This is a genomic window from Stenotrophomonas maltophilia R551-3, assembly GCF_000020665.1.
Lineage (GTDB): Bacteria > Pseudomonadota > Gammaproteobacteria > Xanthomonadales > Xanthomonadaceae > Stenotrophomonas > Stenotrophomonas maltophilia_L.
Genome location: NC_011071.1, coordinates 2,626,763 through 2,683,757 on the forward strand (window position 1 = coordinate 2,626,763; position 56,995 = coordinate 2,683,757).

Annotated in this window: 49 protein-coding genes (1 of these 49 only partly in view); 21 read left to right on the forward strand and 28 right to left on the reverse strand. The window is 67.0% G+C overall.

Annotated features, from left to right (window positions below):
* Positions 1–69: 69 nt before the first annotated feature.
* The 4 genes from SMAL_RS11870 to SMAL_RS11885 form a co-directional block, all read right to left on the reverse strand.
* On the reverse strand, positions 70–495 hold the full coding sequence (locus SMAL_RS11870; RefSeq protein ID WP_012511356.1) for a DoxX family protein: 426 nt from the start codon (positions 493–495) through the stop codon (positions 70–72).
* Positions 496–497: 2 nt separating this feature from the next.
* A complete protein-coding gene (locus SMAL_RS11875) occupies positions 498–1,154 on the reverse strand; it encodes a hydrolase (RefSeq protein ID WP_012511357.1) in 657 nt (218 codons plus the stop codon).
* Entirely contained in the window at positions 1,151–1,567 is a 417-nt protein-coding gene (locus SMAL_RS11880; protein ID WP_012511358.1) for a helix-turn-helix transcriptional regulator, read from the reverse strand. Before SMAL_RS11880 ends, SMAL_RS11875 begins: the two co-directional genes overlap by 4 nt.
* Positions 1,568–1,644: 77 nt before the next feature.
* Positions 1,645–1,977 (reverse strand): hypothetical protein, encoded by a 333-nt coding sequence (locus SMAL_RS11885; RefSeq protein ID WP_012511359.1) that lies wholly within the window; start codon positions 1,975–1,977, stop codon positions 1,645–1,647.
* Between the two features lie 96 nt (positions 1,978–2,073).
* Here SMAL_RS11885 and SMAL_RS11890 point away from each other — a divergent pair, with 96 nt between their 5' ends.
* Positions 2,074–5,103, forward strand: a complete 3,030-nt coding sequence (locus SMAL_RS11890) for a sensor histidine kinase (protein WP_012511360.1) — start codon at positions 2,074–2,076, stop codon at positions 5,101–5,103.
* Complete coding sequence (locus tag SMAL_RS11895; protein ID WP_006372912.1) at positions 5,096–5,749, forward strand: response regulator; 654 nt, start codon at positions 5,096–5,098, stop codon at positions 5,747–5,749. Before SMAL_RS11890 ends, SMAL_RS11895 begins: the two co-directional genes overlap by 8 nt.
* A gap of 222 nt (positions 5,750–5,971) precedes the next feature.
* On the opposite strand, the gene SMAL_RS11900 is transcribed toward SMAL_RS11895, so the two are convergent.
* From SMAL_RS11900 to SMAL_RS11920, 5 genes are all read right to left on the reverse strand, one after another.
* Positions 5,972–7,288, reverse strand: coding sequence for an acyl-CoA thioesterase/bile acid-CoA:amino acid N-acyltransferase family protein (locus tag SMAL_RS11900; protein ID WP_012511361.1), 1,317 nt, complete (start codon positions 7,286–7,288; stop codon positions 5,972–5,974).
* 113 nt (positions 7,289–7,401) lie between these two features.
* Entirely contained in the window at positions 7,402–8,124 is a 723-nt protein-coding gene (locus SMAL_RS11905) for a LytR/AlgR family response regulator transcription factor (RefSeq protein WP_012511362.1), read from the reverse strand.
* On the reverse strand, positions 8,121–9,176 hold the full coding sequence (locus SMAL_RS11910; protein WP_232273982.1) for a sensor histidine kinase: 1,056 nt from the start codon (positions 9,174–9,176) through the stop codon (positions 8,121–8,123). The genes SMAL_RS11905 and SMAL_RS11910 overlap by 4 nt, the downstream gene beginning before the upstream one ends.
* Positions 9,177–9,342: 166 nt before the next feature.
* Positions 9,343–10,800, reverse strand: coding sequence for an amidohydrolase family protein (locus SMAL_RS11915; RefSeq protein WP_012511364.1), 1,458 nt, complete (start codon positions 10,798–10,800; stop codon positions 9,343–9,345).
* 51 nt (positions 10,801–10,851) lie between these two features.
* Complete coding sequence (locus SMAL_RS11920; RefSeq protein ID WP_012511365.1) at positions 10,852–11,553, reverse strand: ankyrin repeat domain-containing protein; 702 nt, start codon at positions 11,551–11,553, stop codon at positions 10,852–10,854.
* Positions 11,554–11,675: 122 nt separating this feature from the next.
* On the opposite strand from SMAL_RS11920, the gene SMAL_RS11925 reads away from it, so the two are divergent.
* Together SMAL_RS11925 and SMAL_RS11930 are read left to right on the forward strand one after the other, a co-directional pair.
* Positions 11,676–12,557 carry a LysR substrate-binding domain-containing protein gene (locus SMAL_RS11925; protein ID WP_012511366.1) on the forward strand — a complete coding sequence of 294 codons (882 nt, stop codon included), beginning with the start codon at positions 11,676–11,678 and terminating at the stop codon, positions 12,555–12,557.
* A 167-nt stretch (positions 12,558–12,724) separates the two neighbouring features.
* Positions 12,725–13,162: a DUF3806 domain-containing protein gene (locus SMAL_RS11930; protein ID WP_012511367.1), complete on the forward strand. Its 438-nt coding sequence runs from the start codon at positions 12,725–12,727 to the stop codon at positions 13,160–13,162.
* Positions 13,163–13,211: 49 nt separating this feature from the next.
* Here SMAL_RS11930 and SMAL_RS11935 read toward each other — a convergent pair whose 3' ends face one another.
* Entirely contained in the window at positions 13,212–14,372 is a 1,161-nt protein-coding gene (locus SMAL_RS11935; RefSeq protein ID WP_041864541.1) for an amidohydrolase family protein, read from the reverse strand.
* Positions 14,373–14,555: 183 nt separating this feature from the next.
* Between SMAL_RS11935 and SMAL_RS11940 the strand changes: the two genes are divergently transcribed.
* Positions 14,556–15,197 carry a hypothetical protein gene (locus SMAL_RS11940; protein WP_012511369.1) on the forward strand — a complete coding sequence of 214 codons (642 nt, stop codon included), beginning with the start codon at positions 14,556–14,558 and terminating at the stop codon, positions 15,195–15,197.
* Between the two features lie 46 nt (positions 15,198–15,243).
* Here the strand turns inward: SMAL_RS11940 and SMAL_RS21025 are convergent, their stop codons facing one another.
* Positions 15,244–15,885, reverse strand: coding sequence for a hypothetical protein (locus tag SMAL_RS21025; RefSeq protein ID WP_006373030.1), 642 nt, complete (start codon positions 15,883–15,885; stop codon positions 15,244–15,246).
* A gap of 580 nt (positions 15,886–16,465) precedes the next feature.
* Between SMAL_RS21025 and SMAL_RS11950 the strand changes: the two genes are divergently transcribed.
* The gene (locus SMAL_RS11950; protein ID WP_012511372.1) at positions 16,466–17,845 is read left to right on the forward strand and encodes a GlcNAc-transferase family protein; all 1,380 of its coding nucleotides are present in this window, start codon (positions 16,466–16,468) and stop codon (positions 17,843–17,845) included.
* 57 nt (positions 17,846–17,902) lie between these two features.
* Here SMAL_RS11950 and SMAL_RS11955 read toward each other — a convergent pair whose 3' ends face one another.
* Entirely contained in the window at positions 17,903–20,629 is a 2,727-nt protein-coding gene (locus tag SMAL_RS11955) for a TonB-dependent receptor plug domain-containing protein (RefSeq protein WP_012511373.1), read from the reverse strand.
* A gap of 219 nt (positions 20,630–20,848) precedes the next feature.
* Here SMAL_RS11955 and SMAL_RS11960 point away from each other — a divergent pair, with 219 nt between their 5' ends.
* Entirely contained in the window at positions 20,849–21,448 is a 600-nt protein-coding gene (locus tag SMAL_RS11960; protein WP_012511374.1) for a GNAT family N-acetyltransferase, read from the forward strand.
* Here the strand turns inward: SMAL_RS11960 and SMAL_RS11965 are convergent.
* Together SMAL_RS11965 and SMAL_RS11970 are read right to left on the reverse strand one after the other, a co-directional pair.
* On the reverse strand, positions 21,445–22,224 hold the full coding sequence (locus SMAL_RS11965; RefSeq protein WP_006373097.1) for a CDP-diacylglycerol diphosphatase: 780 nt from the start codon (positions 22,222–22,224) through the stop codon (positions 21,445–21,447). The genes SMAL_RS11960 and SMAL_RS11965 overlap by 4 nt on opposite strands.
* A 68-nt stretch (positions 22,225–22,292) precedes the next feature.
* Positions 22,293–22,949 (reverse strand): hypothetical protein, encoded by a 657-nt coding sequence (locus SMAL_RS11970; protein WP_006373098.1) that lies wholly within the window; start codon positions 22,947–22,949, stop codon positions 22,293–22,295.
* A 171-nt stretch (positions 22,950–23,120) separates the two neighbouring features.
* Between SMAL_RS11970 and SMAL_RS11975 the strand changes: the two genes are divergently transcribed.
* Positions 23,121–23,417 carry an I78 family peptidase inhibitor gene (locus SMAL_RS11975; protein WP_006373100.1) on the forward strand — a complete coding sequence of 99 codons (297 nt, stop codon included), beginning with the start codon at positions 23,121–23,123 and terminating at the stop codon, positions 23,415–23,417.
* A 95-nt stretch (positions 23,418–23,512) separates the two neighbouring features.
* On the opposite strand, the gene SMAL_RS11980 is transcribed toward SMAL_RS11975, so the two are convergent.
* The 7 genes from SMAL_RS11980 to SMAL_RS12010 all read right to left on the reverse strand — a co-directional run bounded on the left by SMAL_RS11980 (position 23,513) and on the right by SMAL_RS12010 (position 31,446).
* A complete protein-coding gene (locus SMAL_RS11980; RefSeq protein WP_006373102.1) occupies positions 23,513–24,397 on the reverse strand; it encodes a hypothetical protein in 885 nt (294 codons plus the stop codon).
* A 162-nt stretch (positions 24,398–24,559) separates the two neighbouring features.
* A complete protein-coding gene (dld, locus tag SMAL_RS11985; RefSeq protein WP_012511375.1) occupies positions 24,560–26,266 on the reverse strand; it encodes a D-lactate dehydrogenase in 1,707 nt (568 codons plus the stop codon).
* A complete protein-coding gene (lldD, locus tag SMAL_RS11990; protein ID WP_012511376.1) occupies positions 26,263–27,402 on the reverse strand; it encodes an FMN-dependent L-lactate dehydrogenase LldD in 1,140 nt (379 codons plus the stop codon). Before lldD ends, dld begins: the two co-directional genes overlap by 4 nt.
* 4 nt (positions 27,403–27,406) lie before the next feature.
* Positions 27,407–28,171: a transcriptional regulator LldR gene (gene lldR / locus SMAL_RS11995; RefSeq protein WP_012511377.1), complete on the reverse strand. Its 765-nt coding sequence runs from the start codon at positions 28,169–28,171 to the stop codon at positions 27,407–27,409.
* Between the two features lie 53 nt (positions 28,172–28,224).
* On the reverse strand, positions 28,225–29,883 hold the full coding sequence (gene lldP, locus SMAL_RS12000; protein ID WP_006373138.1) for an L-lactate permease: 1,659 nt from the start codon (positions 29,881–29,883) through the stop codon (positions 28,225–28,227).
* A 222-nt stretch (positions 29,884–30,105) separates the two neighbouring features.
* Positions 30,106–30,558, reverse strand: coding sequence for an MgtC/SapB family protein (locus tag SMAL_RS12005; protein WP_005410036.1), 453 nt, complete (start codon positions 30,556–30,558; stop codon positions 30,106–30,108).
* A gap of 129 nt (positions 30,559–30,687) precedes the next feature.
* Positions 30,688–31,446 carry an SDR family NAD(P)-dependent oxidoreductase gene (locus SMAL_RS12010; RefSeq protein ID WP_012511378.1) on the reverse strand — a complete coding sequence of 253 codons (759 nt, stop codon included), beginning with the start codon at positions 31,444–31,446 and terminating at the stop codon, positions 30,688–30,690.
* Between the two features lie 445 nt (positions 31,447–31,891).
* On the opposite strand from SMAL_RS12010, the gene SMAL_RS12015 reads away from it, so the two are divergent.
* Positions 31,892–32,845 (forward strand): helix-turn-helix transcriptional regulator, encoded by a 954-nt coding sequence (locus SMAL_RS12015; RefSeq protein ID WP_012511379.1) that lies wholly within the window; start codon positions 31,892–31,894, stop codon positions 32,843–32,845.
* Positions 32,846–32,890: 45 nt separating this feature from the next.
* Here the strand turns inward: SMAL_RS12015 and SMAL_RS12020 are convergent, their stop codons facing one another.
* The 4 genes from SMAL_RS12020 to SMAL_RS12040 form a co-directional block, all read right to left on the reverse strand.
* The gene (locus tag SMAL_RS12020; protein ID WP_141651017.1) at positions 32,891–34,771 is read right to left on the reverse strand and encodes a hypothetical protein; all 1,881 of its coding nucleotides are present in this window, start codon (positions 34,769–34,771) and stop codon (positions 32,891–32,893) included.
* 105 nt (positions 34,772–34,876) lie between these two features.
* Entirely contained in the window at positions 34,877–36,787 is a 1,911-nt protein-coding gene (locus SMAL_RS12030; protein ID WP_006373273.1) for a CocE/NonD family hydrolase, read from the reverse strand.
* A 202-nt stretch (positions 36,788–36,989) separates the two neighbouring features.
* Positions 36,990–37,376 (reverse strand): DUF4440 domain-containing protein, encoded by a 387-nt coding sequence (locus SMAL_RS12035; RefSeq protein WP_012511382.1) that lies wholly within the window; start codon positions 37,374–37,376, stop codon positions 36,990–36,992.
* Complete coding sequence (locus SMAL_RS12040) at positions 37,376–38,734, reverse strand: MFS transporter (RefSeq protein WP_012511383.1); 1,359 nt, start codon at positions 38,732–38,734, stop codon at positions 37,376–37,378. The genes SMAL_RS12035 and SMAL_RS12040 overlap by 1 nt, the downstream gene beginning before the upstream one ends.
* A gap of 105 nt (positions 38,735–38,839) precedes the next feature.
* Between SMAL_RS12040 and SMAL_RS12045 the strand changes: the two genes are divergently transcribed.
* Entirely contained in the window at positions 38,840–39,736 is an 897-nt protein-coding gene (locus tag SMAL_RS12045) for a LysR family transcriptional regulator (protein ID WP_012511384.1), read from the forward strand.
* 98 nt (positions 39,737–39,834) lie between these two features.
* On the opposite strand, the gene SMAL_RS12050 is transcribed toward SMAL_RS12045, so the two are convergent.
* Entirely contained in the window at positions 39,835–42,630 is a 2,796-nt protein-coding gene (locus tag SMAL_RS12050) for a beta-glucosidase family protein (protein WP_012511385.1), read from the reverse strand.
* Positions 42,631–42,968: 338 nt separating this feature from the next.
* On the opposite strand from SMAL_RS12050, the gene SMAL_RS12055 reads away from it, so the two are divergent.
* On the forward strand, positions 42,969–43,403 hold the full coding sequence (locus SMAL_RS12055) for a VOC family protein (protein ID WP_012511386.1): 435 nt from the start codon (positions 42,969–42,971) through the stop codon (positions 43,401–43,403).
* A gap of 288 nt (positions 43,404–43,691) precedes the next feature.
* Positions 43,692–44,396, forward strand: a complete 705-nt coding sequence (locus SMAL_RS12060; protein WP_012511387.1) for an AraC family transcriptional regulator — start codon at positions 43,692–43,694, stop codon at positions 44,394–44,396.
* A 9-nt stretch (positions 44,397–44,405) separates the two neighbouring features.
* Here the strand turns inward: SMAL_RS12060 and SMAL_RS12065 are convergent, their stop codons facing one another.
* Positions 44,406–45,296, reverse strand: a complete 891-nt coding sequence (locus tag SMAL_RS12065) for a sterol desaturase family protein (RefSeq protein WP_012511388.1) — start codon at positions 45,294–45,296, stop codon at positions 44,406–44,408.
* A 179-nt stretch (positions 45,297–45,475) separates the two neighbouring features.
* On the opposite strand from SMAL_RS12065, the gene SMAL_RS12070 reads away from it, so the two are divergent.
* From SMAL_RS12070 to SMAL_RS12100, 7 genes are all read left to right on the forward strand, one after another.
* Positions 45,476–46,381: a LysR family transcriptional regulator gene (locus tag SMAL_RS12070; RefSeq protein WP_006373549.1), complete on the forward strand. Its 906-nt coding sequence runs from the start codon at positions 45,476–45,478 to the stop codon at positions 46,379–46,381.
* A 92-nt stretch (positions 46,382–46,473) separates the two neighbouring features.
* The gene (locus SMAL_RS12075) at positions 46,474–47,124 is read left to right on the forward strand and encodes a DsbA family oxidoreductase (RefSeq protein ID WP_012511389.1); all 651 of its coding nucleotides are present in this window, start codon (positions 46,474–46,476) and stop codon (positions 47,122–47,124) included.
* Between the two features lie 35 nt (positions 47,125–47,159).
* Positions 47,160–48,167, forward strand: coding sequence for a cyclase family protein (locus SMAL_RS12080; RefSeq protein WP_012511390.1), 1,008 nt, complete (start codon positions 47,160–47,162; stop codon positions 48,165–48,167).
* 296 nt (positions 48,168–48,463) lie between these two features.
* Positions 48,464–49,078, forward strand: a complete 615-nt coding sequence (gene imuA, locus SMAL_RS12085; protein ID WP_012511391.1) for a translesion DNA synthesis-associated protein ImuA — start codon at positions 48,464–48,466, stop codon at positions 49,076–49,078.
* 9 nt (positions 49,079–49,087) lie between these two features.
* Positions 49,088–50,497: a Y-family DNA polymerase gene (locus SMAL_RS12090; protein WP_012511392.1), complete on the forward strand. Its 1,410-nt coding sequence runs from the start codon at positions 49,088–49,090 to the stop codon at positions 50,495–50,497.
* Between the two features lie 6 nt (positions 50,498–50,503).
* On the forward strand, positions 50,504–53,614 hold the full coding sequence (locus tag SMAL_RS12095; RefSeq protein WP_012511393.1) for an error-prone DNA polymerase: 3,111 nt from the start codon (positions 50,504–50,506) through the stop codon (positions 53,612–53,614).
* An 81-nt stretch (positions 53,615–53,695) separates the two neighbouring features.
* A complete protein-coding gene (locus tag SMAL_RS12100; protein WP_012511394.1) occupies positions 53,696–54,202 on the forward strand; it encodes a hypothetical protein in 507 nt (168 codons plus the stop codon).
* Between the two features lie 102 nt (positions 54,203–54,304).
* Here the strand turns inward: SMAL_RS12100 and ptsJ are convergent, their stop codons facing one another.
* Positions 54,305–55,591: a MocR-like B6 salvage transcription factor PtsJ gene (gene ptsJ, locus SMAL_RS12105; RefSeq protein WP_012511395.1), complete on the reverse strand. Its 1,287-nt coding sequence runs from the start codon at positions 55,589–55,591 to the stop codon at positions 54,305–54,307.
* A gap of 76 nt (positions 55,592–55,667) precedes the next feature.
* Between ptsJ and SMAL_RS12110 the strand changes: the two genes are divergently transcribed.
* Positions 55,668–56,441, forward strand: a complete 774-nt coding sequence (locus tag SMAL_RS12110) for a YggS family pyridoxal phosphate-dependent enzyme (protein WP_012511396.1) — start codon at positions 55,668–55,670, stop codon at positions 56,439–56,441.
* Positions 56,438–56,995 carry the 5' portion of a glutamine amidotransferase gene (locus tag SMAL_RS12115; RefSeq protein WP_012511397.1) on the forward strand. The gene runs 144 nt beyond the window's last position, so only the first 558 of its 702 coding nucleotides appear in the window; it begins with the start codon at positions 56,438–56,440; its stop codon lies beyond the right edge, outside the window. Before SMAL_RS12110 ends, SMAL_RS12115 begins: the two co-directional genes overlap by 4 nt.

The window sequence follows — 56,995 nt, forward strand, 5'->3', positions numbered from 1 at the left end:
AACCAAGTGCAACGGCGGCGCCGCTGGCCAGCACCACGTTGCGGCGACCGTGGTCGAGTGGATCGTGACTCATGCGATGTCTCCCTGAAGACGATGGCCATCCAGCGCCCAGGCACCGGGGCCGGCCAGCGCGAGGGCCAGCAGTACCGTGGTCCACATCAACGGGTACTCACTGCCACCGCGCATCCAGAACCAGCCCCTGGGCAGGGCCAGAAGTACGGTGAAACCGATGAAGGCAGCCGCGGCAAGCGCCGCGACGCGAGTCTGCCAGCCCAGCAGCACAGCCAGCCCGGACAGCACCTGCAGAAGGGCCAGCAGCAGCGGCAACGGTGCTGTTGCCGGCAATCCGAAACCGCGCAGCTCGCCGGCGAAACCGGCCAGCCCAGAACCGCCAAACCAGCCGAACAGCTTGCCCAACGCGTGTGGCAGCAGGAATCCTCCCGCTGCCACACGCAGGATCAACAGGGCCAGGTCGAGGCCATGGCCAGCCAGCATGCTCAGTGCCCGCCTTCCTGCGCGCCGAACATGCGCTTGGCGTACTGGATGCCGATGCCGTAGCCGCCGGCGTGGTCGCGGGCGATGCCGGTAGTCAGGTCGTAGGTTTCGCCACGCGCCCAGTCACGCTGCAGCTCAAGCAGGTACTGCACGCTGGTCATCGGCACCGCACCGGCCTGCACCATGCGGGTGATCGCGCGCTCGTGCGCTTCTTCGCTGACATCGCCGCAGGCATCGGTAATCACGTAGACCTCGAAGCCATGCGCCAGCGCCGACAGCGCCGGGCCGACGATGCAGACGCTGGTCCACAGGCCGGCAACAACCAGGCGACGCTTGCCGATGCGGTTGATCTCATCGATCACCGGCTGGTCTTCCCAGGTGTTCATCGAGGTGCGGTCGAACACCGGCTGGCCCGGGAAGATCTCCGGCAGTTCCGGGAACATCGGGCCGGAGAACGACGCTTCGGCAACGGTGGTCAGCAGTACCGGCACGTTGAAGCCCTTGGCACCCTTGCTGATCAGCGACACGTTGTTGCGCAGCGCAGAGATGTCGATGGTGTGGGTGGCGAATGCCATCTGCGACTGGAAGTCGATCAGCACCAGGGCATGGTCGGTGGGCGACAGCAGGGCCGGGGCGGGCGTGGCGGTGGCAAGGCTCATGGTTGGACTCCGTTGGAAACACGATCAGGGGGAAGCAACAGGGCCGCATCGCCGGCCAGATACTGGCCGGGGCTGCAGCCGGTCTCCGCGCGGAAGCTGCGGACGAAATGACTCTGGTCGAAGAAACCCAGCTGCTGCGCCAGGCAGGACATCGGCAACTGCGCGACCGGCAGCAGCTGGCGTGCACGTTCGATGCGGCGACGGCGGACGTAGCGCAACGGGCTTGCGCCGGTGCCACTGCGGAACAGGCGCACCAGATGGAAGCGGCTGACACAGGCCGCGTCGGCCAGGTCGGTCACGCGCAGCGGTTGGGACAGGTGCTCATCGACGTAGCGCAGGGCACGCTGCAATGCCGCCGCCTGGTGCGGGGCCAGCGATGCAGCGGACGAATCCGGCAGGGAAGCAGTGGCCATGGGGGGCGCCGCGAGGGGGTGGCCCATGGTGCGGGTGCGCCGGGCGATGCCCTACCCCCGTCGGTCGAGGCCAGCACCTACCCGAATGGGGGAGGCCGATGTCCAAATACACGCCGGCCAAACAGCCGTGCATCCAGTGAATAGGCACCCGGACCCAGTACCAGCAGGGCCAGCGGCAACACCACCAGCGGCCACGGCAGTGCCTGTGCATGGAGTTCCAGCATTGCCACCACCACTGCCACGGGCATCAGCACACCCAGCGCGAGCATCGCCACCGCCAACAGGCAAAGTGCCGACAGCCAGCCACCATGCCCTCCCGGCATGCACAGGGCAGCGGCAACGCACAGCCGCAGCCACAGCAGGCCGACGCCCGGACCGCGGTCGGGGAACATCAGGAACAGACGCTGCATGGCCGGGCTCCACAGGGCATGCCTGCGTGATAACCGACTGCCTCGCAGTTCGCCTACCCCGTTCGGGTCACCCTGGGCTGCCCCGCACCTGCCAGAATGCGTGCCATGCATGGCCGCCCCTTCCCGTTCCTGCGTCGCCTGCCGACGCTGCTGACGTGCCTGCTGTTGTGGACCGCCCTGCCCGCCTTCGCCGTGCAGCGGCCAGCCGTGAACAGTGGATTGACCGGCTACGAGCACACCGCGTGGCGGGTCGGCCAGGGCGCACCCGGTGACATCTGGGACATCAGCCAGGACCGCGACGGTCTGTTGTGGCTGGCTACCGGTTCGGGCCTGTACCGTTTCGATGGACGCCGCTTCGAACGGCAGGCGCCCCCCGTTGGCGGCCAGTTCCCGTCCACCAACATGGTCACGCTGGCGCATGCCGCCGACGGTGCCCTGTGGATCGGTTACTTCCAGGCAGGCATCAGCCAGTTCGCGCGCGGCCAGCTGCACAACTACGGCCGCGACCAGGGCGTGCCGGTCGGCGTGGTCCCACACTTCAGCCAGGACCGCGACGGCCGACTGTGGGCGGCCATCAATGGTGGGCTACGCTGGTTTGACGGCCAGCGCTGGCAGCGGCTGCCCACTGGCACGGGGGTGCCGGAACACCGCGTGCAATGGGCGCTGCATGACAGCCACGGCACTTTCTGGGTGCTGGCCGACCTGAAAATCTGGAAGCGTGCCGCCGGCGCCACACGCTTCGAGGACACTGGCATTGCGGTCTCGCAGATGGCGACGCTGGCCGAGAGCCCGCAGGGCGACGTCTGGCTGGCCGATCGCGTACGCGGTGCTTCGCCGCTGGCCAACGCGCAGGGCCTGCTGCCGGACAGCGAACGCGAAGCGCGACGCCTCCCAGACCTGGTCGCCGCACGCCTGCAGTTCACTGCCGACGGCGCGCTGTGGGCCACGATGAGCCCGCATGGCGGTGTGGCCCGGATCACGTTCGACGGCGATCGCGCCGTGCGCATGGAGCGTTTCGATTCGCCGCACGGGCTGACCGCCACCTCGGCGGTGCCGATCATCGTCGACCGCGAAGGCAATCTCTGGGTCGGCACCAACCTGGGCCTCAACCGCTTCCGTGCGCGCAGCGTGCACACGCTGGCGGTGGGGCCCAGTGATCCCTACCGCTCGCTGGTGCGGGCCAGCGATGGACGTGTGTACGGCTATGGCGAGGACCTCAAGCCGTACGATCTGCGCCGGCCGTTGCTGGAAGGCAGTGCCGCACAACTGCAGGTGGCCGCGCGCCGGGCACCCACGCCAATCTGGCAGTTCGATTGGATCAACCTCGCGCGCACGGTCGAAGGTCGCACCACGCTGATTCCACTGCCCGCGCCGTTCACCGGGCAACCGCTGCATGCCCTGCTGTTCCCCGACGACAACCAAGCCTGGGTCTGCAGTGGCGAACGCGGCGTGCTGCATTACCTGCACGGCCAGTGGCAGCGCGAAACGCGCCTGCCCGAACTGGCCTGCTCATCGCTGGCGCTGGATGCCAATGGCCAGCTGCTGCTCGGCTATGCCGACGGCCGGCTGCGCAGCATGAGCGCGACCCGCGTCAAGGCTGTCGATGCCAGCCACGGGCTGTCGGTCGGGCCGGTCACCGCGCTGCTGCACCACCAGGACCTGTTGCTGGTGGCCGGTGAGGCTGGACTGGCCGCTCGCCTCGGCAACGGCCGCTTCATGCCGGTCAACACTGACATGGCCGGCGTGCTGGAGGGCATCACTGGCATGGTCGCCGATGCACACGGGCACCTGTGGCTCAACGGCAGTCGTGGCCTGGTCCGCCTTGGGAGCGATCAGCTGCGACGGGCGCTGCGTACCGGGCAGCCGGTGACGCCACGCCTGTTCGATGCGGTGGATGGCATGCCGGGCATCGCCCTGCAGAGCGGACCGATCGCCACCGCTGCACTGGCCGATGACGGACTGCTGTGGCTGGCGACCAACCAGGGCTTGGCCTGGCTGGATACCACGCACTCGCATATCAACACCACGGCGCCCAGCGTACGCATCGGCGAAGTGCTGTACGGCAGTGAGCACCAACCACTGCGTGACGGCCTGCGCCTGCCCGCTGGCACCAGCCAGCTGCAGATCGACTACGTGGCGTTGTCGCTGGCGCGTCCGGAGCGCAACCGCTACCGCTATCGACTGTCCGGCGTCGACGACGGTTGGCAGGATGCCGGCAGCAGCACGCGGGCGTACTACACCAACCTGGCACCCGGCAGTTACCGCTTCGAGGTGGAAGCCGCCAACGAAGACGGCATCTGGAGCACTGCACCGGCCAGCCGCAGCTTCCGCATCGCGCCCACCTTCATGCAGACCGTCTGGTTCAAGCTGTTGTGCGCGGCGGCAATCCTGGCGCTGCTGGTTCTGGCAGTGCGCATCCGCAGCGGGCAGCTGGCCGCCCTGTTCCGCGCACGCCTGCAGGAACGACATGGCGAACGCGAGCGCATTGCCCGCGACCTGCACGATACCCTGCTGCAGGGCAGCCAGGGCCTGATCCTTCGCCTGCATGCGATCAGCCAGTCGCCACAGACATCCGAAACGGTGCGCGGCCAGCTGGAATCGGCAATGCAGCTTGCCGAGCGCAACCTGGCCGAGGGCCGCGAGCGGGTCAATGCACTGCGCGATGGCCCATTCGCCGGGCGCGACCTGGCCTCGGTACTGGCCGACGTGCATGCCGAGTACGCCGGCCAGGGCACCAATCCGCTACGCCTGACCGTGGAAGGTGCGCCGCCACCGCTGCAGGCCGACGCCGCCGAGGAAGTGTTCCTGATCGGCCGCGAAGCAATCCGCAACGCATTGCGTCACGCCGATGCCCGTGCCATCGAGGTGGAGCTGTCCTACGGAGCGCGCTGCTTCCTGCTGCATGTGCGCGACGATGGCGTCGGCATTGCCGACGAGAACGCCGCCCGTGGCCACTGGGGCCTGCAGGGCATGCGTGAGCGCGCGCAGCGCCTCGGCGCGGACCTGCAGTTGTGGACCCGCCCCGGCCTGGGCACCGAGGTGGCGTTGTCGGTTCCCGCGCGGCGCCTGTATCACCGCGGCCCATCGCGTTGGCGCTGGCCCTGGAGTAAAGCAAACCATGACTGAGTCCCCTGCCCCGATCGGCGTGCTGGTGGTCGATGACCATCCACTGCTGCGCGACGGCCTGGCCGCCCTGCTGGGCGCACAACCCGATCTGCGCCTGCTCGGCGAGGCCGCCGATGGCGAAGAGGCCATCGCCTGCTATCAGCGGCTGCAGCCCGACGTGGTGCTGATGGACCTGCAGATGCCGCGCCTGGATGGCGTGGAAGCCATCGTGCGGATCCGCGCGCTGGACCCGCGCGCGCGCATCATCGTGCTGACCACCTACCGTGGTGACGTACGCGCGGTCCGCGCGCTGCAGGCCGGCGCCAGCGCCTATCTGCTGAAGGACATGCTGCGCCATGAGCTGGTCGATACGATCCGCATGGTCGCTGGCGGCCGCCGCGCACCGATTCCCCCGGCGGTGGCGGCCAGCATCGCCGCGCATGTGGTGGAAGACCGGTTGTCGCCGCGCGAAACCGAGGTACTGAGGCATGTGGCCGGCGGCCTGTCGAACAAGCGCATCGGCGAGCGCATGCAGATTTCCGAGCAGACAGTGAAGGCGCACATGAAGAGCCTGATGGACAAGCTGGGCGTGGGTGATCGCACGCATGCGGTGACCCAGGCGCTGCGGCGCGGGATCATCAGCCTGGACGACAGCGGTCACGATTAGGGAGTTGTTCGGCAGGGCTTGCAGCCCTGCACCTGCGGTAGTGCCGGCCGCTGGCCGGCAACCTCAACAGCAACGGCGAAAGCGGGGTTTCCGTGGGATGGCGGGGCGGTGTTGGTAGGTGTCGACCTTGGTCGACACGGTAGATCCAGGCCATGCGTGGATGAAGCTCAATCGGATCGGAATCGAACATCTGGAAGGAAGAACAGGGGTCAGCACTTTCGGCTACAGCGCCTCGGCAAGGAACTCCAGCACCGCTGGCCCTACCTCTCGGTCCGCGCGGGCATGACCTTCGGCCGTGCCCCCCACTTCAATGTACGGGCCTACATCATGGCGATGGGTGGTCGGCTGCAGAAACGGGGTGATCAGATGCCCCGCATCTGAGTAGTACAGGAAACGGTCACGGTCACCACGCCCTGCGGCTGCAAGCCGACGCTGCGCAACAGCCAGCATCGTGCCTGAGTCACCCAGCCGATCGTCACCACCTCCGATCCACAACGTGCGTGCAGCAATGTCCTCGATGGGCAGCATCGCGGTACGCAATGCCGGTTCCCACTGCGGCCCCGGTCTGCCCCAGTCAACCTCCTCGCGATACGGCAGCCACGGCAGGGGTTCGCCCTGCCAGCTCAAGGGGGAACGGTCCACCGCTCGGAAATCGGCCGGGGCCACGTCACGGGCGATGCCACGAAACGGGGCTGGACTGCCTACCCAGGACACAGCGACGCGGAGCTCAGGCAGATGCACCGCCGTGGCCATGGTCACGATGCCGCCCCAGGAGCCTCCCATCAGCCCTACCCGCTGTGGATCCACCCGGGGATGGCGCTGCAGCCAGTGCACTGCGTCGCGTACGGTTTCCAACGGAACCTCGATCAGATCCTTGGGCACGCCCGGCCCGCGATACCACGCCACCGACACCGCGACATAGCCGTTGCTGGCCAGCCAGGCGGCATAGAGGTCGCCACCGTCGAATCCGCCTTCGGCACCGCCCAGCGTCACCAATGCTGGCGCCCGTGCATCAGCCTGCTGGCCCGATGGCAGGTACAGATGTGCTTCGCGGCCACCGATTTCGACCTGTTGCACCTGCACGCCCGGCAACATCAGATGGCGCTTCAGGGTCCGCCGTGCGACCACCGATCCTGCACGCTCCACCTCCAGTTCGAAGGCCTGTGACTGGAACCCCAAGCCGTCATCGGCGCGCTGCCACTGCACGGGAAGTGCGCTGGCTCTCCCTTCCTGTGGTTGCATCGACCAGATCAGCCCGCTCGCATCGACGCCTCGATAGCTGCCCTGCTCCGAGCCGCTGCGTGCGGTGTCGACCGTCCCCTGCGGGTCCGCGCGCAGTGCAGCCTGTGACTGCCAGCGCCGGCCCCGGCTGTCCCGCATCGACAACCGTAGTTGCACCACCTCGGCCGCCGCCAGTCCCTCAACCCTAATGGCTGGAATACGATCAGCGCGCCCCTGATGGTCATCGAAAATGACCCGCACATCAGCCAACGCAGGCAGCGCCAGCACGCCCAGCAACACACCCAAGCACCACCGCATCCGCGTGCTCCACCCTGATCTGGAAAGGCGCAGGGTGCACTGGCCGCAACGACCGGATTGCGTACTTCGGCGACGATGGCACCAACCGTGCCGCTGCAGGCACCAGCCGTGTGTCAGGCGCGTGCCGCCAAGGCCGCCTCCAGCACCGGCCGGTAGCTGCGGCTCACCGGCAGCTGCACGCCATCGGCCAGTTCAAGCAGCGCATCACCGTTGTGGCGCTCGATCAGTGATCGCACCCGCAGCGGGTTGACCAGCGCCGAGCGGTGCACGCGCAACAGTCCTCCATCCGCCAGCCGTTCGGCCAGCTGCGCCAGCGGCTCACGCAGCAGGTGCAGTCGCTGCCCCACGTGCACGCATGCGTAATGACCGGCCATGTCGATGTAGTCGATCTCCGCCAGCGGTACATACTGGACACCACCACTACCAGGCACCGCCAGGGTCTGCGCACCATCCTCCGTACGCGGTGCCAGGCCTGCCAGGCGGCGCACGCGCTCGATCGCTTCACGCAACCGCTGCGCTGCCACCGGCTTGAGCAGATAGTCTGCGACGCCCAGTTCGAACGCGCGCAGCGCATGCTGCGGCAGCGCGGTCACGAAGATGGTGTGCGCGGCCAGCGCCGGCTGCTGCTGGGGCAACTCCCAGCCACGACCGTCGGGCAGGACCAGATCCAGCAGCAGCAGATCGAAACGGCGCCCCTGAAGCTGCTCGCGTGCCTGCGCGAGGGTGGCGGCTTCAGCATCGACCCTGACCTGCGGAATGCCCGCCAGCAACTGGCGCAGGCGGTCACGTGCCAGCGCCACGTCATCCACCAGCAGCACGCTCAGCGGACGCGTCACGCGATGCACTCCGGCAAGGTCACGCGTGCACGATAGCCGCCGCCCTCGCTGGCGGTCTGCAACCGGCCTCCCATCATCGCCAGGCGCCGCTGCAGTGCAGCCTGGCCAGTGCCCAGTCCATCGTTCGTGCCGGGACGCAGGCAGGGGTTGAACAGCACCACATCAAGCAGGCCGTCTTCCACTCCGGCCCATAGCTCGATCCGCAATGGCCCGTCCCCCGGCTGCCAGCCACTGTGCAACACCGCATTCTCGATCAACGGCTGCAGCAACAGACCGGGGACCGTACAGGCCAATGCAGCCGCGGTGGCCTGCAGATGCAGATGCACCTCCTGATCGTGCAGCAGCGACTGCAGCGCGACATAGTCCTGTGCTGCGCCCAGTTCATCGGCAAAGCAGCGCTGCGACGGGCATTGCAGGGTATCGCGCAGCAGCGAGGACAGCTGCGCCAGTGCGGCATCCGCCGCGCGTGGACGTTGCAGTGCCAAACCGCCGATGGCGTTGAGCGCATTGAACAGGAAGTGGTGCTGCAGATGCTGGCGCAGCGCTGTTTCACGAGCCTGCTGCAGCACCTCTGACTGCGCCCTCAACCGCTGCAGTCCGGCCAGGCCATGGCCCACGCCCGCCACCGCAATGAAGGTCGGCAACGCAAACAGCGCGGTAATACCAATCGCGCGCAACACCTGCTGCAGTGCTGGCCAGGGTTGCCCCTGCCACAGCTGCAGCAGCACATGGCCCAGGGTCCATCCCAATGCCGTCAACAGCGGAGTCAGCAGCAGGCACAGCGCCAACCATCCGGCCAGATGCCGGCGTCCAGACAGTGGCCAGCGCCGGCACGCATCCCACAACAATGGCGTCGCCAGCATCCAGGGCAGCTCGGCGCCAAGGATGAACAACGCTGCCGGAATCAGACCGCCAGGCTGTTGGCTCAGGTGCACCGCCGGCACGGCGGTGGCGATCAACACCCCCCACAGGGCCAGCATCACCCAGTGTGGGCGTGGCAGCGGAAGCGGCGCCTCATGGGCTGGCAGCAGCAAGGCAGGCGAAACAGGCATGCACGGATTCGAACGGGAAACGGGCACCATGCTAGATGCCCGCACCGAATCATTCCCGTGCCGGAAGCAAGGGGCTGTCCACTGCCACGGATCCGCATCGTGCCTGGATTCCGTTCGACGCTGGGGTCAGAGCCCTTCCCGGTCGGAAGGGATCCGACCCCGCCGATCATTGCGCCTTCGCCGCCTCGGCATTCCACGCTGCGACCCTGGCCTTGGTATCGGCCAGCATCTTGTCCAGCGCTGCACGGTCATACACGGTGCCACGCAGAATCACGCTGTCGATCTTCTCGGTCGCCGCAATGTCCCGCAGCGGATTGGCGGTCAGCAGCACCAGATCGGCAGCCTTGCCCTGCGCCACACCACCGTAGCGGTCCATCTGGCCGAACCAGGCCGGGCCGGAACGGGTCGCGGCAGACAGCGCCTGCGGAGCACTCAGGCCTTCCTTCACGAACAGCTGCAGCTCCTGGTGCAGGGCGATGCCCGGGAAGTTGAACGAGTTGAGGAAGCCTGCGTCCGTGCCGGCGATGATCGTCACGCCAGCTTCCTGCAGCATCGGCAGCACCGCAGCCACCTGGTGGTATTGCGCGTGACGCGCTTCGATCTGCGCCGGCGTGGCCTTCGCCGCGCGGTCCACGCGCCACTGGTAGGTCGCACGCAGGCCCGGACCGATGTAGGCCAGGTACGGATCGTTGGCGTGGTCATCCTGGTCAAGGAAATCGAGGATGCGGCCCCCGTTGAGGGTCGGGGTCACGAATACGCCACGCTTGGCGAAATCACGGTAGGCGTGCATCGCCGTGTCACGGTCGAAGCTGGCGTCAAGGCGGCGGTTGGCTTCGGCGCGGTCGATGCGGCCGGCACCGAAGTCGGCGGCGATCTGCGCTTCATCCTTGCTGCCTGCCTTGAATGCGTAGTCCAGATGCTCGATCGAGGCCAGGCCTGCATCGACCGCCTGTTCCACAGTCAGCGCCATCGGAATGTGACCCGAGGCCTTGAAGCCGGCCTTGCGCGCAGCACTGGCCGAGTACAGGAACAGCTCCGGCTTCAGCGTGCTGTCGGTGATCTTCACGAAATCAACCTTGTCGTGCTGCAGGCGGGCGATTGCCTTGTCGGCGTCCGCCTCGCTGCCCACTTCGATCGTGCCCTTCCAGACCGGCTTGATGCCTTCGATCTTCGCGCCGGAACTGAGCAGGCGCGGACCAAACAGCGTGCCCTTGGCGATCTCGCCGCGCCACTGCAGCACCTGCTCGGGCAGGTCGCCGGAGCAGTCACGCACGGTGGTGATGCCGTGCGCGATGTACAGCGGCAGCAGCGCCTTGTTCTCTTCAATCAGCGCCGGGCCACCACCGAAGTGCACGTGCATGTCCCACAGGCCCGGGATCAGGTACTTGCCCTTGGCATCGATCTGGCGGGCCGCGCTCCATTGGCTGCGCAGCTGCGCGTCCGGGCCGACGGCCACGATATCCTCGCCACGGATCACCACGCTCTGTCCGGCCAGGGTGCTGGCGTGCTCGACATCGACCACGGTGGCATTGCGGATCAGCAGGTCGGCGCGCTCGGCAGCAGACACCGACAGCGGCGCCACCGCAAGGAGGATGGCAAGGGACAACGGACGGGAACGGAACATGGACAGCATCCTGATGGGCACGCCCAGCGTGCGGGTGGAAGGGGTTTGCATTCAGCGCACCGCGCCGTGCTGGCGCAGCAGGGTTTCAATTCCCGTATAGCCGCGCTGGCGCGCGTGGGCCAGCGGCGTTACGCCGTCGCCGTCGGCCAGCTCAGGGTCGGCACCTGCCTCCAGCAGCAGCTGCACGATCTGTACATGGCGCGCACCACCGTCACCCAGCAGGATTGCTTCCAGCAGCGCGGTCCAGTGCAGGCGGTTGACATGGTCCACAGCGACGCCGGCACGCAGCAGCGTGCGCACGGTGGCGACGTGGCCGCGCTCGGCGGCGGGAATCAAGGCGGTGCCGCCGTAGCGGTTGGTGCTGCGCAGGTCGGCGCCATGCGCCAGCGTCATCGCCAGGATCTCGTCCAGTCCACGCGCGCCGGCGTACAGGTAGGCGCTGTCCTGCATGGCGTCCTTGGCATTGACGTCGGCGCCGGCTTCGATCAGTTCACGCGCGGCGTCTACATTGTTGCCATGCGTGGCCAGCAGCAGCGCGGTACGGCCCTGGCCATCACGCGCCTCCAGCGTGGCGCCATCCTCGATCGCCTGTCGCAGCGCATCGGCATCGCCACGGCTGGCAGCATCGCGCAGGCGGCCATCGACGTCGGCTTTGGACGTTGCGGTGCAGGCCGGGGAGACCATGACCAGCAGGAACAACAGCAGCACGCGCGCTAACGGCGCAGGCCAGCCAGGGGAACGATGGACGCGCATGACGGTGTCTCCTCATGACCGTCGCCACGGAACGCCGTGCGACGGTAGCAACAGCCGGGCATTGCCGGCCCCTGCCCTGCATGGTAGAAGTCGGCCTGGGTATCCAGAAGTGAAATGTTCAAATGCAAGACAGTGCCAAATTGAATAGAACCCTGTTCGAACTGGACCTGCTGCGTGCGCTGGTGATGGTGGCCGACTGCGGCAGCTTCACCACTGCGGCCACGCGCCTGCATTCGACCCAGTCCACCGTCAGCCAGAAGGTGCGCCGGCTGGAGGAACTGGCCGCGCATCGCCTGCTCGAACGCGGCCACCGCGACGTACACCCCACCGACGCCGGTCACACCCTGCTTGGCTACGCGCGGCGCATGCTCGACCTGAACGAGGAAATGGCACAGGCGTTGGCCGGCGCCACCGTGGAAACCGCGGTGCGCATCGGTGTCCCCGAGGACTTCGTCAACGCACAGACCACACGCATGCTGGCCGCTTTCAGCCGCCGCCATCCACAGGTGAAACTGGAGATCAGCAGCGGCCTCAGCCGCGACCTGGCCCACGGCTTCGACCACGGCGAGCTGGACCTGGTGCTGGTCAAGCAACGCCGCAACACCCGCCAGGCGGTGCACTGCCGACGCGAGCCGATGCATTGGATCGATAGCCTGCGCAGCAGTTGCCTGCTGCAGGACCCGCTGCCGCTGGTCACCTTCCCGCCGCGCGGACTGTACCGCGACGAGATGATCCACGCCGTGGAGGCGCTGGGCCTGCGCTGGCGCATCGCCTTCACCAGTTCGTCGCTGAGTGGCATCCAGGGTGCGGTGGCCGACGGCATCGGCATCAGCCTGCTGCCGCGCCGCGCAGTCACCCGCGAACACCGCATCATCGATGGCGAGCGCGACCTGCCGGTGATCGACAATTACGAGATCGGCCTGCTGCATCGCTCCGATGCCGATGATGCCGTGCGAGCGCTGGCCAGCGAACTGTGGCGGCAGGTGCAGCGCGAACCGGATTGATCACCGCACCTGAGGTAGTGCCGGCCGCTGGCCGGCAACCTCGACAGCCACATTGTCCGGCGTGGATCTCGCGCATTGATCATCGAGATCTGATCAATTCCAGCGCGCAAAGGCAATTGGCCTCCCGCTAGAGTGCCCGTTGTTTCCGTGCCCCACGGCGCCGTGCCATGTCCGACGAAATCCCCACCCGCTTCGATCCCCTGCCCGCTGCCCTGCAGACGCATCTGCAGCACCAGCGCTCGCTGATCGCCGCGCGCGTGGCCGCCGGCTTTCCGACGTTGCCGGTGCAGTGGCCGCTGGCGGCCACCACGCTGCAGCGCGTGGTCGATGCCGAGCTGATCGACCGCGACGACTGCGATGGCTGGGAAGCACTGGGCGTGGCGTTCGGTGACACCCTGGCCCAGCGCGTGCCGGGCCTGGCCTGGATGCAGGTCACCGATGCCTGGGGCATCGACGCGGTGCTGCGCTATGCCGACAGCAGCCTGCAGATCGGCGCCAGCACGCTGCTGCTCAAGCGCGTCGAGCAGGGCGAGATCATCGACATCGCCCACCTGCTGGCGTGGCTTGAGGAATTCGTCGCCACCCGTGCCGACGATTACGTCTGAAAGGCCGCCGAGCATGGCTCGGCGCTACAAGGGTTGGCGCGGCGTGAATCTACAGCCAGCGGCCGTCGACCACCACGCGGCGCTCTACCGGCACCCCGGCCACGGCGGCCGGGCCGTGGTCGGCACGCACCGCCACGAAGGTGGCCGGATGTCCTTCTGCAAGGCCGTACTGTGGCAGCCCGATCACCTGTGCAGCATGGGTGGTCACCATGTCCAGCGCCAGCATCAGGTCGGCATCGGTATTGAAGCCGGAGCGGTAGCCCAGCAGCATCGCCCGCTGCAACAGATCGCCATTGCCATACGGCCACCAGCAGTCACGGATGTTGTCGTTGCCCGCGAACACGTGCACACCGGCATCATGCAGCGCGCGCAGCGGCGGGAATGGATGATCGCCCGGCGCGTTGCTCATGATCGCCACGCCCGCCGTCGCCAGCGCCTCGCCCACCTGCAGCGCGCGTGCCAGCGGCACCTCGCCCAGCGAATAAGCATGACTGACCGCCACCCTTCCCTGCAGGCCGGCGGCCCGGGTCCGCGCGGCGATGCGCAGCAGCTGGGCCAGTCCGGTTTCGCCGGGCTCATGCAGGTGGATGTCCAGCTGCACGCCATAGCGCTCGGCCAGGCCGAACAACAGTGCCAGCTGGCCCTCGGCATCGCCATCGAGCGTGGTCGGATCGATGCCGCCCAGCACGTCCACACCCGCTGCAAGGGCCTGCTCAAGCACCGCTGCGGTACCAGCGCAGGACATCACGCCGGCCTGCGGGAACGCCACCAGCTGGATGCGCATGATGCCGGCGCAGCGCAGCGCGGCCTCGCGCACCGCTTCCAGGTGACGCAGGCCGGTGCTGCCATCGATATCGACATGGCAGCGCATTGCCACTGTGCCGAAGCCGCTGCATTGGCGGATCAGCGCCTCGGCGCGATCAACCATCGGCGCCGCAGCCGCCATCGCCGCCTTTTCCACCGCCAACCGCTCACGCAGGCTGTTCACCGGCTGATGCGGGTGCCAACGGTCGCCGACGAAGCTCTTGTCCAGGTGGATGTGGCCATCCACCAACCCCGGCAGCACCGCAAAGCCCTGCAGATCGACGCTTTCCGCCCCTTCAGCCGGGCCGGTATGGCCGTTGAGCCCGCTGATGCGGCCATCACGGATGTGGAAGTGCAGCGGTGCACCGTCGCGGTCGACACCGCCGTGGATGAACTGCAGGGTCATCGGGAATTCCCGGAAAGCCAAGACTGGCGCCATCCTGCGCCTCGATAGCGCCATCGGCCAACGAAATATCTGGATGGCACGCATTCACCAGAACGATGATTCCCCCTGCGACAACCGGTCGCAGCCACGCCGTGCACACCCCTGAACGGGTAACATGGGCGCCTGTTTCCGCTGTGATGCCGCATGGGCCCGTCCGACCGCCACGATCGTCTCCGCCGCTGGCAGGCCGCGTCCCTGCTTGCCGCCGCTCCGATCGCCAGCCTGTCCGCCACTGATGCTGCGGCCGCTGCGCCGCTGCAGTCGCCGCCGGGCCAGCAGCGGATCGCCCCGGCTGCGCTGGTCGAGCGCCTGCACCAGCGCGTGCTGTCCGGGCAGAGCGCGACCGCGACCCTGGAACACTGGTGCGCCGAACACGGCTTGGCCGAGCAGGCACGGGTGCGCGCGGTGCGCGTACGCGGCCAGGGCAAGCCGGCGCCGACCGACGTGCTGCAGGCGCTGGGCGTAAAGCCAGGCACCGACCTGCGCTATCGCCGCGTGCAGCTGGTGTGTGGCAGCCGCGTGCTGTCCGAGGCCGACAACTGGTATCTGCCGGAGCATCTCAGCCCGGCCATGAACCAGGTGCTGGACAGCACCGACGAACCGTTCGGTCGCGTGGTCGGCCCGCTCGGTTTCCAGCGCCAGACCCTGGCTGACCAGACTTTCTGGCCGCCGCGGGGCGAAGGCGATCACGGCGTGATCCTGGAAGTGCGTGCCCTGCTGCGCGACCGCCAGCAGCAGCCTTTCAGCTACGTCATCGAGTCGTACCTGCTGCAGGCGCTGCCTTGATCGAGGCAGCGCCGGCCGACGTGCGGGCGCTGCCTGACCTGCAGGCCTATTGGCTGGTGATCATCGATCGGGCGGCAGGATCGGTAGAAAAAACGAACCTTCCCTCGTAGTTCCGCTGGTCGAGCTTCTTGCTCAGGCCCGAGAAACTGTAGGTGGGCGCAGCGGCGTCCAATCCGAATTTTTCAGTCCAGGCCTCGTACTCTTCAGCAGAGCCGGTACGTACTGAACCAATACACAGGCTGTATCCACACGCGAACTCACCCAGGGATTCATTCTTGCCGAGGCTGCGCGCAATCGCCTGCTTGTAGTGCGCGGTCAGGTCCTGCGCTTCAGGGCGTTTTCCGGCATCGTCAGCAAACGCTTGGACTGTCTTTTCGAAAGCCTTATCCGAAACGAGGATGGCATCGCTTTGCTCCACAGACAGCGCACCGTCCTGCATCATTGCACTTTCTGCAGCCAGGTAAGGCGAATCCCCGGCGGACATGCCTCCGCCAGGAGATGACGGAATCGTTCGGCGCGCGCTCGTATCCGTTGCAGGCGTCAGCTCCTGGCCACTGCCCGCGCTCTGTACGGCGGCAGGTGACGACCCGGCGTTCGCCTGTGCGGCTCCACCCGCTGCCACGTCATCCTGCGTGCAGCCCGCTACCAATACCGCTGCCATCGTGATCAAAAACGCACGTGCATCCATGTTCCGTTTCTCCATCATGCTCGTTGTCCGGCCCCCGTAGAGGCCGGATTCAAACGGGTACTGCCTGGCGAGCAGGCTGCAATCACTCCTCAGGCGGCGGCGTACGGATCACGCGAGTTACGCGCCCACCACAACAATCCGTCACGGTGTAGCCACCGTTGGCACTGGTCTGCACAACGCAGCTTGACGTGCAGGTATAGCGCGCGCCATTGACGGTTACCGTATCTCCCGCCGATGCCGTTCCACTGGCCATGGCGAGTCCACCCAACAGGATCGGACTTACGATGAGGCTTGCCTTCATTGATCTCTCCTTGACTCTGGCAGTTTGTATCGCTGGTTCACTCCAGCAGCCGAAAACTAGCAGCGGTTAATGCACCGGTCAATTACTTAAACGCCAATCAGCAACCACCATGAAAATGCAAAGAGAACTCAACTTGAATCTTTCGATTTCACCAGGCCCGATATCGAAACATACTGCCGGATAATCCTTTCGATAGCTGCATTTCCAATGCGCTTCAAACGTCGTGCATGATGTCGAGCATTCGTATTTCCTCGCCCGACCAACCCAAGTGAACTGAAGATGGATCTTCCCGCCAGCCTGTTTGTTCAGATACCCAGTTATCGCGATCCGCAACTGATTCCAACGCTCGTCGATCTCGTGCGGCGCGCAGCTGCGCCAGCGGCACTTCACGTGGTGGTGTGCTGGCAGCATGGTGATGAAGCAAATCTCCAGGATTTTCTGGCTGCGGGCTTCCAGCTGGAATCGAGCTGCATCGGCGATCAGCATCCGATTCATCGCCTGCGCTTGAACGGGGCCGAAGTTGAACTGATCGAGGTGGGCTTCATGCACGCCCGCGGCTGTGGGTGGGCACGAAGGCTGGCGCAGGAGCGCTATCGCGACGAGCGCTACAACCTGCAGATCGACTCTCACCACCGCTTCTCGGACGCGTGGGACGGGTTGCTGGTGGAGATGCTCGAATCCCTGCGCACACGCTCATGCAAACCGCTGCTGACCGGGTACCCGCCCGCGTTCCAGCCCGAGAGCTATCCTGAAACCCGGCAGAACCATGTCGGCCAGATGCTCGTCCGCGGCTTCAACAGCGTAGGCGTGGTCAGCTACAAAGCGGTACGCATGCCCCAGGTTCCAGTACGCAGCAAACCGATGCGCGCTCGATTCATCAGTGGCGGGTTCCTGTTCTCCGACGGCGAGTTCGTGAGGGAAGTCATGAACGATGCAGACCATTTCTTCTCGACCGAAGAAATCGTCATGGCGGTCAGGGCCTATACGCATGGTTATGACTTCTTCCACCCCCATCGACCGCTGCTGTGGCACCAGTACAACTCGGACGCAAACCGAGTGTGGGATGATCACTCCGATGAGTGCCGCTCGCGTGGTGAAATCGAAGCCAGTGCCTTCGATCGATCGCTGAAGGCGTCAGGCAAGGCAGTGAACATGCTCGCAGCAGCCGCATCAGGAGATGCGTTCGCACTTGCCAGGCACGGGCTCGGCGGCAAGCGCACGCTGCAACAGTACGAGCGCTACGCCGGGTTGAGCTTTGCTCACCGGGGCGTGCACGAGGACGCGACGCGTGCAACCGAACCTGACAATGCTCATTTCGCGACGGATGAGCAGCACTGGCTGGACAAACTGATCTGTCGACGTGTCTTTCAGGTGCAGGTCAAGCGGTTGGACGCAGAAATCGCCGCTGCCGCTGATCTCGAGTCGTTGGTCCTGACCGCCCAAGCCGGGGACGGTACCATCGTCGGCCGACGCCAGTTGTCACCGGAAGATCTCCAACAGCTGATCACCCGGGGTGAATATGTCTGCATCGACCATTTCAGCAGCTGTCCGTCGCGTCTTCCAACGTGCTACCAGATGCAGGTTGGCGGCAATTCCCAGGATGATGCCAACCGGTTTCTGGTGGTTGTTAGAGAGATCGAGGAAGACCTGATGGCCTGAGCGCTGAGCTCCAGACGAAAAGCCCGGCAATGCCGGGCCTTTCGTTAGCCTGCGGAATCAGCGGAACCGGTAGTCCAGCTGCACCCAGTACTGGCGGCCATATGGGTCGTAGTTGCCAACCGGATAGAACGGCCAGCCGCCTCCGTTCTTGTCCGCCGGCGGGCGGCTGTCACGCAGGTTGTTGACGATCACGCCCACCGACAGATTCTCGCCGAACTGGCGGAACACGCTGGCGTTGTAGGTCATGTACGGCGCGATGCGGCCACTGCCATCGGTCTTCGGCAGCGAGCCGAAGCGGTTGCCGTACAGCGTGGTGGTCCAGTCACCCTGGTTCCAGGTGATGCTGCCGTTGGCCTTGCTGCGCCACTGGTAGTCATCCAGCGAATTGCGGATGTCACGCTCCGGATCATCGGAGAACTGTCGGTATTTGTGCTCCAGCACCACGGTGTAGGCCAGGCGCGTGGTGAAGCGGCCGTAGCGGCCGGCATCGAAGCGCCAGTTGCCCTTCAGGTCCAGGCCGCGAACCGATTCGGAGGCCGCGTTGATCGGATTGATCAGCACGCGGGTCACCTGGTCTGGCTGCACGGTTGCATTGGACGGATTGCGGATCACCCGCGACAGCGCGTCCTGGCACAGAGGCGAACCGATATCGCGCGCTTCGCCACCCAGCGTGCGGCCCAGGCGGCAATCGGCCTCATCACGCAGGATGCGGCTGGTATCGAGGCTGGTCACTTCGTTGTCGATGCGGATGTCGTAGTAGTCAGCGCTGAAATCCAGGCCGGACAGTGGCGACCAGACCACGCCGAAGCCATATGACTTGGCCGATTCCGGCTGCAACTGCGCATTGGCGCGGTTGCTGTAATCAATCGACAGGCCGTTGTAGTCGCAGTTGTCGTACGACTGGCCCGCCGTGCGGCAGCGCCAGTAGTCGGTCATGCCCGGGTTGTAGCCGCGGGTTTCGGTGGCGAACACGTAGTTCATGTCCGGCGCCCGGAAACTGGTCGCCGCCGAACCACGGATCAACAGGCTCTCGATCGGGCGGAACTCGACGCCGAAACTCCAGGTAGCCTTGCCGATGTGCTCGCCACCTGCGCGGTACTGGTCATAGCGACCGGCCAGGGTGGTGGTCAGCGACTGCAGCAACGGCAGCTGCAGTTCCACGCCGGCCGCATAGCGGTCACGCTCGCCACCGGCACCGATGCCGGCGCTGGTGTTCCAGAATTCACCGCTGCCCAGCCGCGGGTCCGGGCGATTGCGGTAGCCCTGGCTGCCGGCCTCGACCACCGCCGCCAATGCAGCGTCGCCACCGGGCAGCGCGAACAGGCGGCCATTGACGCTGGCGCTGAAGGTCTGCAGCCATGCCGCGTTACGGCTTTCCTGGTAGTCGGACAGCCCCTCGTATTCGTTCGGGGTCAACGGCTGGAACAGGCGCGCCGGGTCCGGCGCATAGACCTCCACGCCATTGCGCACGCCCAGCTTCGGGCCGAGCAGGTATTCGTTTATGCCGGCCAGCAACACCGGGCGACGGGTGCTGTTCTCGTAACGCGAGCGGCTGTAGACCGCTTCATAGTCCCAGCCGCTGTCGCCGATCTGGCCACGTGCACCGACGTTGAACGACCACGAGTTTTCCAGGAAGCGGTTGGCATTGCGCGGCAGCCCGCCGATTTCCTCCGGCGCGAAGCGGCGGTACCAGCTTTCCAGGTTGCCGGTGGTCTGGTTGTAGAAGTAGTTGCGGGCCGAGGTCCAGGTCGGCGCACGCGTGTTGTTGTAGATCCGCGCGCTGCCCACGGCGACATCGGCAAACAGGTCAGTGGTCTCGTTGACGTGGAAGGTCAGCAGGCCATAGCCATTGAGGTTGCGCTTCTGGGTCTGCACGGTCCAGTAGCTGGCGGCGGCCTCGTTGCTGCCGCAGTACCAGCCCTGGCGAGGGTTGAAGGCGCGGAACACGCTGCCGCCATAGATGTCAGACGCCCCGTCGCAGCCAGTGACGCCCGGATCGATGTTGCGGCCGGTGGCGGCATTGCGGCGATAGGCGATCGCGGTCGCCTGCGGTGCCTTGCCGGCCGGATCATCGTCCAGCGAATCCATGAAATCGCGCTGGCGCGCGTGGATCGCCTTGCGCACATCGAACTCGAAGCCGAACAGCGCATCCCAACGCTCGCCGGAACTACCACCGACCACCTGCGCGCGCTGGTTGTCGCCGCCGCCCTGCTGGGTGCCACCGGCGCGCACGTTCACATCCACGCCCTCAAAGCGGTCCTTGAGGATGATGTTGACCACGCCGGCGATCGCATCGGAGCCGTATACCGCCGATGCGCCAGCGGCCAGCACCTCGATGCGCTCGATCAGCGCACTGGGAATGTTGGCCAGGTTGACCACGTTCACCGAGCCCTCGTAGGCCAGCGGGTAGTCGGCCTGGCGGCGGCCGTTGACCAGCACCAGCGTGCGGTTCGGACCCAGCCCGCGCAGGTTGATGGTGTTGGCGGCCGGGGTGAAGGTGTTGCCGAAGTCCTCGCCCTGTACGTTGCCGGTGTTCTCGGTCAGCGCGCTCAGTGCGTCGAAGGCATTGCGGTAGCCCTGCGCATCGATCTGCTCGCGGCTGATCACCGTCACCGGCGACGGGCCCTCGACACTGGCGCGTGGAATGCGCGAGCCGGTGACCTTCACTTCCTGCAATGTGGTGGGTGCGCTTTCCTGCGCGAAGGCCGGCAGCGAGACCAGCATCAGGGACGACAGTGCGAGCACCAGCGGACGCGGGCGCAGCGCCTTGTGGGAGGCGGACATGGGCTTCCTGGGGAGTTGGGCGGGTGGTGGTACGGGGGCAGCGGCCTGTACGGCGCATAACGATCCCGTAACGAAAGTGTCCTGAATGGGGGGTTGCAACGGAAATGGCCAGCCCTGATGGCCTTATGCCTGAACCGAATCAGACCCGCAGTGCCATCCACCACACTTTTGCAATGTTTTGAATGGTGCAGGGCTGCAGGCACGGCCATCGTGCCCGGGATGATGACCCCGTACCCCACTTCCCTCCTTCCCCCATTGCGCCCGGTGCTGCGCCGTCACCTGCTGCAGCTGCAGGCCGCACCGGTCACCCTGCGCCCTTTCCAGCGTGCCGACCTGCCGCGCTGGCGCCTGTTCGATGACCGCCGCCGGCGCGGCCGCCGCGATCCGTCCGTTATCGATGAGGAAGCGCGCTTCCTCGCCCACATGCATCGCTCACGCCTGGAACAGGACAACGACCAGCTGCTGCTGGGGGTATTCGATGACGAGCACGGCAACGTGCTGGACCAGCTGCACGTCCGCCTGCAATCACTGCACGCGCGTTGCGCAGAACTGCTGTCGCTGCAGCATTGGCACCCGCATGCCGACGCGGCGCTGCAGGCGCTGTGTCCTTTCCTGTTCGAGGACGTCGGCCTGCATCGCCTGTTCGTGATGCTGCCACCGGACTGCAGTGATCCGTTCGCCACCGCGCTGCGGGCCTTCGGCTTTGAGCAGGAAGGTCTGCTGCGCGACCATCATCTGGATCTGGAAGGCTGGCAGGATCGCCAGCTGCTGGCGCTGACCGCACCCATGTGGCGGAGCAAGCACAGCGCGCTGGACTAGCGCACCCGCTCCAGCGCGTTGCCGGCACCGGTCAGCAACGAGCAGGCATGGTCCTGCAATTCTTCGCCGCTGGCCTCGTTGCCGGTGCCGGCGTCCACGCGTGTGGCCAGCAGGATGAAGCCCGTGCCGCTCTGCACGGGGTCCCGGCCCGCCACGACCAGGCTCCACTGGCCGACGTCGTCCACGCCTGCGAGGTCGTAGGCCAGCAGATTGAGCGGATTGGCGGTCAGTTCCGCGCCCGGCAGCAGGCGGGCCTGGTACTGATGGCCGCGCAGCAGCACCGGCAGCGGTGCCCACTGGCTGCCCAGGGCGACAGCATGCGTGTCCAGCGCCTGCAGCACGTCGGCACGCAGGCAATCCACATGAATATGCAGCTGGTGCTGCGAGCGGCCGTGCGGCGAGTTCAACGCCAGGCTGGCGACGTTGCGCGGCAGCGGTTGCCGCAAGGCCTGTTCGGTGTGGCTGCGCGCCTGCCAGGCTGCAGCGAAGTAGTTCGGTGCACCACGCTGGTACAGGCTGCGGCTCTCGATGCCGCTGACCTTGTCCAGCGGCATCAGCAGGAACTGGTAATCACCGTGCGCGTCCTTGACCAGCACATCGCGCCGGTCTGCTGCCGTCTCCACCCGCAGGCAGTCGCCGCGCGGGCCTTCGGTGCCACGGCAGTCACGCTCGATCAACCGCCACAGCGCATCGGAGTGGGCCGGTGGCGGCGGAGGCACACTGGCACAGGCGGACAACAGCAACAGGGACGACAGCAGGAAGGGGCGCAAGGACACGGCAACGACTCACGGAGCAGGCGCGGCAGATGGCGCCGCGCTGCATTCTAGCCAGTGCAGTGCTGCAATCAGTAGGTGCCGAACGGCACTTCAACCACGAACGGGGCCGCGCCCTCGCCCGCCTGCAGGCTGTAGCGGTCCAACGCGCCATCGTCATCGGCGTGCGGCTGGCGCTGGAAATGCAGCGGGTAGCGGCTGTCCCCCAGGCGCACGGCGCTGCCGTCGGCCTCCAGCGCGGCACCTTCCGGAATCAGCAGACCGCCCAGGTCGCTGTAGGCGCCAGGTACATCGGCGAAGCTGTAGTCGGCCAGCTCGTCCACCCGCTGCATCGCATAGACGTGCGGCACATAGGGTCGTGCAGGGCTACGGCCATTGCTCAGATCCGTCACCCAGGCCTGTGGCAAATGGTACTCCCCGCGCAGCGCAGCTACGCCCAGCGAGGAGCTGGCCACCTGCAGGCAGCACACCGCCCGCTTGCCCTCGCGGTCGAGGATGGCGAAACGGTCGCCGCGGGTCGCGGCCTGCGGCAGCATGGCGAAGGCCAGGTTGCGCTGGGCCGGCGCGTAGCCGGATTCGGTCTGCAGGTTGCGCCAGGCGCCGAATACCGGGGATTGGACCTGCTCGGGTTCCGGATCGGCAGCGGAGGCGGCAAACGCCACGCCCAGCAACGACAACATCAGGGCCGTCATTGTCTTGTCCTTGCCGCGGAAACTGCCTGCCGTCATACCGTATCCAACACCTGCGCCGGAAAGGCCCGGCCTGCCCGCTGGCGTACTGCCAGCTATTCCTCCCACTATGCAATGACCACGCTGTGCCGGCAATGACCGGGGCGCTGACGCCTTTCGCACGCTCGGTGCTATCGTTCCTGCCATCGTCCCCTGCGCAGGAGCGCTCACATGTCTGCATTCCGTCTGTCCCTGTTGCTGCCGGCCTCCGCCCTGCTGCTGTCGGCCTGTGTCAGCACCCCTGGCCCGGAAGTCAAAGGCAGTGGCCGCTGCGACGCCAGCCAGCTGGGCTGGGCGATCGGCCAGCCGGCCAACGAGCCCAACATCCGCCGCCTGTCCCGCGAGAGCGGTGCCGGTCTGGTCAACCCGATCGGCCCCAGCACCATCACCACCAAGGACATCCGCCCGGACCGCCTGCGCGTGTTCGTGGACAAGGACAACATCATCACGTCCACGCGCTGCGAGTAAGCGCCGCGGCAGGCTTTTGTAGAGTCGAGCCATGCTCGACTGGTTTTCGGATGGGTCGCGCGGAAAACCAGTCGAGCATGGCTCGACTCTACATTTCAGGGTTCGGTATACCCCGCACAATCCGGCAGCGCCTGGTCGGGGTGGAATACCCCATCCCTGAAACGGAACAGCCGCGTGTAGGTGCACGCAGGGTCCTGCTCGGTGCGCAGATCCTGCTTCTTCAACGGCCCCTTGGCCAGCGAATCCTCGAAGCGCGAGACACCGGCCGGAAACCGTGTCGCCACGGTCTGGTAGCGCAGCACCGGCATGCCCGCTGCAACCGTATCCAGCGCCAGCTTCGCCGAGAAGCCGTATTCGTCGTGGCAGGCACCTGCGCGCTGTTTCATGTCCTGCTCGCTGAAACAGGCGCGGATCATCGCATTGCCCAGCCATGGCACGGTCAGCACGTCGTCGTCCACCTGGATGTCGTCCTGCAGGTGGCGCACGCGTGCCAGTTGCAACGTGGATGCATCGGCACCGCCGCCGGAATACATGCTGCTGAACGAGACGATGCCGCCCACCAGCACGTTCTGGCGGTCGCGCTGCTGCGGGTCGGTCACCGGTTCATCGCTACCCACGCCAGGTGCCAGCCGCACGATCCACGGCCACAGCGACAGCTCGCTTTCCTGCGGCACGTCGATGCTGACGTGGTAGGTGTGTGGCGTGCCCTGGCCCGGTGCCTTCTCAAGCACTTCCAGCACAGTCGGCCGGTCACCATCGTTGGCAACCGGCTGCACGCGCACGCACCAGTTGCCGTCCCGCGTGCACTCGTAGAGCCCCACCGGCCCCGTCTCATTGGCGATCAGCACCTGCCCCAGCGGCTCCATCACGTTGCCCGCAGCGTCACGCTGCTGCGGCAGGATCGAGCCTTGGGCGAGCACCAGCAGCGGGGTCGCCAGCAGTGCAACGCACACGGTCGTGCGGGCAACGATGGAGGGCATGGGCGGCTCCTGCGGTTGGGATTCCGATGGTAACCGTTGCCCGGGCAGAGTCGAGCCATGCCCGACTTCGTCTTTGTAGAGTCGAGCCATGCTCGACTGCTGTCTGTCGGGAAGTGCAGCCAAGCATAGGCTCGGCTCTACAGTAAAGCCACGTTATATCCGTCAATGCCCACTACAGTCGCAGCTACCCCACCCTTTTTCCTTCGAGGTCTGGCCGATACCGGGGTTGAAGGTGTTGCTCGGGTCCAGCTGCTTGTAGAACCCCGCCAGCGCCGGCTTGGCCGGATACAGGTGGCCAACGTTGTGCTCGGCCGGATACTCGGCACCGCGCTGATCCAGCAGTGCCCACATCGCATGCTCGATCGCCATCGGGTCTTCGCCCTTGCGCGCGATGTAGTCCTGATGGAACACGTGGCACAGGAAGTGGCCGTAGTACAGCTTGTGCAGCAGGCGGCCGTCGATATCCACCGGCAACTGCTCGAACCAGTCGGCGTCATCACGGCGCAGGGCGATGTCCAGCGCCACGATGTCCTGCACCTGGTCGCGATGCACCTCGCGGTAACGCACCGCCGCGCCGGCCACGGCGAAGCGATGCAGGAAGGCCTTGCGCCCCTCATCGGCCGTGCAGTGGAAGTAACCGCCCTCATGGTCGGCGAAGAAGCCGCGCAGCCAGGCCTCGGTTTCCGCTGCGTCCTGCGCGGAGACCTTCAGCAGCAGATGATGCTCGTAGCGCTGGCGGAACTCGCCCATGCGCCTGGGCAGGTGCGAGGGCAGCAGGCCGGTCAGCACCTGCATCACCCGGTCGGTCACCCCGCGCAGCCCCAGCCGCTCGAACCAGCCATCAACCCGGCTCTTCAATGCGAACGCAGCCGGCACACGCGCGGTGCCCAGGCGGTCGATCAGCAGGAAACTGTCCTTGCCGTAGCGTTCGCCGATGTCATAGGCATCGCGGTGGATGTACTCGCCGGCAATCGGCAGGCGTTCGAAGCCGGTCAGCAGCTGGCGCCGGATCGCGGTGAGGCTGTCGGTGCGGTTGCTGCCGATATAGAAGACCTCGGCGGCCTCCTTCTCGAAGGTATCCAGGCGCACCGCGAATACTGCCAGCTTGCCGGCAGACCCCGCTGCCTCGAAGTGACGGCTGGGGTCGGCATTGAAGCGTGCCGGCGTATCGGCATCCACCCGGCGCACTTCGTCGGCGTAGCGTGGATCGGAGGCGGCGCGGCCGTCGCCGTCACCCACGTCGGCAGCAGCATAGTCGCCGGCCTGCAGGCGCTGCAGGATCTGCTCGGGCGTATCGCCCAGCGCGATGCCCAGATGGTTGACCAGCTGCAGCTGGCCCTGCGCATCGACCTGCGCATACAGCGCCAGCTCGGTGTAGGCCGGGCCACGGCGCACCAGCGCGCCGCCGGAGTTGTTGCAGATGCCGCCCAGCACCGAGGCGCCGATGCAGGACGAGCCGATCACCGAATGCGGTTCGCGGCCCAGCGGTGCCAGCGTCTGCTCCAGGCGGTCCAGCGTCGCACCGGGAAGGCACAGCACCTGCCGGCCTTCGTTCAACAACTGGATGCCGGTCAGGCGCAGCGTGCTGACCAGCACGATCGGCCGCCCATAGTCGTTGCCATCCGGGGTCGAGCCACCGGTCAGGCCGGTGTTGGCCGCCTGCAGGATGATCGCCGCTCCACCCTGCACCGCCGCCTGCAGCACACGCCACAGCTCCAGCAGCGTACCCGGGCGCACCACCGCCAACACCGGGCCGTCGCCGAAACGGTAGCCACGGCGAAAACGGCGGGTTGCCTTGTCGCCGGTCAGTACATGGCGGTTGCCGACCGCATCGCGCAACTGCGCCAGCACGGCATCGTGGCCACTCACGGCAGGTTGACCAGCGAATCGCGGCCGATGTCGGCGATGCGGCGCGCGCCGGTCAGCGTCATCGCCACGCGCATTTCCTTGGCGATCAGGTCCAGCAGGTTGGCCACGCCGGCCTCGCCCTGCGCGGCCAGCGCATAGACGAAAGCACGGCCCAGCAGCACGGTGTCGGCACCCAGCGCCAGCATGCGCACCACGTCCAGGCCAGTGCGGATGCCGGAATCGGCGAGGATCTTCAGGTCGCCCTGCACCGCATCGGCAATCGCCGGCAGTGCACGCGCGGTGGACAGCACGCCATCGAGCTGGCGACCACCGTGGTTGGAGACCACGATGCCATCGGCGCCGAACTTCACCGCATCCCGTGCATCATCCGGGTCGAGAATGCCCTTGATCACCATCGGCCCCTTCCAGAATTCGCGGATCCACTCCAGGTCCTTCCACGAAATGGAGGGATCGAAGTTGCTGCCCAGCCAGCCGATGTAATCCTCCAGCCCGGTCGGGTTGCCGCGGTAGGTGGAAATGTTGCCCAGGTCGTGCGGGCGACCGAACAGGCCCACGTCCCACGCCCAGTGCGGATGGGTGATGGCCTGGCCGATACGACGCAGCGAGGCGTTCGGGCCGCTCATGCCCGAGTGCGCGTCACGATAGCGCGCGCCCGGCACCGGCATGTCCACGGTGAATACCAGCGTGGTCACGCCTGCGGCCTGCGCCCGCTCCAGCGCATTGCGCATGAAGCCACGGTCGCGCAGCACGTACAGCTGGAACCACATTGGCCGCTGGATGGCCGGTGCCACTTCCTCGATCGGGCACACCGATACGGTGGACAGGGTGAACGGAATGCCTCGGCTGTCGGCCGCACGCGCCGCCTGCACTTCACCGCGCCGGGCATACATGCCGGTCAGGCCGACCGGCGCCAGCGCCACCGGCATTGCCAGCGTTTCGCCGAACAGCTCGGTTTCCAGGCTCAGGTCGGACATGTTGCGCAGGACGCGCTGGCGCAGCGCGATGTCGGACAGGTCGGAAACGTTGCGCTTCAGCGTGTGCTCGGCATACGCGCCGCCATCGATGTAGTGGAACAGGAACGGCGGCAGCCGGCGTTGCGCTGCGGCACGGTAATCGGTGGAGGCGGAGATGATCATGGGGTCAACCGTGTGGGGAAGGTAGACGCGAGGCCCGCGCACGCCGGGCTTCGTTGTCATCGAGGGTGCGCAGCGTGGTGTGCACGAACTCGAGGTGGGCATGCGCGGCGGCGCGCGCGCGTTCGGGGTCGCCGGCCAGCACCGCGTCCATCATCTCGCGGTGCTGGTCGGACAGCGGCGAGAAGGTCCTCGCCGAGGTGTAGAGCTTTTCGCGGCTCTGCGAGATGTTGGTCTGCAGCAGCTCGAACAGCCCGCGCATCACCTGCAGCAGCACGAGGTTGTGCGAGGCCTCGGCGATGGACAGGTGGAAGGCCGCGTCGGCCTCAGCTTCGCCGGTGGGGTCATCCTTGCCGTGCGCGTCCATCATGGTCTGGAACGCTTGCGCGATGCGCGCGCGGTCCTCATCGGTGGCGCGCAGCGCAGCATGCCAGGCGGTGGCACCTTCCAGCGCGTGACGGATTTCCAGCACGTCGAAGCGATACTCCGGGTCGCCCTGGAACAGCGGCAGGTACGGCGCCAGCGGTTCATCCAGCGCCTGCCGTGCGCGTGCGGCCGGTTCGGCCACGTAGGTGCCGCCACCGACCCGTGCGGTCAGCAGGCCCTGGCTGGCCAACTGCGCGATGGCTTCACGCAGCGCGGTGCGCGAGACCCCCAGCTGCACCGCCAGGGTGCGTTCGGCCGGAAGCCGGTCACCCGGCTGCAGCCGCTGTTCCTGCACCAGGCCGCGCAGCTGCGCGGCCACCTTGTCCGAAATACGTTGCGTGCTCATGGCGCCATTGTGGCCCGAAGCGCGCAGCGGGTGGTCGGCTGACGGTGCATAGCTCAGGGAATCATCCAGGTCAGCCAGTAGGCCTGGGCCAGGGTGATCAGGCCGACCATCGTGGTGAAGATCAGGCTGTGCTTGACCGTGAAACGGAACAGGTCCGATTCCTTGCCGGCCAGGCCGACCGCCGCGCAGGCAATGGCGATCGACTGCGGCGAGATCATCTTGCCGGTGACACCGCCGGTGGTGTTGGCCGCCACCAGCAGCACGTCGGACACGCCGATCTGCTGCGCGGTGGTCGCCTGCAGCGCCGAGAACAGCGCGTTGGACGAGGTGTCCGAGCCGGTCAGGAACACGCCCAGCCAGCCCAGGAACGGCGAGAAGAACGGGAACGCATCACCGGTGTGCGCCAGTGCCAGTGCCAGCGTTGCCGACAGACCCGAATAGTTGGCAATGAAGGCGAAGGCCAGCACCATGCCGATCGAGTAGATCGGCATGCGCAGCTCACGCACGGTCTCGCCGAAGGTCTGCAGCGCCGAACGGGCCGGCATGCGCAGCGCGATGATAGCGATCACTGCGGCAAGGATGATCGAGGTGCCGGTGGCCGAGAACCAGTCGAACTTGTAGATCGCCTCATAGTTGAGCGGCGCGTCCACGATCGGCGGCATCTTCTGCACCATCTGGTCCAGGCCCGGCACCGGGAGCTTCAACACCCAGCTTTCCAGCGGGCCACCCGCCGCGAACAGCGACTTGAACGGCTTGATGCTCCACAGCGTGACCATCGCAGTGAGGATCAGGAACGGCGACCACGCCTTGGCAATCTGGCCGACGTTGTAGCGCGGCGCTTCCAGTGCCTGTGCAGCTGCCTCGGCGCTGGTTTCGGTGTCGAAGCGGAAGATCCGCACTGGCTTCCAGCGGCGCAGGAACAGGGTCAGGCAGACCAGCGACGCCAGCGACGCGGTGATGTCCGGCAGTTCCGGGCCGATGAAGTTGGAGGTCAGGTACTGCGCGATGGCGAACGAGCCACCGGCCACCAGCACCGCCGGCCAGGTTTCCTTGATGCCGCGCCAGCCATCCATGATCGCCATGATCCAGAACAGCACGATGATGGTCAGGAACGGCAGCTGGCGCCCGGCCATCTGGCCGATCTCGAATGGATCCAGGCCGGTGACCTGCCCGGCCACGATGATTGGAATGCCCATTGCGCCGAACGCCACCGGCGCGGTGTTGACGATCAGGCACAGGCCGGCCGCATACAGCGGCTTGAAGCCCAGCCCGACCAGCAGTGCCGCGGTGATCGCCACCGGCGCGCCGAAACCCGCCGCACCTTCCAGGAAGGCACCGAAGGCGAAGCCGACCATCAGCATCTGCAGGCGCTGGTCCTCGGTGACCGACAGGATCGAGGCGCGGATGATGTCGAACTGACCGGTCTTGACCGAGACTTTGTAGAGGAACACCGCGCCGATGATGATCCAGGCGATCGGCCACAGGCCGTAGACGAAGCCGAAACCGGCCGCGCCCAGCGCCTGGCTCAGCGGCATGCGGTAGAACAGCAGGGCCACGCCCAGCGCGATGGCCACGGTGATCGTGCCGGCCAGCCAGCCCTTCATCCGCAGCACCGCCAGGGCGACGAAGAAGAACGCGATCGGCAGCAGCGCGATCAGGCTGGACAACCACAGGTTGCCGGCGGGGTCGTACAGGTGTTGCCAGGGCTGCATGGGGGCTCTCGACTGGGGCGGGATGTGCTCCACCGCAGGCGGTGGGTCGCCATGGCTGTCGATTATTGGTATTACCAATAATAATTTCGATCAGACCACTTGCAGCGGATTTAACCGCCGCTCCGACGAAGCGCCTATTAGACCATAGGCCTAGATGCCATATTGGTCCGACCATTTAGGTCCAGTGGTAGTGCCGGCCGCTGGCCGGCAACTCGAGATTCCCTACGAAATCCGCTTCTCCAACCGCCGCATCACCGCCAGCACCAGCACGCACAGCACGCTCACCCCGATCGCAATCACGTACTTGCCGATGCCCACGGCGATGCCGATGGCCGCCGCCATGATCAGCGAACTGGCCGTGGTCAGGCCGCTGACCTGATCCTCGCGTGACCCACGCAGAATGGTGCCGGCGGCAACGAAGCCGACGCAGGCGACCACGGCTTCGATCAGGCGCACCGGGTCGACCTGCAGCAGGTCGCGGTAACGCTCCTGCTGGAAATGCTCTGCCACTGAATCGCCGAGTCCAACAATCAGCGCAGCAGCACCGGCAATCAGCATGTGGGTGCGCAGGCCCGCAGCGTGCTTGCCCATCTCGCGCTCGACACCGAGCACGCCGCCGAACAGCATTGCTGCGGCCACGCGCAGCAGGATCGAGACATCCTGGGTGAGTTCCATGGGCAGGCTCCGGGTGTTTCCCGGAGCGTTGCGCAGCAGCCGTGGCACAACGGTGAAGGCCACACCACAGCCCTTTCACCCGGTAGCGCCGGGCCATGCCCGGCGTCACCGTCGCCTGCGATCACCGCATCATTGCGCCAGATAGCCGCCATCGATGGCGTAGTACGCGCCGGTCGCGAACGAAGCATCGTCGCTGGCCAGCCAGGCAACCAGCGCCGCCACTTCCTCGGCCGTGCCCAGCCGTTTCAACGCATGGCGCCCTTCCAGCGTCGCGCGCACCTTCGGGTCCATCTTCTCCAGCAGCGGCGTGCTGATGAAGCCCGGGCCGACCGCGTTGACACGGATGCCGTCGGCCGCATGCTCCCAGGCGGCGGTCTGGGTCAGCCCAACCACGCCGTGCTTGGCCGCCACGTACGCGGTGGAACCGGCATAGCCAACCTGGCCCAGGATCGAGGCCATGTTGATGATGCTGCCACCGGTTCCGGCCGTGCGCATCGCCTGGATCTGCGCACGCTGGCACAGGAATACGCTGGTCAGGTTGACGTCGATTACCCGCTGCCAGCCATCGATCGGATAGTCACCGCTGCTGGCAGCCGGCCCACTGATGCCCGCATTGTTGACCGCGATATGCACACCGCCCAGTTCCTTCACCGTGCGCTGCACCGCCGCTTCGACGGCCGCATCATCGGTCACGTCCAGCGCGATGCCGATCGCCTGCACGCCGCTGCCCTGCAATTGCGCCACCGTGGCATCAACTGCCTCCTGCTTCAGGTCCCATACCGAAATACGCGCACCGGATGCGGCAAGGGTCTGCGCGACCGCCAGACCGATGCCGGACACGCCGCCGGTCACGATCGCGGTCTTGCCGGTGAGCTGGTAATCAATCATCTGTGTTCTCCGTCTGTGGGGGTATTGGCGCGGCCTGTCGCCGTTACCCCCCACGCTACGCCTCCGCCTGTGATGGCCCAGCAGACAGCGTGTCCGCAGGCGATCGTTCCATCGATAAAACCTCAATCCAAGTTGATGTATGGAATTGCGTACGGATATGCAGGCAAAACGCCGCCGTATGTTCTACGGAGCATTCAACTTGGCCGTATTGATCAATGGTTTTGACCATCTCGAAATCAAATGTGGGTGAATCGCGGCGACAATGGGAAACGCTTCCAGTTTCTTTGACACATTCATTCCAATCTGGCGTTTCCCCAGCCCTTCCAGATACCGCCTCCGACGCGCCGCAGCGTGTCCACGCAGGTATCGATCGGAAATGCATCTGCATTGCAGAGCGCATGGGTCAGGTACTGCCAGTGTCCACCTCCAATGCAAGTGCCGAGCAATGTCCCGATACTTCACCTTTGCCGATTACCGCCGCTTCGGCCACCGCCACGGCTTCGACTACCGCGCCGATCCGGAACACCTGCGTGATGACCAGTGGGCCGGCCACGGCGAGGTCAACGAACAGTTCCTGCGCGGTGGCATGAGCCTGATCGCCTCCGACGTCCATAATCGCTTCCCGTATGTGGCCACCGCCCAGCAGAGTCCCGGCCTGGCCATCCGCGTGATGCTGCAGGGCCAGGTCGATGTACGTGTTCCGCGCCGTCCCGGATTTACCCTGCGCGCCGGCACCGCGATGACCGCCCACCACCGCGAGCAGGTCGAAATGACCGGCGCGCACCCCGGCGAAACGCACATGCGTGGGGTCAGCGTGATGGTGCCGGCCAAGATCGATCCGGACGTGTTCCAGCTGCCGCAGTTGGAGACCGCGCTCAATACCCATCTGGAATGCCGTCACTGGGCGATTCCGCACACCCTGCTGCCGGTGCTGGGGCAGCTGTTCGACAGCCCCTGGCAGGACGGCATCGATGCGTTGTGGCGCGAAGGCGTGGCCCTGCAGCTGCTGGCCGTTGGCCTGCAAGCCGAAGATCTGCAGACCGACCAGGTGCGCGCATTGCGCGCGGGCCAACGCGAGCGGCTGGAACGCGTACGCGCCTACCTGCATGACGATCCGAGCCACACCCACAGCCTTGTCGAACTGGCCCAGCTGGCCTGCATGAGCCCGAGCTCGCTGCGCCGCCACTTTGCCCAGCAATACGGCTGCTCGGTATTCGACTACCTGCACGAGCAGCGCATGCGCCACGCCGAGCAAGGCCTGCGCGAGGACGGCTGGACCGTCGAGCAGGCCGCCGCTGCCAGTGGCTATCGCCACCCCAGCAACTTCGCGGCTGCATTCCGCAAGCGTTTCGGCCTGGTACCCAGCCGCTGGCGCACCGGCCCCTCGAAAGTGGGGTGAACGGCCAGGAGCGACGCCGGGCATTGCCGCACGGCGTCGCGGCGGCTAACGGCCTCCGCGGTCCTGCAATGCCTGCATCACCGCGTCCGGCAGTCGGCAAGGCTGCTTTGGGTCGCTGTCCACGCGCCAGCCCCGGCCCAGCAGCACGCCCTTTCCATCGCCCTGCGCACCCTCCTGCGGCCTGCAGTGCACCGCACTGGCGACTACATGGCCGTCCCGATCCAGCCACTGCTGCAGTCGATAGGTATGGCCTTCAACATTGGCGTGCTCGAAGCTGACTTCAACGATGCCGGGAACACCCTCGCCTCCGTCTCCCGCAGGCACCCGGCTTACCCCGCCGGATTCGAAGCGGCGCTGCGCAAGCACGTTCTGGCTGCCATCGATCAGCGCGACCCGGGTCTTCCACGCGCCATCGTGCCCGACATCCTGCCGTACCCAGATGCGCTCGGCCGACAACGGAAGGATCTGGGCGTGGATCGGCGGCAGCACTTCGCGGCCGTCGGCCCGCATCATTCCGTAGCGGCCATCGCGCAGGAAGATCAGGTGATCGGCTGCAAGCACCTCGACGGATCCGAAGGCAGGCGCCACCACGCTGCCCAGTGCGGTGTTGTAGAGGTGCGAGTTGCCTTCCACACCATCCAGTACCAATAGCGGCGGCGCGATGTGGTCTTCCCGAAGCCGCAGGCCAGGCGGCATCAGGTGTGGTGTCAGACCGGCGTCCAGCCATAGGCGCGGGTCCTGCTCACCTGCCAGCGTTCCCATCACACCGGCCGCAGCCGCCCGGTAGCTGGCCACATCGGCCTGTTCGAACAGCACCTTGCCATCACAATCGAGGACGGCTGCGCCGACGCCGGCATAGGCGTTGCGCAGTCGCCATGGAAGCACCGGGTGGACATTGAAACTCAACGACCGTGCCTGCCCGACCACACGGCCCTGCACGTCAACGATCACCTCGTCCTCGCGCTCGTCCTTGCTGCGCAGCAACCAGCGTCCCGGACAGTAGTCCACGATCATGCCGCTGGCGGACGCGGGCAGCAGCACAAAGCGCCCGTCCTGCAGCAGCCAGCCACGTTCGGGCGTATCGCTGTCGAGGCCGTTGGCATACCGCCTGACCTCCAGCGGAGCACCTGCGTCGTCGTCGGCGCCGGCGCTGTTGCGATGGTGTGGCCACAGTGCGGCGCCCTGGTACAGCGCCTGGTCGACGCGCGCACCCGCTGCATCGACCCGCATCCAGGTATCCAGCCGGCGCAGCCACCAGCCGTTGCCACCTGCGGGCCGCGCCTCGTCGAAGTCGCCGCTCAGCACTACGGTGCCGGATTCATCCTGCACGCGGCAGGTTGCCGTCTCACGGTCAGCGCAGATCACATAGGCCTGCCGACCCGGGAACGGTCCTCCCACCCATATCGCCGGCGCGTCGATGCGCAGCACCTCGCGACCGTCCAGGCTGAAGAATTGCGTGCTGCCGTTGCGGCCCTGCCAGACGATTCGATCACGCGACAGCCGCCGCCAGTCGCCGGCCTCGCCCGTCGGTGCGAAATGCACCCTGCCCTGGGCATCGGCCAGGCCGGTACCCAGGTAGCGCTCCTGCGCATCACTGATGTCGACGCGCCAGAGCGTATCGCTGCCCTGCAGGCGATCGTCATAGCGGATGCGGCCGGCGAACTCATGCAGCAGGCGGCCTTCATCATCGAACCACTGCGAGCGCGGTGACCGACCGTGGCCTGACTGCTTGTACCAGTCGCTGCGATACCAGCGGTCCGGCCCCAGCAGCATGAGGCTCGTACCGTCAGGCGCTACCAGCAGGCGGCCTTCGGCACTGACCAACGCCTCCCCCTGGAACCCGCCAGCCCGAACGGCGAAGGCACCTGTGGCTGCCATCGCCGGCCCCGTCACCAGCATCGCGCAGCAGAGCAACATCCTTTTCATCGTGCATACCATCCAAAGCAGGGATGCACGCTATGCGATGACGATGGTCGATGCAATGCGACTGCGGCCCGCGCACACGGCGGGCCGCATGTCGTCGCCCTTACCTCAGTACACCGGCAGATCGATGTAGCTGGCCTGCGCCGCGCTGTGCCAGACCCGCTGCGTGGCCTTCTGGTAATCGCCCGGTTTGGCCAGGTAGATGTTCGGCACGTAGGTCTGCGGGTTGCGGTCGTATAGCGGGAACAGGCTGGACTGCACCTGCACCATCACCCGGTGCCCCTTCTGGAAGGTGTGGTTGGCGTTGGGCAGGTCGAAGCGGTACGGCAGCACTTCGTTGGCGGCCAGCGGCTTCGGATCGCTGAAGCTCTCGCGATAGCGGCCGCGGAAGATCGCCAGCGACACCGGCAGCTCGTAACCACCCATCTCCGGCGTCGACGCTTCCTGGTCCGGATACACGTCGATCAGCTTCACCACCCAGTCGCTGTCGGTACCACTGGTCGAGGCTTGCAGATGCACCACCGGCGCGCCGCCGATGCGCAGCGGCGCGGTCAGCGGTTCGGTGATGAAGGTCAGCACGTCCGGGCGGCCATCAACGAAGCGCTGATCCTTGACCAGCCAGGTGGTCCACATGTCTCGGTCACCGAAACGCACCGGACGCGGCACGAACGGCACCGGCTTGGCCGGGTCGGACACGTATTCCTCGAAGTCACCCTCGCCCGCCGCCGGCGCCTGGAACGCCAGCTTGCCGCCGGCGCGCAGGTACAGCGGCTTGCTGCTGGCGGTGCAACCCTTGTCGCAGCTGCGCGGCCAACCCTTCAGGCGATCCCAGTGGTTCTCGCCGGTGTTGTAGATCAGCACCGGCGGCGTGTCCGCCTTCGGCGCACCGTCCACCAGGTACTGGTCGAAGAACGGCTTGAGCACATCGCGGCGGAACTGCAGTGCGGTATCGCCATCGAACTTCAGCGCGCCCAGCTCGCTGCCACTGTAGTTCACCTGACTGTGCCGCCACGGCCCCATCACCAGGTAGTTGCGGTTGTTGCCGCTGTCGCGCCCTTCCATTGCCTGGTAGGCGTGGTTGGCACCCCACATGTCCTCCTGGTCCCACAGGCCCTGCAGCCACATGGTCGGCACCTTCAACGGTGTCTTCGCCATCACCGCGTCCAGCGCCTGGCCCTGCCAGAAGCCGTCATAGGCCGGGTGCTCGACCAGCTTCTTCCACCAGGTCAGCTGGTCCACGCCGGTGAAACGCGCGTAGTCGCCGGCCGAACCGATGCGCAGGAAGGTGCTGTAGTCGTCGTAGCCGAGGCTGGGCAACGGCGTGCCCTTGCCGCGCTTCTCGGTCTGCATTGCGAAATAGTTGAAATTGACCTGGCGGAACGCACCGTAGTTGAGCCAGTCGTCACCCATCCAGCCATCGACCATCGGGCTCTGCGGCGCGGCCACCTTCAGCGCCGGGTGCGGGTCGGTCAGCGCCATCACCACGGTGAAGCCCTCGTACGACGAGCCGAGCATGCCGACCTTGCCGTTGCTCTCCGGCACGTTCTTCACCAGCCAGTCGATGGTGTCCCAGGCGTCGGTGGAGTGGTCCACCTTGGTGTTGTTCAACGGCCCGCGCAGCGGTCGGGTCATCACGTAATCGCCTTCGGATCCGTACTTGCCACGGATGTCCTGGAACACGCGGATGTAACCGCCGTCGACAAACACTTCGTCACCCTGCGGCAGCAGGTCGCGCATGCGCGGCGAATCACTGCGGCTGGCGCGACCGGCAGCGTCGTAGGGCGTGCGGGTGAGCAGGATCGGCGCATTGCGCGCACCCTTGGGCACCACGATCACCGTATACAGCTTGGTGCCATCACGCATCGGCACCATCACCACGCGCTTGTCGTAGTCACGACCGACATCGGGGGCAACGAAGGGCTTGCCGCTGATGTCCGGGGTCATCGGCGGGGTTTCGGCGGCCAGCACGGTGCTGGACAGGCAAAGGGCAATGGCTACAGCGACGGCACGCACACGCATGGACAACCCCTCCCGGCAGGAAAGCATCAAGCCTACTCCTGCCTTGAGCCGTGAAGTGTGGGCGGGCTTTGCATTCTGCGGTGGATGTAGGCAGGACTGATGGCACATGTGCACCTCACTGCCGCTGCGCTCGCCGGGCATGGCCCGGCGCTACCCACCGCGCGGGTCATAGGGTAGCACCGGGCCATGCCCGGCGGATCCATCAACCCGCTTGAACCTCATGCAGCGCCAGCCAGCGCCAGCGCCCTGCTTCCTGCCGCAGCACCGCCAGCGATTCCCGCCATGCAGGCTCGCCGCCATCGATCGAATGCCCCTCGCGATAGCGCAGCACCGCCAGCGGTGAAGGCGCTTCCACCGCCTGCACGGCTTCGATGGAAATCTGCAGCCCTGGACGCGCGCCATGGACGCCCGCGAACAGAGCCTGCACGGCCTTCCGATCCAGCCTTTGGCCCGAGATACCGACCATGCTGAAATCGGCGCAGAAATGCGCCGTCAGATCGTCCAGCGCGTCGGCGCCCATCTCGGCGCGGAACCAGGCCTGCAGCTTGTCGTGCAGGAGGTGGACTTCATGTTCTGCGGTGGTATCCATCAAGTGTTCTCCGGTTGTGAAAGGGTGAGCAACTGCGGCCGGCGCAGCAGCGCCATCGGCAACAGTGTCAGTACGGCGGCCAGACCCAGCGCCGCGCCGGTGGCGCGGGCAGGCAGCCACTGCATGGCCAAGGCCAGCAGTAACGCAATGGCGGCGGTACCCAGGCAGAAACTGAGCTGGCGGTTGAGGTTCCAGAGTGCGCTGGCATCGCCCAATGCTTCGCCCTCGACCCCATGGAAGGCCAGCGTCTGCGCGGTGCTGCTGCACAGGCTGCCGCCGGCGCCCATCAAGGCAAACAGCCATGCTGCAATGGCAAAGACCGGGTGTGGCAGCAGCGCCATCAACAGCAGGCCGCCGGCTTGCAGCAGCATGCCGGCGCGCAACACCGTGGCCGGGCCGAAGCGAGCCAGCAGGCGCTTGCTGGCCGTGATCGCCATGGCCGAGGCCAGCGCCCACGGCAGCATCAACGCGCCGATGCGCGCCGCGCTGTAACCGGCCTGGTACAACTGCAGGGTACTGACCAGCTGACTGCCGATGAACACACCGGGTACGGCCAGATAGATCAGCATCGCCAGGCGCAGCCCGCGATGGGACAGCAGCGACCAGCGCAGCAGTGGCTGCTCCTGCTGCCGTGCATGCCGCAGGTGGGCCGCCGCCAGCAGCATTGCGATCAACAGCAGTACGGCACCGGCGGTCCGATGGCCGGGTTCGCCCACCCAGGTCAACGCCAGCAGCAGCGCGCCCAGCGCCAGCATCGCGGTGGACAGCGCATAGGCCTGCAGGCGCGGCGCACTGCGCGCGCCGTCGGCCGGCATCCACGCCAGCACCAGTCCAATCGCCACCACTGCCAGCGGCAGGCTGGCCCAGAGCACACCGCGCCAGGACAACCACTGCACCAGCAGCCCACCGAGCGCAGGCGCCAGTGCCGGCACCAGCAGCGCCACCAGCAGGATGCGGCGGGTCAGCGCGCCACGCTGGTCGGGCGTGCACTGTCGGTACGCTGCCGCCTGTGCCACCGGAATCAGCAGGCCACCAGCAAGCCCCTGAAGCAGCCGCCAACCCAGCAGCCAGCCGATACCTGGTGCCGCACCGGCCAGCACAGCGGCAACCGCGAACAGCAGCAACGCCACCAGCAGCAGGCGACGCTCACCACAGCGCGCGGCCAGCCAGGGCGCCAGCGGAATCACCACGCTCAGGCCCAGCATGTAGGCGGTGCCGACCCAGGCCAAGGTAGCGACGTCGGCATGCAGTTCCGCCGCCAATGCCGGATAGGCCACCGTGGCGATGAACATGTTGACCAGATCCAGGGCGAACACCAGCAGGAAGATCGCCTCATGGCGCAGGCGGGGGGACGGCATCGGCGGCGCTCCAGCGGGGAAGCGGCCAGCATGCCGCCCGGATCTTGTTGGAAAAACACGACGGCAGCTGCAACACTGTCAAACCTGTTTTGACAATGGATCATCATGGTCAGCCTCGATCGCTTCGATATCTTCCGCGCCGTGGTCGAGGCCGGCAGCCTGACCGCCGCCGCCGATCGCCTGGGCCTGAGCCGCGCGGTGGTCAGCTTCAACCTGAAGCGGCTGGAACAGGAGCTGGGCGTGACCCTGCTGCTGCGCAGTACCCGCCACCTGGCCCTGACCGGCGCCGGCGAGCAGTTCCTGCAGCACTGCGTGCAAGCGCTGGATGCAGCGCAGGCGGCGATCGATGCCGCCCGCCGCGACCAGCAACACCTGCAGGGCGTGCTGCGCCTGACCACCACCCCGGAGTACGCACAGCTGCGCCTGATTCCTGCGTTGGAGGCGTTCCGTGCGCGGCATCCGGCCCTGCAGCTGCACCTGTCGACGTCACCCGCGCCGGCGGACCTGATTCCCGAACGTTTCGACCTGGCGATCCGCCTCGGCCGCCTGCCAGACTCGGGCCTGCACGCCAATGAACTGGAGCGCCACCCGCTGTGCGCGGTGGCGGCTCCGTCCCTGCTGGCACGCCTGCCCTCTGCCGATGCTGCCGACGACCCCGTGCAGCTGGGCACCCTGCCCCGCCTGGGCTACCCGCGCCTTGCCGATGTGCCGGTGATTGCGCCTGATGGCAGCGACGCCCTGTTTGCCACCAACCCGGGCAATGCAGTGGTGCGCGTGGATGGTGCCAGCAGCCTGCGCGCCTTCGCCGTGGCCGGCGCCGGGGTCACCGTGCTGCCACGCTTGCTGATCGAGGACGACCTGGCCCAGGACCGGCTGCGCCCGGTGCTGCGCCAGCACCGGTTCCCGCAGCAGAGCGTGTACGCGGTCTACCCGCACAGCACGCAGCCCTCACCGAAGGTGCGGCAGCTGATTGATTTCCTGCGCGGGTGGTTTGTCACCTGAAAAGGGGACGGAGGGGATTAAGTCGTTTATGCATAAACGACTTAATCCCCTCCGTCCCTTTTTTTGCATGGCCCCTTGCGGGGCCATGCCTTCAAGCCTCAGCGCAGCACCTGCTCCACCAGCTGCACGTCCACGCTCTGCAGCGGCTCGGCCGCGTTGCGCGACAGCTGCACCTGGTAGGTGCCGCCATCGATCTTCCACTGACGGGCCTGCGCATCGTAGTGGGCCAGGGTCTTCGGCTCGGCTTCGATGCGGATGCGGCGCTGTTCGCCCGGCTGCAGGGTCACCTTGTCGTAGCCGATCAGGCGGATCGGCGTGGTGCTGCCGGCCGGCAGCTTCAGGTACAGCTGGGCCACATCGGCACCGGCGCGCTTGCCGGTGTTGCGGATGTCGACGCTGGCGACCAGGCGCGATCCTTCCACGCTCACCTTCAGGTTTTCATAGGCGAACGTGGTGTACGACAGGCCATGGCCGAAGGCGAAGGTCGGGGTCAGGCCCTTTGCCGCCATCCACTTGTAGCCGACGTTGGCGCCTTCGATATCGAAATCGAACACATCGCCGAACGGCTTGGCCGGCTTGAAGCCGAGGCCGTCGATGTGCGGGCGCGGCAGCTGCGATTCATCCACTACCCAGGTCACCGGCAGGCGCCCGGACGGATTGACCTGGCCGGTCAGCAGTGCGGCAATGCCTTCGCCACCGCGGATGCCCGGGTACCAGGCCTGCAGCATCGCCGGCACCTGCGCCAGCCACGGCGTGCGCACCGGGCCGTTGGTTTCCAGCACCAGCACGGTCTTCGGGTTGGCCTTGGCCACCGCCGAGATCAGTGCGTCCTGCTTGTCCGGCAGCTGCATGTCCGGCAGGTCCACCGATTCGGCGGCCCACTGGGTGGCGAACACGATGGCCACATCGGCCTGCGCGGCGGCCTTGGCCGCAGCGGCGGCATTGGTGCCGTCCACATACTCGATGGTCGCATCCGGACGCGCCGCACGCAGCGACTCCAGCGGCGAGGACGGGTGGAAGATCACCGGGCCCGGCCAGGTGGTGGGCAGCACGCCCGGCACCGCGTTGGTGCCCTTGGCGGTCACGCCCACCATCGACGAACCACCGCCACCGATCACGCCCTTGTCGGCGTGGCCGCCGATGATGACGATGCGCTTCACGCTGTCGGCCAGCGGCAGCAGGTTGCCTTCATTGCGCAGCAGCACGCTGCCTTCTTCCACCGTGCGCTGGGCGACGGCGAAGCCAGCCTCGGCGTCCACCTTCTGGTGCTGCGGCGGGTTGTCGAAATTGCCGTGCAGGAACATCGTGCGCAGGATGCGCGCCACCATGTCGTTCAGGCGCACCTGCGGCACCACGCCGCCGTGCACGGCCAGGCGCAGCGGCTCATCGAAGAACACGGCCGCGTCGAACACTTCACCGGCCGACTGCTGGTCCAGGCCGGCCAGCGCCGCCTTCGAACCGCTGTGTACGCCGCCCCAGTCGGACATCACGAAACCGGGGAACTTCCATTCCTGCTTCAGCACCTGGTTCATCAGGTAGCCGTTCTCGCAGCCGTAGGTGCCGTTGATCTTGTTGTACGAGCACATCGCCACGCCCGGTCGCCCGGCGTCCAGCGCGATCTCGAAGGCCAGCAGGTCCGACTCGTGCATGGCTTGTTCGCCGATGCGCACGTCGTGGAAGTTGCGACGGGTCTCCATGTCGTTCAGCGCGAAGTGCTTCATCGAGGAGATCACGTGCTGGCTCTGCACGCCCTGGATCACTGCGCCGACCATCGAGCCGGCCAGCAGCGGGTCTTCACCGGCATATTCGAAATTGCGGCCGTTGCGCGGGTCACGCTGCAGGTTGACGCTGCCGGACAGCAGGATGTTGAAGCGCTGCTGCCACGCTTCGCGGCCCATGGTCGCGCCGCCGGCAAAGGCGACCGCACGGTTCCAGGTGGAGGCGGTGGACGGGCCCGACGGCATGGCCGTGGCGAAATCACCCGGGCGGATGCCACCCGGATTGGTCACGCCGACGCCGGCATCGGCCGACTGCTGCGACGGAATGCCCAGGCGCGCGACTTCCGGCACGAAGCCGGCCGAACCCACCGCACCTTCCGGCAGCTTGCCGCCATCCTTGCCCAGCCCGAAGTAGCTGTGCAGCATCTGGAACTTCTCGTCTTCGGTCATCGCCTTCAGCAGCAGCGCAGCGCGCGCGTCGGCGGTGAGCGTGGTGTCCATCCATGGCCGTTCACCACCCTTGTCGGCGGCATAGGCCAGGGTCAGCAGGGTTGCCCGCAGGCTGCTGCCTTCTACCTTGAACGGCGCGCTGCTGGCGGCCTGGAAACCATCGCTGAAGTAGCTGGCATCGGCTTCCAGGGCAACGCGTGCCGGGTCGAAGCCGGCCGCTTTGGCCGATTCACCGGCCACCGCGCCAAGCAGCACCGCCGGCGCGCCCAGTCGCGAACGCGATACCAGGGCCGGCAGCTGCGAGGCACCGGCACCGGCGTCGGTGTAGACGGCCACGGCATGGCGACCGTCATCCAGGCGCAGGTAGTTCAGGCCCGGCTGGTCCGGACCTGATTCGGCCGCGATCGGCAGCCGGGTCAGTACCGCCTGCCCCTGCTGGGTCTGGCCGTCATCCTTGCCGGTGGAAATGAAGCGGTACTCATAGCCCAGCCCATCGGCCAGGACCTGCAGCGGATCGACCTGGCCGATGCCACGCTGCACCTGGCGCACGCTCACCGCGTCCACCTGCAGGGTCTTCAGCTGGGCGGCCAGGGCCGGCATCGCTTCGGCGGTCGGGGCCTGTTCCAGGGTCAGCACGGTGAACGCGGCGGGGTCGGCCCAGGCCGGGGCGGCCAGTGCGGCGGACAGGGCCAGGGACAGTGCAAGCGGCTTTGTAAACGTTTTCATCGGCAGGCGTAATTCCGTTGCCAAGGCAATCGGTCCAGGGAAAGTGCCGCCGAAGGGTGCAGCGTTCATGTCGCGCAGGGGTTGCCAGGCAACGTCCCGCAGGCCGAAGGACGGGCCGGTCTGCGCCTGGGACCCTCCTCCCGGCGTGACAACCTGCCTGTCCGGGCCGCGCAGGGCGACCCAATCATGTGAAGATTGTGCGAGGGCGTTCACACCTGTCAACAGGACCTAAGTCACAGGGTGACCGCGACGGTCGGTTATCAGGCCATCACCGGCAGTCATCAGCGCGCCGCGCGGGGCTGCCGATAATGGGTTGTCACCGGCCCTGAACCCCGCCCATGAACATACATCGCGACTTCGATCACCTCTGGCGCGACCGCTGTGATACCTCCAGCCAGCGCAGTCCCCGGGTGCTGATCCGGGTGTTCGTTGCCCCGGGCGAGCTGGAGCGCAGCGTGGCCTTCTACGAACAACTGCAGGGCGTGGTGGCCGATGCGGGCTTTCCGTTTCCCGATGCCGGCCTGCGCCTGGCGATGGTCGGTGCATTCCTGCTGATCGAAGGGTGCGATGCGGCGCTGGCGCCGTTCACTTCGACCACGGGGACGCTGCTGGTCGACGACGTTCGGCCCTATCACGACAAGCTGGTGGCGGCCGGCGCCGAGATCATCTTCCCGTTGCAGGTGGTGCCCACCGGGGCGGCATTCAACGCGGTGCATCCTGATGGCACCGTGGTCGAGTACGTGCATCACCGGCCGGATCCGCAGGGGCGGTGAGGTGACGGCCGGGCTGTGCCCGGCACCCGCGGTAGTGCCGGCCGCTGGCCGGCAACCTCAGAAGCAACAGCGGGCTTCCTGTGGGGTGGCGGGGTGGGTCCGGTTGCGGGGGACGGCGCAAGTACGTCCATGTAGCCTCGATCGCGCCATCCATGGCGCTCACGCCCCCGCAACCGGACCCACCCCGCCTTGGACAATTCGCCGCAATCTGCAGTAGATCCACGCCATGCGTGGATGTTCTTCGATCAATCGTCGAATCAATCGATTTCGATGGAGATTCATCCACGCATGGCGTGGATCTACAATTCCTCCATGTCCTCTCCCGCCCTGCCCTGGAATGGCACGCTGCTGCTGGATGCTCACGTGGCCGTGCTGCAGGGCCACGCCGGTGGCAGCGATACGCACGCGCACTACGCCCATCAACTGTTGCTGAGCGACGGCGCGCCCTGGCAGGTCGAGGTCGCTAGCGTACGGCAGCAGGGCCAACGGCTGTGGCTGCCGTCATTCCAGCCGCACGCAATCCTGTCGGCGCCGGAAGCGGGCTGTACGGTGTTCCTCGAGCCCGCGCATGCCGATCCCGGGCAGATCCAGCAGCACCTGCACGCGCTGCCGGGCAACGCGCTGGAGCTGCACGACTGGTTACCACGGTTGAGCCGCCCGCAGCCGCTGGACCGCCGCGTGCAGGCGGCGCTGTCCCGTATCGCCCAGCACCTGCCCGGCCCGGTGCCGGCTGCAGATATCGCCGAGGCGGCGCATCTGTCGACCAGCCAGCTGCATCGGCGTTTCCAGTCCGATCTGGCGGTAACCCTGCGCGGCTGGGTGCTGTGGCAACGGCTGCGCCGCGCACTGATGCATCATCTGCGCGGGCACAGCCTGACCGACAGCGCGCACGCGGCCGGATTCGCTGACCTGGCCCATCTGTCACGCAGCCTGCGCCGCATGTTCGGCATCGGTGCCGCGCAGCTGCAGGGCCTGCAGCTGCACGCGGCCTGACACGCCCCATCATTCGCGCCTGCGCAGACCTTCCGGCAGCTCAGGTACCTCGCCATGCGGCAGTTCGCGGAACGGCGCCAGCAGCTGTCCGGGATAATCGCGCGGATAGTCCGGCTGGCTGCCGATGCCGAGGTCGCGTTGTTGCAGCCGATAGCCGGGCGCATCGAAGGCGGTCCCCAGCAGGTGATCCCAGACAGTCAGGAACAGGCCGAAGTTGACGTCGCCGGCGGTGCCGTAACGCATGTGGTGGAAGCGATGCAGCGGTGCCCAGGCCATCACCCGGCCCAGCACGCCGGGGCGCATGTCCACGTTGGAATGCTGCAGCAGCAGCTGGATGGCAATGGCGAAGGCCAGCACCGCCGCCACCGGCATCGGCAGGCCCAGCACCAGCAGCGGCAGCACGCCACCGACCGCTTCGGCCGCCTGGTGCAGCGGATGCTTCATCAGTCCGTTGAAACCATACATGCGGGTCACGCTGTGATGCACCGCATGCAGCCGCCACAGCCAGCCGATGCGATGGCTGGCGTAGTGCACCAGGGTTATGCCGAGATCGGCGCAGATGACGGCCAGTAGCACCTGCAGCGCGAATGGCCACTGCAGCGGCCAGGCCTGCCACGGAATGATGGCTGCCAGCAGTGGCACCGCCGCGATCGACAGCAGGTTCAGGCTCTCGTTGACCAGCGCATGCAGGGTGTCACGCAGGCTGTCGCCGTGATCGTGGTTGAACGCGGGGTCATACGGCCAAGCACGTTCGGCAGCGAACGAGACCGCGATGGCAACCGCCAGCAAGGCCAGCAGCCATAGCGGGTCGCCGTGGAGGTGGCCGACCCAGGCGACGGCGGCGGCAACGAAACCCAGCAGGAACAACGGGGCATACAGGCGGAGCATCCAGTGCTTCATGGGCAATCCGGAAAGTAAGGGGCCTGCATGCTGGCGCCGCGTATGGGGCGCCGGCTTGAACAAACGGCGCAACCCGTGGGTCCGCCGCTGCTGGATGCCCATCGTGGTCGGCACCGCGTTTGCCACATCAACCCACGGCGCGACTCTACAATGGCGCCCTCTTCGCGCCCGAGACCGGCATGGATTCCTTCAACCTGATGCGTGCCTTCCGCCGCATCGTCGAACGCGGCGGGCTGGCCCGCGCCGCTGAAGACCTGGGCATGTCGCCGGCCGGGCTCAGCAAGCAGCTGCGCACGCTGGAAGCGCACCTGGGCGTGGTGCTGCTGCAGCGGACCACGCGGCGCATGAGCCTGACCGAGACCGGCCACGCCTATTACCGCGAATGCTGCCGCCTGCTCGACGAGCTGGAGGCGCTGGAACGCGGCATCGCCGAACAGCGCGGCGACGTGGCCGGGCGCCTGCGCGTCAATGCACCGCAATCATTCGCGCTGAGCACGCTGTCGCCGCTGCTGCCACGCTTCCTGCAGCAGCATCCGCAACTGTCGCTGGACCTTGTGATGGAAGACCGCCTGCTTGATGCGGTGGGCGAAGGTTTCGATGTGTCGCTGCGGTTGCGTGCCGAGCTGGACGACTCGCGGCTGGTAGCGCGCCGCTTGGCCTCGCTGCAGCAGGTGCTGTGCGCGGCCCCGTCCTACCTGCAGCAGCACCCGGCACCGCAGGCGGTGGACGAGCTGCAGGCGCACAGCGTGCTGGCCTACAGCCTGTCCGACTCGCCCGGCAGTTGGCCGCTGCTCGGCCCTGATGGGCAGGTAACGATCACCCTGCCCGCGCGCGTCACCGTCAACAACAGCCTGCTGCTGCGCGACCTGCTGGTGGCCGGCATGGGCATCGGCGCCCTGCCCTCGTTCCTGGCGGCACCGGCGCTGGCCCGTGGCGAACTGCAGCAGGTGCTGCCCGACCACCGCTATCCGCCACGCTTCGTGCATGCGGTCTACCCCACCTCGCGCCACCTGCAGCCCAAGGTGCGTGCCTTCATCGATTTCCTGCACGCCGAGCTGCCCGGCTGCGCCGGCCTGGATTCGTAACCGCCAGCGAAAACTGAGCTGCCCGCGGCGTGCTGTTTCAGACGCGCCGCGCTGCCTAATCTGCCGCCTCCCCTCTCACCGATGGCAGGCAGATGTCTTCCGTTCCTTCCCCCGCCACCGCCGCGCCGGTGGTCGATTTCTTCCACGACGTGGTCTGCGGCTGGTGCTTTGTGCTGGCCCCGCGCCTGCAGCAGGTCTCCGCCGAACTCGGCATCCAGGTGCGTCACCGCAGCTTCGTGCTGCAGGACTCGCGCGCGCAGATGGTCGAGGTGTTCGGCTCGATGGAGCGCGCCAAGGCGATCATCCTGCGCCACTGGACCGACTGCGCCGCGCATGAAGACACTGCGCGCATCGATATCGAAGGCATGCGTGCACAGGACTTCGAGTATCCGTCCGGCTGGCTCGGCGCACTGGCCTGCCAAGCCGCCGGCATGCTCGGTGGCAACGACGCCCATGGCGCGATGTTCGATGCCGTGCAGTGGGCGCACCTGCACCAGCACCGCAACATCGGCGACGCCGAAGTACTGCTGGATATCGCCGAAGCACTGGGCCACCTGCGTGGCGCCTTCGCTGACCACATGCGCAGCGACGCAGCAGCCCGGCGTGTGCAGGCCGACCGTGCCGAAGCCGCGGCCCTCGGCATCCGCTCCATTCCCACCGTGATCGGTGGCAACGGCCTGCGCCTGCAGACCCTGCCGCTGCCGCAACTGCGCCAAGCCCTGGCGCACCTGGTCGCGGCCTGAGCCGCACCATCCCCCACCCTGCAAGGAGACTCCCCATGACCCCACGTACCCTGGCCACCGCGCTGGCCCTGCTGCTGGCCGGCACCGCCGCTTCCACCACCGTATCCGCGCACGAACGCGTTCCCTCCGGCCAGCAGGTCGGCACCAGCCCCTGGGGGCCGAAGGACGAGATCGGCCGCCTCAACCTGATCACCGACGCCTCGCGCGCAGCGATCCTGTCGCGGGTCAGTGGCGGCAAGGCCTATGACCTGGCCACCGAATACTACGTCGGCATGCCCAGCTGGCAGGATGCCGGCGACCCGCACTACCAGTTCTGGATGACCCACACCCCGCGCGGCACGGTGATGGATGATCCGATGGGCGTGGGCGAGACCATGAACCTCACCCGCAGCTACACCGGCACCGCATTCTCGATGTACAGCCACACCGGCACCCACATCGATGCGCTGAACCACTTCGGCATCCACGGAAAGATCTGGAACGGCTTCGAGGCCGACAAGCACCTCGGTGACCGTGGCTGGAACGTCACCGGCATCGAGAAATTCCCGCCGCTGATCGCGCGTGGCGTGCTGATCGACGTGGCCGGCGCCAAGGGCGTGGACATGCTGCCGGACAGCTACCGCGTCACCCGCCAGGACCTGAAGGATGCGCTGGCACGCCAGCAGGTGAAGCTGCAGCAGGGTGACATCGTGCTGATCCGCACCGGCCGCATGCGCCTGTTCGAGCAGCCCAAGGCCTACATGGCCAACCCGCCGGGCATGGGCCTGGACGCCGCGCGCTTCCTGGTCGAGGACAGCGGCGCGATGATTGTCGGCGCCGACAACCTCAGCTTCGAGACCTTCCCCTCGGAGGTGTCCGACGACTACGTGCCGCTGCACACCTACCTGCTGGCCCAGCAGGGCGCGCCGATCATCGAGCTGGTGGCGCTGGACGAACTGGCCCGCGACAAGGTCTATGAGTTCGCCTTCATCGGTGGCCCGCTGAAGATCCGCGGCGGCGATGCCGCGCCGCTGCGCCCGGTGGCGCTGCCGGTGCGCCCGTAACCGGGAGTGCCCGTGCCTGTAGGTGCCGCCCCTGGTCGGCACCGTTTTCCCATCCACGCATGGCGTGGATCTACTGGAGAGAACCCTGGTAGATCCACGCCATGCGTGGATGCTTTAGCCCTTCAGCAACCTGAAACCCGACCTTCCGATTTAATTAGTAATTCTACTCACAAGGCGAGTAGCATGTCCGGTCTCAGCCCCTGATACCGGCCCGTCGATACTCGCGCCATGCCCGCCGTTTCCGCCCGTTCCTGCCGCTTCCAGCCCGCTCGGCGCCTCCCTTGGAGGACCGGCTGATGGGTGCTGTCGTCGCCCTCGACCGGCTGCTGGACGGGCGTCAGCTGTGGCGCGGCCCGGCTCGCCAGGGGCCGGCCAGCGACCACCTGGCCAGCGGTCACCCGGCACTGGACGCACGCCTGCCCGGCGGTGGCTGGCCGGCCAGCGGGCTGTGCGAGGTGCTGCAGGCCGCGCCCGGCGTCGGCGAGCTGGCGCTGGTCTGGCCGGCGCTGGCGAAGCTGAGCCAGCGCGACCGCCCGATCGTGCTGGTCGCCCCGCCCTACCGCCCGCATGCCCCGGCCTGGGCGGCTGCCGGGCTGGACCTGGCCCAGCTGCAGATCATCCACGCCGCACCGAAACAGGCGCTGTGGGCCGCCGAACAGTGCCTGCGCTCTGCGGCCTGCGCGGCGGTGCTGTGTTGGCCACACCAGGCCGACGACCGCTCACTGCGCCGGCTGCAGGTGGCTGCCGACAGCGGCCAGTGCCTGGGCTTCGTGTTCCGCGAGGCGCAGGCAGCGCGCAACCCCTCCCCGGCCAGCCTGCGCCTGCAGCTCGACCACGGCCAGGTACGGGTGCTGAAGTGCCGTGGCGGCCTGCCACCGGCGCAGCCGTTGCCACTGGCCATCGCCCACTGAGGCCGCGTCATGCATTGGGCCTGCCTGTTGTTGCCGCAGCTGGCACTGGACAGCGTGCTGCGCCTGCAGCCGGACCCGCAGCGGCCACTGGTGCTGCTGCAGGGGCCGGCACAGCGTCGCGTACTGCGTGCGGTCAGCCCATCGGCACGCGCAGCGGGGCTGCGCCCGGGCATGCTGCTGTCGGCTGCGCAGGTGCTGGTGCAGGACATGCACCTGCACGACTACGACCCGAACGCCGAACAGCACACCCGGCAGCTGCTGGCCAGTTGGGCCTACGCCTACAGCTCGCAGGTCAGCCTCGATTTTCCGCACGCGCTGGTCATGGAGATCGGCGCCAGTCGCGCCCTGTTCGGTGACTGGCTGACGATCGAAAAGCGCCTACGCAACGAACTGCATGAACTCGGTTTCCGCCACCGCCTGGTGGCCGCGCCCACCGCGCATGCCGCGCGCGTGCTGGCCAACGTCCACGACGGCCTCGGCATCGATGCGCAGCAGCTGCCAGCGGCACTGGCGCAGTTGCCATTGCCGCGCTGTGGCCTGCCCAGCGAAGCGGTGACCGTGCTCGGTCGTTCCGGTCTGCGCACGCTGGGTGCGGTGCTCGAACTGCCGCGCGACAGCCTGGCCCGGCGCTTCTCACCCGAGGTGCTGCAGCAACTGGATGCGCTGCGCGGCCTGCCCACCGCGCCACTGCGCTACTACCAGCCACCGGATCGTTTCGATGCGCGCATCGAATTCGAATACGAGATCGAATCCAGCCAGGCCCTGCTGTTCCCGCTGCGTCGCCTGCTGCTGGACCTGGCTGCGTTCCTGTGTTCGCGCGATGGCGGCGTGCAGCGCTTCGACCTGCATTTCGAGCATGACCTGCTGCCGGCCAGCGTGCTGACCATCGGCCTGCTGGCACCCGAGCGCGATCCCGCGCTGCTGTTCGAGATCGCACGCAACCGCATGGAAGCCTTCGCCCTGCCGGCCGGCAGCCGCGCACTGCGCCTGCAGGCCGAGCAACTGCCACCGTTCGTGCCCGCAGCGCGTGACCTGTTCGATACCCGGCCGGCGCAGGCGATGCCTTGGAACCAGCTGCGCGAGCGCCTGCGCGCTCGGCTCGGCGATGACGCCGTGCAGCCGCTGGCGGTGCAGGCCGACCACCGCCCCGAGCGCGCCAGCGGCACCCAGCCTGCGGCCAAGCCACCGGCATACTGGCCACTGCGCCCCGGTTGGCTGCTGGATACCCCACAACCGCTGCGTGATCCGCGCCTGCGCATCGTCACCGGGCCGGAGCGGATCGAATCGGGCTGGTGGGACCAGGCCGATGCGCGCCGCGATTACTACGTGGTGGAAACCGCGCATGGCCAGCGCGGCTGGGCTTTCCGTGACCGCAATGATCCGCATGCGCCGTGGATGCTGCACGGCTGGTTCGGCTGAGCCGTCATGTACAACGAACTGCCCGGCTACGCCGAACTGCACTGCCTGTCGGCCTTCAGTTTCCAGCGTGGCGCCTCGATCGCCGAAGAACTGTTCGCGCGCGCCGCTGGCCAGGGCTACCGCGCGTTGGCGATCACCGACGAATGCTCGCTGGCCGGCATCGTGCGCGCCTGGCAGGCGGCGAAGACGCATGGCGTGGCGCTGATCGTCGGCGCCGAATTCCAGGTCGAGGACGGGCCGAAGCTGGCCCTGCTGTGCACCGACCAGGCCGCCTACGCCGGCTTGTGCCAGTTGATCACCACCTGCCGGCGGCGCGCGGCCAAGGGCGAATACCGCTGCCTGCGCGAGGACCTGCTCGGCCTGCCCGACGGCCTGCTGTGCCTGTGGCTGGACCGGCAACCGGCCGCCATCGATCTGGAACTGTTGCGCGCCGGCTTCGATGATCGGCTGTGGTTGGCGGTGGAACTGCACCACGAACACGACGACGCACGCCGCCTGCAACAGCTGCAGGCCTTCGGCGAACGCCACCGCCTGCCGCTGGTGGCCAGTGGTGATGTGCACATGCACGTGCGCCGCCGCCGCGCCCTGCAGGACACACTGACCGCCATCCGCCACCGCTGCAGCGTGGCCGAGGCCGGCTGGCGCCTGTTTCCCAACGGCGAGCGCCACCTGCGCCCGCGTACCGCACTGGCCCAGCTGTATCCGTCCGAACTGCTGGCCGAGACCCTGCGCATCGCCGAGCGCTGCCACTTCACCCTGGAGCAGCTGCAGTACACCTATCCGCGCGAGCTGGTGCCCGAGGGCCACGACCCGGACAGCTGGCTGCGCGTACTGGTCGAGCGCGGCATCCCGTGGCGCTGGAAAGGCGGCATCGAACCGGCACAACGCAAACAGATCGAGCACGAACTGGCATTGATCCGGGAAAAAAACTACGCCTCCTACTTCCTCACTGTGCAGGACATCGTGCGCTTCGCGCGCAGCCAGGACATCCTCTGCCAGGGCCGCGGCTCGGCGGCCAACTCTGCGGTGTGCTTCGTGCTGGGCGTGACCGAGATCGACCCGGCGCGCAGCAACCTGCTGTTCGAGCGCTTCATCTCCGCTGAGCGCGATGAACCACCGGATATCGACATCGACTTCGAGCACGAGCGCCGCGAGGAAGTACTGCAGTACGTGTTCAAGCGCTATGGCCGCGAACGCGCTGCGTTGACTGCGGTGGCCATCAGCTACCGTGGCCGCAGCGCGATCCGCGACGTGGCCCGTGCGCTTGGCCTGCCGATGGACCAGGTCAACGAACTGGGCGCGGCGATGGACCACTGGGGCGGCCATGTGCCGCTGCCGGAGACCCTGCGCGAGCGCGGCTTCGATCCGGAAACACCGCTGATGCGGCGGTTGCTGGCGCTGACCGCCGAGCTGATCGACTTCCCGCGCCACCTGTCGCAGCACCCGGGCGGCTTCGTGATTTCCGAGCATCCGCTGTCGACCCTGGTGCCGGTGGAGAACGCGGCGATGGCCGACCGCACCGTCATCCAGTGGGACAAGGACGATCTGGATGCCACTGGCCTGATGAAGGTCGACTGCCTGGCGCTGGGCATGCTCACCGCCATCCGCAAATGCCTGGCGATGCTGCAGCAGCATGGCCTGCACAGCGGGCGCATGGATGCGATCGAGGATGACGACAAGCCCACCTACGACATGATCTGCGCCGCCGACACCATCGGCGTGTTCCAGATCGAGTCGCGCGCGCAGATGGCGATGCTGCCACGCCTGCAGCCACGCGAGTTCTATGACCTGGTGATCGAGGTGGCGATCGTGCGCCCCGGCCCGATCCAGGGTGACATGGTCCATCCTTACCTTGAGCGGCGGCGGCTCCTGCGCGAACAGGGACCGGACGCGTTGAACGACCCGGACAACCCGCTCTACCCGCCGCAGCTGAAGCGCGTGTTCGCGCGCACCCTCGGCGTGCCGCTGTTCCAGGAACAGGTGATGCAGCTGGCGGTGGATGCGGCCGGCTATACCCCGGGCGAGGCCGATGCCCTGCGCCGCTCGATGGCCGCATGGAAACGCCGTGGCGGGCTTGAACCGCATCGCGAGAAGCTGCTGGCCGGTATGCTGAAGAACAACTTCAGCCGCGAATACGGCGAGCACCTGTTCGAGCAGATCAAGGGATTCGGCGATTACGGTTTCCCGGAAAGCCACGCCGCCAGTTTCGCCCTGCTGACCTATGCCAGCTGCTGGCTGAAGTGCCATTATCCGGCCGCGTTCACCGCCAGCCTGATCAACAGCCAGCCACTGGGTTTCTACAGCCCCGACCAGCTGCTGCAGGACGCGCGCCGGCATGGTATCCGCGTGCTGCCGGTGGACGTGCGCCACAGCGACTGGGACTGCACCCTGGATTTCAGCAAGGGGCCGGCCGCGATCCGGCTCGGCCTGCGCCTGGTCGATGGCTGCAACGAGCCCGCCGTGCGGGCCATCATGCGCGAACGTGCGCGGCGCCCGTTCGACGATGTGGGCGACCTGTGCCAGCGCACCGCACTGGACCGCCGCCAGCAGGGCCTGCTGGCCGATGCCGGTGCGCTGCGTGGGCTCAGCGGCCATCGCCATCGTGCACGCTGGGATATCTCCGGTGTGGAAAACCGGCTGCCGCTGTTCGACCAGGCCCGCGCCACCGCCGAAGCCCGCGTGCCGCTGCCCCTGCCCAGCGCCTGGGAAGACATGCAGGCCGATTACCGCAGCACCGGCACCACGCTTGGCCGCCATCCGATCTCGTTCCTGCGCGCACAGCTACGCAGCCGCGGCTGCCTGGATGCCGCACAGCTGGCTGGCCACGGCCATGGCCGGCGCGTGCGTATCGCCGGCCTGGTGCGCATGCGCCAGCGCCCGCAGACCGCCAGTGGCGTCACCTTCCTCACCCTTGAAGACGAGACCGGCATGGTCAATGCCGTGGTCTGGCGGCACCTGGCCGATCGCCAGCACCGGGTGCTGGTCGATACCCAGCTGATGCAGATCGATGGCCGCCTGGAACGCGTTGATGGCGTGCAACACGTCATCGTGCAGCACATGCACTGCCTGGATGAACTGCTGCAGGGACTGCGCAGCCACAGCCGCGATTTCCACTGACGATACACAACGTCACACAACGAACTGGCCATTGCCGGTCCGCATCCGCTATCGTCGGCACATCCAAGGAAGGACGACCCGATGTCCCGTGCGCTGCTGCTGACCACCCTGGTGGTCTCGACCCTCGCCCTGCTTGTTTCCGGCTGGACCGCCTGGAACCTGCATCGCAGCCAATCGCCACAGCGCATCATCGAGGCACGCGGGCTGATCATCCACGATGCAAGCGGCCAGCCGCGGGTAATCCTCGGCGCACCGGTTCCCGATCCGCTCAGCCAGGGCCGTACCCAGGGGCCGCGCGCCACCGCCCTGTCCGGCCTGATCCTGCTCGGCCCCGACGGCTCCGAACGCGGCGGCTACGGCACCAGCGACCGCGGCGGCGAAGCCCTGCTCACCCTGGACGATGCCACCGGCACCACCGAAGTATTCAAGGTCGTCGCCAATCCGGACCGTGGCGCCAGCCTGATGGTCAAGCACCAGAACAACACCGGCGCCATGCTCACCTCCTGGCAGGGCAAGCCGGAGCTGATGTTCGTCGATGACAGCGGCCAGTCCTACTACGTGCGCCCCGGCGCCAACGCCGCACCCTGATCTGCTTCTGTAGCGTCGAGCCATGCTCGACTGCTTCTACACAACAGCAGCCGAGCATGGCTCGGCTCTACAAAGGCGAAGCAAAGTCGAGCAAGCTCGACTCTACAGACCGCACACCGCCGCCAGATCATCGGCCAGCTGCCGCAGCTGCGCCGATCCCAGCGCCGCACACGTAATGCGCAGGCCATGTCCCGGCGCTGCCACCGCGAACACTTCGCCTGCGCGCACATGCCATCCGCGCGAAGCCAGTGCCAGCACCTGCGGATGGCTGTCGGTTGGCAACGGCAGCCACAGGTTCAATCCTTCCATCGGCTGCGGTGTCGGTACGCCACGCGCACGCAGCAGTTCCTGCAGCGACTGCAACCGCTGCTGGTAGCGCTCACCTGCCGAGGCGATCTTCGCCCGCTGCGTTGCCGACGCCAACACCGAAGTCGCTGCATCCTGCAGCAGGTGGCTGACCCAGCCGGTGCCGGACGCCAATCGCAGCCGCAACCGCGATGCGGTCTCCTCATCGCAGGCCAGCCAGGCCAGCCGCAGGTCCGGACCCAGCGGCTTGGACAACGAACGCAGCAGCGCCCAGCGCCGGCCATCCAGCGGCAGTACCGAGTGATAGGCCTGCTGCGAGAGCAGCGCATAGTGATCATCGATCAGCACCGCCACCTGCGGGTAGGCCGCCAGCAACTGCCGCAACGCCCGTGCCCGTTTCGCATCCAGGCTGGCCCCGGTCGGGTTGTGCGCGCGCGGCGTCAGCAGCACCGCCCGTGCGCCGGCCTCCAATGCCGCACGCAGCGAATCGACCTGCATGCCATGCGCATCCACCGCCACCGGCAACGGCGCGTGACCCACGGCGTTGAGCACGTTGAGGCTGCCGAGGAAACACGGATCCTCCACCGCGATGCGATCACCCGGCAACAGCCACGCCGCCAGCAGGCGTTCGATGCCATCGACCGCGCCATGGGTCAGCTCCAGCGCATAGCCCTCGGGGCAGTCCGCATCCAGCGAGGCCCGTGCCAGCGCCTGCAATCTCGGGTCGACCGTGCCCACGCCGTACAAACGCGGCGCCGCCGGCGCCAGGCGCAGGTTCGGCAGCAGGCGCGGATCCGGATTGCCACCGGCCAGGTCCTGCAGCGCCAGCCCCGGCGTACTGCCCTCCCGCGCCAGCGTCGGCGGCAGCCCACGTACCACCGTGCCGCGACGGCCAGCGGTACTGGCCAGGCCCGCCGCGTCCAGGCGCTTGTAAGCAGCAGCCACGGTGTTGCGGTTCACCCCCAGCTGCTCGGCCAGCTCACGCACCGGCGGCAGCACACTACCAGCCGGCAGGCGGCCCTTGCCGATGCCATCTCGGATGCTGTCGAAGATCGACTCGGCGCTATGCCCGGTGATTTTCATTTTGTCCTATGCCAAAATATATCTTGTCCTGTGCCAGTGTATCCCACCCTGGCCATCCTGCATTGGAGGTGCCCGCATGCCCCTTGCCGCTGCCGACTGGCCCGTCGCCCAGTCCATTGAACAGATCGCCGCCAACCTGGTCACGGTGCGCCAACGCATCGCCGATGCCTGCGCCCGCGTCGGCCGGGACCCGGCCAGCGTGCGCCTGCTGCCGGTCAGCAAGACCGTCGATGACGCCCGTATCCGCATGGCGGTGGCCGCCGGCTGCCAGGAACTGGGCGAGAACAAGGTGCAGGAAGCACAGCGCAAGGCCGAAACGATGGCCGACCTGGGCGTGCACTGGTCGGTGATCGGCCATCTGCAGACCAACAAGGCGCGCTACGTGGCGCGCTTTGCCAGCGAGTTCCAGGCGCTGGACAGCCTGCGCGTGGCCGAGGCCCTGCAGCAGCGCCTGCAGCTGGAAGACCGCACGCTGGATGTGTTCGTGCAGGTCAACACCTCGGCCGAGCCAAGCAAGTACGGACTGGAACCCGACGCGGTCGAGGCCTTCGTGCAGCAGCTGCCGGCCTTCGATCGCCTGCGCGTGCGCGGCCTGATGACCCTGGCCATGTTCACCCCCGACGTCGAGCGCGTGCGCGCCTGCTTCGTGCGCCTGCGCGAACTGCGCGACAAGCTGCAACGCACCGCCCCGCCTGGTCTCGACCTGTCGCAGCTGTCGATGGGCATGTCCGGCGATTTCGAAGTCGCCATCGAGGAAGGAGCCACCGTGGTTCGTGTCGGCCAAGCCATCTTCGGCGCCCGCGCCACCCCGGACAGCCTCTACTGGCCGAACAGCGGAGCCCTGGCATGAAGCACGCAGTCGTTCTGCAACACGTCGCCTTCGAAGACCTCGGCACCCTGCAGCCTCTGCTGTTGGCACAAGGCTGGCAGCTGCAGGTGCTGCAGGCCGGTATCGATGCGCTCGATCCGGTCGACTCTGCCGAGCTGCTGGTAGTGCTTGGTGGGCCGATCAGTGTCAACGATGCGGATACCTATCCGTTCCTGGCCGAGAGCATCACCTTGCTGCAGCGTCGCCTGCAGCAGCAGCGGCCGACCCTGGGCATCTGCCTCGGCGCACAGTTGATGGCCCGCGCGCTCGGTGCCAGCGTCGCTCCCAGCGGTGGCAAGGAGATTGGTTTTGCACCACTGCTGCTGACCGATGAAGGCCAGCGCTCACCACTGCAGGCACTGCAGGGCATTCCGGTACTGCATTGGCATGGCGAGACGTTCGAACTACCAGCGGGTGCACGCCGCTTGGCCAGCACGCCGGCCTGCCGCCACCAGGCCTTCGCCATCGGCAACCACGCGCTGGCCCTGCAATGCCATCCGGAACTGGACGCGCGCCAGTTCGAGCGCTGGCTGATC

Bases quoted from the DNA above. Each gene is read 5' to 3' on its own strand.
- SMAL_RS12080 (WP_012511390.1), top strand. From the start codon at position 47,160: ATGACCCCACGTACCCTGGCCACCGCGCTGGCCCTGCTGCTGGCCGGC.
- SMAL_RS12040 (WP_012511383.1), bottom strand. From the start codon at position 38,734: ATGCCGTCCCCCCGCCTGCGCCATGAGGCGATCTTCCTGCTGGTGTTC.
- SMAL_RS12050 (WP_012511385.1), bottom strand. From the start codon at position 42,630: ATGAAAACGTTTACAAAGCCGCTTGCACTGTCCCTGGCCCTGTCCGCC.
- SMAL_RS11980 (WP_006373102.1), bottom strand. From the start codon at position 24,397: ATGCCCTCCATCGTTGCCCGCACGACCGTGTGCGTTGCACTGCTGGCG.
- SMAL_RS11915 (WP_012511364.1), bottom strand. From the start codon at position 10,800: ATGTTCCGTTCCCGTCCGTTGTCCCTTGCCATCCTCCTTGCGGTGGCG.
- lldR (WP_012511377.1), bottom strand. From the start codon at position 28,171: ATGAGCACGCAACGTATTTCGGACAAGGTGGCCGCGCAGCTGCGCGGC.
- SMAL_RS12005 (WP_005410036.1), bottom strand. From the start codon at position 30,558: ATGGAACTCACCCAGGATGTCTCGATCCTGCTGCGCGTGGCCGCAGCA.
- SMAL_RS11950 (WP_012511372.1), top strand. From the start codon at position 16,466: ATGGATCTTCCCGCCAGCCTGTTTGTTCAGATACCCAGTTATCGCGAT.
- SMAL_RS11920 (WP_012511365.1), bottom strand. From the start codon at position 11,553: ATGCGCGTCCATCGTTCCCCTGGCTGGCCTGCGCCGTTAGCGCGCGTG.
- SMAL_RS11895 (WP_006372912.1), top strand. From the start codon at position 5,096: ATGACTGAGTCCCCTGCCCCGATCGGCGTGCTGGTGGTCGATGACCAT.
- SMAL_RS11935 (WP_041864541.1), bottom strand. From the start codon at position 14,372: ATGACCCTGCAGTTCATCCACGGCGGTGTCGACCGCGACGGTGCACCG.
- SMAL_RS12070 (WP_006373549.1), top strand. From the start codon at position 45,476: ATGGATTCCTTCAACCTGATGCGTGCCTTCCGCCGCATCGTCGAACGC.
- SMAL_RS11970 (WP_006373098.1), bottom strand. From the start codon at position 22,949: ATGACGGCAGGCAGTTTCCGCGGCAAGGACAAGACAATGACGGCCCTG.
- SMAL_RS11955 (WP_012511373.1), bottom strand. From the start codon at position 20,629: ATGTCCGCCTCCCACAAGGCGCTGCGCCCGCGTCCGCTGGTGCTCGCA.
- SMAL_RS11900 (WP_012511361.1), bottom strand. From the start codon at position 7,288: ATGCGGTGGTGCTTGGGTGTGTTGCTGGGCGTGCTGGCGCTGCCTGCG.
- SMAL_RS12060 (WP_012511387.1), top strand. From the start codon at position 43,692: ATGGCGTGGATCTACAATTCCTCCATGTCCTCTCCCGCCCTGCCCTGG.
- SMAL_RS11870 (WP_012511356.1), bottom strand. From the start codon at position 495: ATGCTGGCTGGCCATGGCCTCGACCTGGCCCTGTTGATCCTGCGTGTG.
- SMAL_RS12030 (WP_006373273.1), bottom strand. From the start codon at position 36,787: ATGCGTGTGCGTGCCGTCGCTGTAGCCATTGCCCTTTGCCTGTCCAGC.
- SMAL_RS12090 (WP_012511392.1), top strand. From the start codon at position 49,088: ATGCATTGGGCCTGCCTGTTGTTGCCGCAGCTGGCACTGGACAGCGTG.
- SMAL_RS12100 (WP_012511394.1), top strand. From the start codon at position 53,696: ATGTCCCGTGCGCTGCTGCTGACCACCCTGGTGGTCTCGACCCTCGCC.
- SMAL_RS12095 (WP_012511393.1), top strand. From the start codon at position 50,504: ATGTACAACGAACTGCCCGGCTACGCCGAACTGCACTGCCTGTCGGCC.
- SMAL_RS12110 (WP_012511396.1), top strand. From the start codon at position 55,668: ATGCCCCTTGCCGCTGCCGACTGGCCCGTCGCCCAGTCCATTGAACAG.
- SMAL_RS12035 (WP_012511382.1), bottom strand. From the start codon at position 37,376: ATGGATACCACCGCAGAACATGAAGTCCACCTCCTGCACGACAAGCTG.
- SMAL_RS12010 (WP_012511378.1), bottom strand. From the start codon at position 31,446: ATGATTGATTACCAGCTCACCGGCAAGACCGCGATCGTGACCGGCGGC.
- SMAL_RS11925 (WP_012511366.1), top strand. From the start codon at position 11,676: ATGCAAGACAGTGCCAAATTGAATAGAACCCTGTTCGAACTGGACCTG.
- SMAL_RS12055 (WP_012511386.1), top strand. From the start codon at position 42,969: ATGAACATACATCGCGACTTCGATCACCTCTGGCGCGACCGCTGTGAT.
- SMAL_RS11880 (WP_012511358.1), bottom strand. From the start codon at position 1,567: ATGGCCACTGCTTCCCTGCCGGATTCGTCCGCTGCATCGCTGGCCCCG.
- SMAL_RS11960 (WP_012511374.1), top strand. From the start codon at position 20,849: ATGATGACCCCGTACCCCACTTCCCTCCTTCCCCCATTGCGCCCGGTG.
- SMAL_RS12045 (WP_012511384.1), top strand. From the start codon at position 38,840: ATGGTCAGCCTCGATCGCTTCGATATCTTCCGCGCCGTGGTCGAGGCC.
- lldP (WP_006373138.1), bottom strand. From the start codon at position 29,883: ATGCAGCCCTGGCAACACCTGTACGACCCCGCCGGCAACCTGTGGTTG.
- SMAL_RS21025 (WP_006373030.1), bottom strand. From the start codon at position 15,885: ATGGATGCACGTGCGTTTTTGATCACGATGGCAGCGGTATTGGTAGCG.
- SMAL_RS11930 (WP_012511367.1), top strand. From the start codon at position 12,725: ATGTCCGACGAAATCCCCACCCGCTTCGATCCCCTGCCCGCTGCCCTG.
- SMAL_RS11875 (WP_012511357.1), bottom strand. From the start codon at position 1,154: ATGAGCCTTGCCACCGCCACGCCCGCCCCGGCCCTGCTGTCGCCCACC.
- SMAL_RS12015 (WP_012511379.1), top strand. From the start codon at position 31,892: ATGTCCCGATACTTCACCTTTGCCGATTACCGCCGCTTCGGCCACCGC.
- SMAL_RS12075 (WP_012511389.1), top strand. From the start codon at position 46,474: ATGTCTTCCGTTCCTTCCCCCGCCACCGCCGCGCCGGTGGTCGATTTC.
- SMAL_RS11885 (WP_012511359.1), bottom strand. From the start codon at position 1,977: ATGCAGCGTCTGTTCCTGATGTTCCCCGACCGCGGTCCGGGCGTCGGC.
- SMAL_RS11975 (WP_006373100.1), top strand. From the start codon at position 23,121: ATGTCTGCATTCCGTCTGTCCCTGTTGCTGCCGGCCTCCGCCCTGCTG.
- SMAL_RS12020 (WP_141651017.1), bottom strand. From the start codon at position 34,771: ATGAAAAGGATGTTGCTCTGCTGCGCGATGCTGGTGACGGGGCCGGCG.
- SMAL_RS11910 (WP_232273982.1), bottom strand. From the start codon at position 9,176: ATGCCTGTTTCGCCTGCCTTGCTGCTGCCAGCCCATGAGGCGCCGCTT.
- lldD (WP_012511376.1), bottom strand. From the start codon at position 27,402: ATGATCATCTCCGCCTCCACCGATTACCGTGCCGCAGCGCAACGCCGG.
- ptsJ (WP_012511395.1), bottom strand. From the start codon at position 55,591: ATGAAAATCACCGGGCATAGCGCCGAGTCGATCTTCGACAGCATCCGA.
- SMAL_RS11890 (WP_012511360.1), top strand. From the start codon at position 2,074: ATGCGTGCCATGCATGGCCGCCCCTTCCCGTTCCTGCGTCGCCTGCCG.
- SMAL_RS11940 (WP_012511369.1), top strand. From the start codon at position 14,556: ATGGGCCCGTCCGACCGCCACGATCGTCTCCGCCGCTGGCAGGCCGCG.
- imuA (WP_012511391.1), top strand. From the start codon at position 48,464: ATGGGTGCTGTCGTCGCCCTCGACCGGCTGCTGGACGGGCGTCAGCTG.
- SMAL_RS12065 (WP_012511388.1), bottom strand. From the start codon at position 45,296: ATGAAGCACTGGATGCTCCGCCTGTATGCCCCGTTGTTCCTGCTGGGT.